60 protein-coding genes and 1 tRNA gene (2 of these 61 running past the window's edge) are annotated in these 57,671 nt (G+C 51.1%); 29 read left to right on the top strand and 32 right to left on the bottom strand.

The genetic code is table 11. From position 1 onward, the window contains the following. Positions 1-393 carry the end of an NAD(P)/FAD-dependent oxidoreductase gene (locus tag J9260_RS01965; RefSeq protein ID WP_210219388.1) on the top strand. The gene continues 879 nt to the left of window position 1, outside the view, so only the last 393 of its 1,272 coding nucleotides appear in the window; its start codon lies off the left edge, out of view; it ends in the stop codon at positions 391-393. Between the two features lie 76 nt (positions 394-469). Continuing rightward, positions 470-1,300: a carboxylating nicotinate-nucleotide diphosphorylase gene (gene nadC, locus J9260_RS01960; protein WP_210219387.1), complete on the top strand. Its 831-nt coding sequence runs from the start codon at positions 470-472 to the stop codon at positions 1,298-1,300. 6 nt (positions 1,301-1,306) lie between these two features. Here the strand turns inward: nadC and J9260_RS01955 are convergent, their stop codons facing one another. Further along, a complete protein-coding gene (locus J9260_RS01955) occupies positions 1,307-1,888 on the bottom strand; it encodes a Uma2 family endonuclease (protein WP_210219386.1) in 582 nt (193 codons plus the stop codon). A gap of 143 nt (positions 1,889-2,031) precedes the next feature. Between J9260_RS01955 and lptM the strand changes: the two genes are divergently transcribed. The 8 genes from lptM to J9260_RS01915 all read left to right on the top strand — a co-directional run bounded on the left by lptM (position 2,032) and on the right by J9260_RS01915 (position 9,190). Next, positions 2,032-2,145: an LPS translocon maturation chaperone LptM gene (gene lptM / locus J9260_RS01950; RefSeq protein WP_407644870.1), complete on the top strand. Its 114-nt coding sequence runs from the start codon at positions 2,032-2,034 to the stop codon at positions 2,143-2,145. A 2-nt stretch (positions 2,146-2,147) separates the two neighbouring features. Continuing rightward, the gene (lysA, locus tag J9260_RS01945; protein ID WP_210219384.1) at positions 2,148-3,398 is read left to right on the top strand and encodes a diaminopimelate decarboxylase; all 1,251 of its coding nucleotides are present in this window, start codon (positions 2,148-2,150) and stop codon (positions 3,396-3,398) included. Then, positions 3,395-3,967 (top strand): DOMON-like domain-containing protein, encoded by a 573-nt coding sequence (locus J9260_RS01940; protein WP_210219383.1) that lies wholly within the window; start codon positions 3,395-3,397, stop codon positions 3,965-3,967. Before lysA ends, J9260_RS01940 begins: the two co-directional genes overlap by 4 nt. Further along, positions 3,951-5,153 carry an exo-beta-N-acetylmuramidase NamZ family protein gene (locus J9260_RS01935; protein WP_210219382.1) on the top strand — a complete coding sequence of 401 codons (1,203 nt, stop codon included), beginning with the start codon at positions 3,951-3,953 and terminating at the stop codon, positions 5,151-5,153. Before J9260_RS01940 ends, J9260_RS01935 begins: the two co-directional genes overlap by 17 nt. A gap of 4 nt (positions 5,154-5,157) precedes the next feature. Further along, positions 5,158-5,994: a putative RNA methyltransferase gene (locus tag J9260_RS01930; RefSeq protein WP_210219381.1), complete on the top strand. Its 837-nt coding sequence runs from the start codon at positions 5,158-5,160 to the stop codon at positions 5,992-5,994. Continuing rightward, a complete protein-coding gene (locus J9260_RS01925; protein WP_210219380.1) occupies positions 5,994-6,800 on the top strand; it encodes a TatD family hydrolase in 807 nt (268 codons plus the stop codon). Before J9260_RS01930 ends, J9260_RS01925 begins: the two co-directional genes overlap by 1 nt. A 74-nt stretch (positions 6,801-6,874) precedes the next feature. Next, on the top strand, positions 6,875-8,473 hold the full coding sequence (gshA, locus tag J9260_RS01920; RefSeq protein WP_210219379.1) for a glutamate--cysteine ligase: 1,599 nt from the start codon (positions 6,875-6,877) through the stop codon (positions 8,471-8,473). Between the two features lie 243 nt (positions 8,474-8,716). After that, the gene (locus J9260_RS01915; RefSeq protein ID WP_210219378.1) at positions 8,717-9,190 is read left to right on the top strand and encodes an RNA-binding regulator; all 474 of its coding nucleotides are present in this window, start codon (positions 8,717-8,719) and stop codon (positions 9,188-9,190) included. A gap of 38 nt (positions 9,191-9,228) precedes the next feature. Here the strand turns inward: J9260_RS01915 and J9260_RS01910 are convergent, their stop codons facing one another. Genes J9260_RS01910 through proC form a run of 3 tightly spaced genes read right to left on the bottom strand, consistent with a single transcriptional unit; the run spans position 9,229 to position 10,917 of the window. Further along, positions 9,229-9,513 carry a DUF167 family protein gene (locus J9260_RS01910; RefSeq protein ID WP_210219377.1) on the bottom strand — a complete coding sequence of 95 codons (285 nt, stop codon included), beginning with the start codon at positions 9,511-9,513 and terminating at the stop codon, positions 9,229-9,231. A 1-nt stretch (position 9,514) separates the two neighbouring features. After that, positions 9,515-10,063, bottom strand: coding sequence for a YggT family protein (locus J9260_RS01905; RefSeq protein WP_210219376.1), 549 nt, complete (start codon positions 10,061-10,063; stop codon positions 9,515-9,517). A gap of 11 nt (positions 10,064-10,074) precedes the next feature. Continuing rightward, positions 10,075-10,917, bottom strand: a complete 843-nt coding sequence (gene proC / locus J9260_RS01900; RefSeq protein ID WP_210219375.1) for a pyrroline-5-carboxylate reductase — start codon at positions 10,915-10,917, stop codon at positions 10,075-10,077. A 70-nt stretch (positions 10,918-10,987) separates the two neighbouring features. Between proC and J9260_RS01895 the strand changes: the two genes are divergently transcribed. After that, entirely contained in the window at positions 10,988-11,314 is a 327-nt protein-coding gene (locus J9260_RS01895; protein ID WP_210219374.1) for a DUF3301 domain-containing protein, read from the top strand. Between the two features lie 19 nt (positions 11,315-11,333). Here J9260_RS01895 and J9260_RS01890 read toward each other — a convergent pair whose 3' ends face one another. Beyond that, entirely contained in the window at positions 11,334-11,576 is a 243-nt protein-coding gene (locus J9260_RS01890; protein WP_210219373.1) for an accessory factor UbiK family protein, read from the bottom strand. A 275-nt stretch (positions 11,577-11,851) separates the two neighbouring features. Between J9260_RS01890 and J9260_RS01885 the strand changes: the two genes are divergently transcribed. From J9260_RS01885 to J9260_RS01865, 5 genes are all read left to right on the top strand, one after another. Beyond that, positions 11,852-12,535, top strand: coding sequence for a TorF family putative porin (locus J9260_RS01885; protein WP_210219372.1), 684 nt, complete (start codon positions 11,852-11,854; stop codon positions 12,533-12,535). Between the two features lie 60 nt (positions 12,536-12,595). Beyond that, entirely contained in the window at positions 12,596-12,934 is a 339-nt protein-coding gene (locus tag J9260_RS01880) for a P-II family nitrogen regulator (RefSeq protein ID WP_210219371.1), read from the top strand. A gap of 9 nt (positions 12,935-12,943) precedes the next feature. Next, complete coding sequence (locus J9260_RS01875) at positions 12,944-14,323, top strand: ammonium transporter (RefSeq protein ID WP_210219370.1); 1,380 nt, start codon at positions 12,944-12,946, stop codon at positions 14,321-14,323. A gap of 171 nt (positions 14,324-14,494) precedes the next feature. Continuing rightward, entirely contained in the window at positions 14,495-16,024 is a 1,530-nt protein-coding gene (locus J9260_RS01870) for an alpha/beta hydrolase (RefSeq protein ID WP_210219369.1), read from the top strand. Positions 16,025-16,113: 89 nt separating this feature from the next. Further along, on the top strand, positions 16,114-17,622 hold the full coding sequence (locus tag J9260_RS01865) for a YifB family Mg chelatase-like AAA ATPase (RefSeq protein WP_210219368.1): 1,509 nt from the start codon (positions 16,114-16,116) through the stop codon (positions 17,620-17,622). Here J9260_RS01865 and murU read toward each other — a convergent pair. Together murU and J9260_RS01855 are read right to left on the bottom strand one after the other, a co-directional pair. Next, positions 17,608-18,276, bottom strand: a complete 669-nt coding sequence (gene murU, locus J9260_RS01860) for an N-acetylmuramate alpha-1-phosphate uridylyltransferase MurU (RefSeq protein WP_210219367.1) — start codon at positions 18,274-18,276, stop codon at positions 17,608-17,610. The genes J9260_RS01865 and murU overlap by 15 nt on opposite strands. Positions 18,277-18,285: 9 nt before the next feature. Further along, complete coding sequence (locus J9260_RS01855) at positions 18,286-19,311, bottom strand: aminoglycoside phosphotransferase family protein (protein ID WP_246499584.1); 1,026 nt, start codon at positions 19,309-19,311, stop codon at positions 18,286-18,288. A gap of 81 nt (positions 19,312-19,392) precedes the next feature. Here J9260_RS01855 and J9260_RS01850 point away from each other — a divergent pair, with 81 nt between their 5' ends. Then, positions 19,393-19,842, top strand: a complete 450-nt coding sequence (locus J9260_RS01850) for a hypothetical protein (RefSeq protein ID WP_210219366.1) — start codon at positions 19,393-19,395, stop codon at positions 19,840-19,842. A gap of 17 nt (positions 19,843-19,859) precedes the next feature. Here the strand turns inward: J9260_RS01850 and J9260_RS01845 are convergent, their stop codons facing one another. Next, entirely contained in the window at positions 19,860-20,768 is a 909-nt protein-coding gene (locus J9260_RS01845) for a LysR substrate-binding domain-containing protein (RefSeq protein ID WP_210219365.1), read from the bottom strand. Positions 20,769-20,872: 104 nt separating this feature from the next. Here J9260_RS01845 and J9260_RS01840 point away from each other — a divergent pair, with 104 nt between their 5' ends. Further along, positions 20,873-21,757, top strand: a complete 885-nt coding sequence (locus J9260_RS01840) for a bifunctional sulfate adenylyltransferase/adenylylsulfate kinase (RefSeq protein ID WP_210219364.1) — start codon at positions 20,873-20,875, stop codon at positions 21,755-21,757. A gap of 70 nt (positions 21,758-21,827) precedes the next feature. On the opposite strand, the gene J9260_RS01835 is transcribed toward J9260_RS01840, so the two are convergent. From J9260_RS01835 to exbB, 3 genes are read right to left on the bottom strand one after another with little or no spacing between them, the layout of a single operon-like run. Next, the gene (locus tag J9260_RS01835; RefSeq protein WP_210219363.1) at positions 21,828-22,595 is read right to left on the bottom strand and encodes an energy transducer TonB; all 768 of its coding nucleotides are present in this window, start codon (positions 22,593-22,595) and stop codon (positions 21,828-21,830) included. Continuing rightward, positions 22,592-22,972: a TonB system transport protein ExbD gene (gene exbD / locus J9260_RS01830; RefSeq protein ID WP_210219362.1), complete on the bottom strand. Its 381-nt coding sequence runs from the start codon at positions 22,970-22,972 to the stop codon at positions 22,592-22,594. The genes J9260_RS01835 and exbD overlap by 4 nt, the downstream gene beginning before the upstream one ends. Then, the gene (gene exbB / locus J9260_RS01825; protein ID WP_210219361.1) at positions 22,969-23,403 is read right to left on the bottom strand and encodes a TonB-system energizer ExbB; all 435 of its coding nucleotides are present in this window, start codon (positions 23,401-23,403) and stop codon (positions 22,969-22,971) included. Before exbB ends, exbD begins: the two co-directional genes overlap by 4 nt. 236 nt (positions 23,404-23,639) lie before the next feature. On the opposite strand from exbB, the gene J9260_RS01820 reads away from it, so the two are divergent. Next, on the top strand, positions 23,640-25,910 hold the full coding sequence (locus J9260_RS01820) for an NADP-dependent isocitrate dehydrogenase (protein ID WP_210219360.1): 2,271 nt from the start codon (positions 23,640-23,642) through the stop codon (positions 25,908-25,910). 97 nt (positions 25,911-26,007) lie between these two features. Here the strand turns inward: J9260_RS01820 and J9260_RS01815 are convergent, their stop codons facing one another. After that, the gene (locus tag J9260_RS01815) at positions 26,008-28,050 is read right to left on the bottom strand and encodes a TonB-dependent copper receptor (protein WP_210219359.1); all 2,043 of its coding nucleotides are present in this window, start codon (positions 28,048-28,050) and stop codon (positions 26,008-26,010) included. Between the two features lie 161 nt (positions 28,051-28,211). Beyond that, positions 28,212-28,589, bottom strand: coding sequence for a hypothetical protein (locus tag J9260_RS01810; RefSeq protein WP_210219358.1), 378 nt, complete (start codon positions 28,587-28,589; stop codon positions 28,212-28,214). A 173-nt stretch (positions 28,590-28,762) separates the two neighbouring features. Between J9260_RS01810 and J9260_RS01805 the strand changes: the two genes are divergently transcribed. After that, on the top strand, positions 28,763-28,969 hold the full coding sequence (locus J9260_RS01805; RefSeq protein ID WP_210219357.1) for a YgaP family membrane protein: 207 nt from the start codon (positions 28,763-28,765) through the stop codon (positions 28,967-28,969). A gap of 134 nt (positions 28,970-29,103) precedes the next feature. Here J9260_RS01805 and J9260_RS01800 read toward each other — a convergent pair. Next, a tRNA-Phe gene (locus J9260_RS01800) sits at positions 29,104-29,179 on the bottom strand. 154 nt (positions 29,180-29,333) lie between these two features. Here J9260_RS01800 and J9260_RS01795 point away from each other — a divergent pair. Next, on the top strand, positions 29,334-30,506 hold the full coding sequence (locus tag J9260_RS01795; protein ID WP_210219356.1) for a hypothetical protein: 1,173 nt from the start codon (positions 29,334-29,336) through the stop codon (positions 30,504-30,506). A gap of 2 nt (positions 30,507-30,508) precedes the next feature. Here J9260_RS01795 and J9260_RS01790 read toward each other — a convergent pair whose 3' ends face one another. The 4 genes from J9260_RS01790 to yjgA form a co-directional block, all read right to left on the bottom strand. Next, positions 30,509-32,524, bottom strand: coding sequence for a transglutaminase TgpA family protein (locus J9260_RS01790; protein ID WP_210219355.1), 2,016 nt, complete (start codon positions 32,522-32,524; stop codon positions 30,509-30,511). After that, positions 32,517-33,413 carry a DUF58 domain-containing protein gene (locus J9260_RS01785; RefSeq protein ID WP_210219354.1) on the bottom strand — a complete coding sequence of 299 codons (897 nt, stop codon included), beginning with the start codon at positions 33,411-33,413 and terminating at the stop codon, positions 32,517-32,519. Before J9260_RS01785 ends, J9260_RS01790 begins: the two co-directional genes overlap by 8 nt. Beyond that, entirely contained in the window at positions 33,406-34,335 is a 930-nt protein-coding gene (locus J9260_RS01780) for an AAA family ATPase (protein WP_210219353.1), read from the bottom strand. The genes J9260_RS01785 and J9260_RS01780 overlap by 8 nt, the downstream gene beginning before the upstream one ends. An 88-nt stretch (positions 34,336-34,423) precedes the next feature. Continuing rightward, positions 34,424-34,927, bottom strand: a complete 504-nt coding sequence (yjgA, locus tag J9260_RS01775; RefSeq protein ID WP_246499582.1) for a ribosome biogenesis factor YjgA — start codon at positions 34,925-34,927, stop codon at positions 34,424-34,426. A 131-nt stretch (positions 34,928-35,058) separates the two neighbouring features. On the opposite strand from yjgA, the gene J9260_RS01770 reads away from it, so the two are divergent. After that, on the top strand, positions 35,059-36,174 hold the full coding sequence (locus J9260_RS01770) for an ATP-binding protein (RefSeq protein WP_210219351.1): 1,116 nt from the start codon (positions 35,059-35,061) through the stop codon (positions 36,172-36,174). A gap of 93 nt (positions 36,175-36,267) precedes the next feature. Here the strand turns inward: J9260_RS01770 and J9260_RS01765 are convergent, their stop codons facing one another. The 9 genes from J9260_RS01765 to J9260_RS01725 are packed head-to-tail and all read right to left on the bottom strand — an operon-like array spanning position 36,268 to position 43,210. Next, positions 36,268-36,696, bottom strand: coding sequence for a F0F1 ATP synthase subunit epsilon (locus tag J9260_RS01765; RefSeq protein WP_210219350.1), 429 nt, complete (start codon positions 36,694-36,696; stop codon positions 36,268-36,270). Positions 36,697-36,705: 9 nt separating this feature from the next. After that, on the bottom strand, positions 36,706-38,082 hold the full coding sequence (atpD, locus tag J9260_RS01760; RefSeq protein ID WP_210219349.1) for a F0F1 ATP synthase subunit beta: 1,377 nt from the start codon (positions 38,080-38,082) through the stop codon (positions 36,706-36,708). Between the two features lie 40 nt (positions 38,083-38,122). After that, a complete protein-coding gene (atpG, locus tag J9260_RS01755; RefSeq protein WP_210219348.1) occupies positions 38,123-38,980 on the bottom strand; it encodes a F0F1 ATP synthase subunit gamma in 858 nt (285 codons plus the stop codon). A 15-nt stretch (positions 38,981-38,995) separates the two neighbouring features. Further along, positions 38,996-40,537: a F0F1 ATP synthase subunit alpha gene (atpA, locus tag J9260_RS01750; protein WP_210219347.1), complete on the bottom strand. Its 1,542-nt coding sequence runs from the start codon at positions 40,535-40,537 to the stop codon at positions 38,996-38,998. A gap of 27 nt (positions 40,538-40,564) precedes the next feature. Beyond that, a complete protein-coding gene (locus tag J9260_RS01745) occupies positions 40,565-41,101 on the bottom strand; it encodes a F0F1 ATP synthase subunit delta (RefSeq protein WP_210219346.1) in 537 nt (178 codons plus the stop codon). A gap of 11 nt (positions 41,102-41,112) precedes the next feature. After that, positions 41,113-41,583, bottom strand: coding sequence for a F0F1 ATP synthase subunit B (locus J9260_RS01740; protein ID WP_210219345.1), 471 nt, complete (start codon positions 41,581-41,583; stop codon positions 41,113-41,115). Between the two features lie 43 nt (positions 41,584-41,626). Further along, entirely contained in the window at positions 41,627-41,914 is a 288-nt protein-coding gene (gene atpE, locus J9260_RS01735; protein WP_210219344.1) for a F0F1 ATP synthase subunit C, read from the bottom strand. 48 nt (positions 41,915-41,962) lie between these two features. Beyond that, positions 41,963-42,817, bottom strand: coding sequence for a F0F1 ATP synthase subunit A (gene atpB, locus J9260_RS01730; protein WP_210219343.1), 855 nt, complete (start codon positions 42,815-42,817; stop codon positions 41,963-41,965). 42 nt (positions 42,818-42,859) lie between these two features. Then, positions 42,860-43,210 (bottom strand): ATP synthase subunit I, encoded by a 351-nt coding sequence (locus tag J9260_RS01725; protein ID WP_210219342.1) that lies wholly within the window; start codon positions 43,208-43,210, stop codon positions 42,860-42,862. Positions 43,211-43,294: 84 nt separating this feature from the next. Here J9260_RS01725 and J9260_RS01720 point away from each other — a divergent pair, with 84 nt between their 5' ends. Continuing rightward, the gene (locus J9260_RS01720; RefSeq protein ID WP_210219341.1) at positions 43,295-43,795 is read left to right on the top strand and encodes a thioredoxin family protein; all 501 of its coding nucleotides are present in this window, start codon (positions 43,295-43,297) and stop codon (positions 43,793-43,795) included. 50 nt (positions 43,796-43,845) lie between these two features. Here J9260_RS01720 and J9260_RS01715 read toward each other — a convergent pair whose 3' ends face one another. Both J9260_RS01715 and J9260_RS01710 read right to left on the bottom strand, forming a co-directional pair. Then, on the bottom strand, positions 43,846-44,592 hold the full coding sequence (locus tag J9260_RS01715) for a LytR/AlgR family response regulator transcription factor (RefSeq protein WP_210219340.1): 747 nt from the start codon (positions 44,590-44,592) through the stop codon (positions 43,846-43,848). Between the two features lie 7 nt (positions 44,593-44,599). Beyond that, on the bottom strand, positions 44,600-45,652 hold the full coding sequence (locus J9260_RS01710; protein ID WP_210219339.1) for a sensor histidine kinase: 1,053 nt from the start codon (positions 45,650-45,652) through the stop codon (positions 44,600-44,602). A gap of 239 nt (positions 45,653-45,891) precedes the next feature. Here J9260_RS01710 and argH point away from each other — a divergent pair, with 239 nt between their 5' ends. After that, positions 45,892-47,292 carry an argininosuccinate lyase gene (gene argH / locus J9260_RS01705; protein ID WP_210219338.1) on the top strand — a complete coding sequence of 467 codons (1,401 nt, stop codon included), beginning with the start codon at positions 45,892-45,894 and terminating at the stop codon, positions 47,290-47,292. A gap of 52 nt (positions 47,293-47,344) precedes the next feature. Here argH and lspA read toward each other — a convergent pair whose 3' ends face one another. Together lspA and ileS are read right to left on the bottom strand one after the other, a co-directional pair. Continuing rightward, on the bottom strand, positions 47,345-47,866 hold the full coding sequence (gene lspA / locus J9260_RS01700; protein WP_246499580.1) for a signal peptidase II: 522 nt from the start codon (positions 47,864-47,866) through the stop codon (positions 47,345-47,347). Then, positions 47,859-50,675 (bottom strand): isoleucine--tRNA ligase, encoded by a 2,817-nt coding sequence (gene ileS, locus J9260_RS01695; RefSeq protein WP_210219337.1) that lies wholly within the window; start codon positions 50,673-50,675, stop codon positions 47,859-47,861. Before ileS ends, lspA begins: the two co-directional genes overlap by 8 nt. A 195-nt stretch (positions 50,676-50,870) precedes the next feature. Between ileS and J9260_RS01690 the strand changes: the two genes are divergently transcribed. From J9260_RS01690 to hflX, 5 genes are all read left to right on the top strand, one after another. Beyond that, positions 50,871-52,652 carry a S1C family serine protease gene (locus tag J9260_RS01690; RefSeq protein ID WP_210219336.1) on the top strand — a complete coding sequence of 594 codons (1,782 nt, stop codon included), beginning with the start codon at positions 50,871-50,873 and terminating at the stop codon, positions 52,650-52,652. Continuing rightward, positions 52,652-54,472: a DNA mismatch repair endonuclease MutL gene (mutL, locus tag J9260_RS01685; RefSeq protein WP_210219335.1), complete on the top strand. Its 1,821-nt coding sequence runs from the start codon at positions 52,652-52,654 to the stop codon at positions 54,470-54,472. The genes J9260_RS01690 and mutL overlap by 1 nt, the downstream gene beginning before the upstream one ends. Further along, positions 54,469-55,395: a tRNA (adenosine(37)-N6)-dimethylallyltransferase MiaA gene (gene miaA, locus J9260_RS01680; protein WP_210219334.1), complete on the top strand. Its 927-nt coding sequence runs from the start codon at positions 54,469-54,471 to the stop codon at positions 55,393-55,395. Before mutL ends, miaA begins: the two co-directional genes overlap by 4 nt. Positions 55,396-55,551: 156 nt before the next feature. Further along, positions 55,552-55,782 (top strand): RNA chaperone Hfq, encoded by a 231-nt coding sequence (hfq, locus tag J9260_RS01675; RefSeq protein WP_028490436.1) that lies wholly within the window; start codon positions 55,552-55,554, stop codon positions 55,780-55,782. 23 nt (positions 55,783-55,805) lie between these two features. Further along, on the top strand, positions 55,806-57,086 hold the full coding sequence (hflX, locus tag J9260_RS01670; RefSeq protein ID WP_210219333.1) for a ribosome rescue GTPase HflX: 1,281 nt from the start codon (positions 55,806-55,808) through the stop codon (positions 57,084-57,086). Positions 57,087-57,113: 27 nt separating this feature from the next. Here the strand turns inward: hflX and rho are convergent, their stop codons facing one another. Next, positions 57,114-57,671, bottom strand: partial view of a transcription termination factor Rho gene (gene rho / locus J9260_RS01665; RefSeq protein WP_210219332.1) — the 3' portion only. Its footprint extends 702 nt past the window's final position; 558 of the gene's 1,260 nt are visible here — the last part of the coding sequence; its start codon lies beyond the right edge, outside the window; its stop codon occupies positions 57,114-57,116.

Below are 57,671 nucleotides of genomic sequence, written 5' to 3'. Positions count from 1 at the left end.
TACAAAAACATCTACTCTGCGGGTGTTTGTATTGCCATCCCGCCTGTTGAAGCGACACCTGTACCAACCGGCACACCGAAAACCGGTTACATGATCGAGTCAATGGTAACGTCTGCGGTACACAATATCGCTGATGAAATTGCTGGCAAAGAACCGCACACCACCGGCACATGGAACACCATTTGCTTGGCTGACTTCGGTGACACTGGTGCTGCCTTCGTTGCACTGCCGCAGATTCCACCACGTAACGTTGCTTGGTTCAAGAAAGGCAAATGGGTACACATGGCGAAAATTGCGTTTGAAAAATACTTCATCCGCAAAATGAAGAAAGGCACTTCTGAGCCATTCTACGAAAAGTCCATTTTGAAGATGATGGGTATTACCCGCATCTAACAGATCTGACGAGGAGTCAGGGGCAAGCTGATGGGAGGTGTAACAACCTCCCATTTTTTATTTACGGGGACTAAAAATGCTTTTACCAAACGACATTCAAACGACAGTAGCACGCGTACTTGACGAAGATATTGGCACGGGCGATGTCACTGCTGGCTTGATTCCGGCAGCCAAGCAAGCCAGCGCCACGGTGATTTGCCGCGAAGCCGCGATTTTGTGTGGCACGGCATGGTTTGACGAAGTGTTTCGCCAGCTTGACCCCGCAGTGCACATTATTTGGCAGCACCAAGATGGCGAGCGCGTAACAGCCAACGCGGTGTTGTGTACACTACAAGGCAGTGCGCGTTCAATCTTAAGTGGGGAACGCGCCGCGCTGAATTTCCTGCAAACCCTATCCGCTACCGCCACCGCGACACGCCGCTACGTGGATTTAGTGGCGCATACCCAATGCCGCATTTTGGACACGCGCAAAACCTTACCCGGCTTACGCACCGCACAGAAATACGCGGTGGTATGCGGCGGTGGTACAAATCACCGCATCGGCCTGTATGACCGCGTATTGATCAAAGAAAATCACATTATGGCAGCCGGTTCGATTACCGCCGCGATCCAGCAAGCGCGTCAATTGCACCCCGGCATTTTAGTGGAAGTCGAAACCGAAAACTTACAGGAACTAGCGGAAGCTACCGCTGCTCAAGCCGACATTATTATGCTCGACGAATACAGCCTCGCTGATATGCGCGAAGCCGTGCGCATCACCGACGGGCGCATTCCATTGGAAGCATCAGGCGGGGTTAGCCCGGAAACCTTGGTGGCGATTGCGGAAACCGGGGTGAATTTCGTGTCGATTGGCGGGATTACCAAGCACGTGCGGGCGGTGGATTTGTCGATGCGGTTTGTCGCGTAATAGGGGCTATTCTGCCTCTAGTGCGAAATTCACATCTTCGTACAAGTCACGCATCGCACACTCACAACCGACACTGGCAAATACTACGGTGGCGGTTTCACCGCTAAAGGCAAACAACTCCCAACGCCCGTGTACATTGCGCCGAAACACATCCACTTGATAGGTGCGCGGGTCAATCAACACGTATTCCTGCAAGCTTTCTAACTCGCGGTAAAGTGCAAATTTGTTGCCACGGTCATAAGCTTCAGTACTGGGTGACAACACTTCGATCACTAAACAAGGCGATTGTTTGAAATGATTACGCTGTAAATCGGCTGGGTCGCACGTCACCATCACGTCGGGGTAGAAGAACGCGGTGTCTTGCTTAACCCGCACTTTCATATCTGCCATGTAAACGCTGCAACCCGAACCACGCAGGTGATTTTTCAATATCAATACGGCATTGATGCTGACGCGCACATGACCATCTGCTGCACCCGCCATCGCATAAACTTGCCCATGCACGTATTCGTGGCGGAACGGTGCATCACGTTCGCCGCTGAGATAATCTTCCGGGCTGATGCCTAATTGTTCTGCTAGTGCTGCCATGATGATGCCATTCCTACGTAGGTGCGTTGTTTGAGTATACCAAGATTTGCAGAAGTTGCTGTGCTGGTGCAAACCTTTCTTTATTATCCCGTTGCCAGCCGTTATCCTGCACAACATTCACCAAAAACGGAACTAAAACCATGATGCAAAAATGGCTGGGATTGGCTATCGTACTCGCTTTGCTGGCAGGCTGTGGCAACAAAGGCCCGCTGTACTTGCCAGATGACGCTCGCGCAAAACAGGAACAGGCAAAATAAACATGGATCATTTTGAATACCGCAACGGGCAACTTCACGCCGAAAACGTCGCCATCGCCGACATTGCCCGCGCCCACGGCACGCCGTGCTACGTTTATTCCCGCGCCACGCTGGAACGCCACTGGCACGCTTTCAACGATGCCTTCGGCGCACAGCCACATCTAGTGTGTTACGCGGTCAAAGCCAACTCGAATATCGCCATTCTCAACCTATTTGCACGTTTGGGTTCGGGCTTTGACATCGTGTCAGCGGGGGAATTGGAGCGGGTATTACGTGCGGGCGGCGACCCCGGCAAGGTGGTATTTTCCGGCGTTGGCAAAAAATCCGCAGAAATCCGTAAAGCGTTGGAAGTCGGTATCCGCTGTTTCAACGTCGAATCCGAAGCCGAGCTTGACCGCATCAACGCGGTAGCGGGCGACATGGGCAAAATCGCGCCGATTTCCTTGCGCGTCAACCCCGACGTGGATGCACAAACCCACCCCTACATTTCCACCGGCCTGAAAGAAAATAAATTCGGCGTTGAAATCAGCCGCGCCGAAGAAATTTACCTGAAAGCTGCTGCGATGCCACACCTGAATGTGGTTGGGATTGACTGCCACATCGGTTCGCAATTGCTGACACTTTCACCTTTCATGGACGCGCTGCAACGGGTGCTGGCACTGGCGGAACGCCTCGCCGCACAAGGCATTAACGTGCATCACCTCGACATCGGCGGCGGCTTGGGCGTGCGTTACCGCGAAGGTCAAGAAGCCCCCAGTCCAGCGGATTACATGGCACAACTGTTCACCGACGAACGCCTGCGCCAATACGAAATTTTCGTCGAACCGGGTCGGGCGATTGCTGCCAACGCCGGGATTTTGGTGACAGAAGTCGAATTTCTGAAACTCGCGGAATACAAAAACTTCGCCGTCGTCGATGCGGCGATGAACGACCTGATCCGCCCTGCTCTGTATAGTGCTTGGCAGGAAATCATCCCCGTGATACCGCGTGAAGGCGAAACTGCCACCTACGACATCGTAGGGCCAGTGTGCGAAACAGGCGACTTCTTGGGCAAAGAACGTGACTTAAACATCCAAGCGGGCGACTTACTGGCAGTACGTTCGTCCGGTGCGTATGGTTTCACGATGGCTTCTAACTACAACACCCGTCCGCGTGCTGCGGAAGTGATGGTGGATGGCGATACGGTGTATGTGGTACGCCTGCGCGAAACGCTGGATGATCTGTTACGTGGGGAAAGTGTGCTACCCGCATGATCTGGGAACTCGCGTTACAGTCGCACCCTGCCACACCCTGCCCCGCTATCCACACCTTAAATGTCACGGTGGAACGGCTGGCAGATGGCAGCTTACGCCTGCACTACACATTACGCGGCGACCTCGCGCAAGTACGCATCCCCGCACCACAACCGCCCGTTTTTACTGACGACTTGTGGCAACACACCTGTTTCGAGGCATTCGTCGCCGTCCAAGGTGAAACCGCCTACCGCGAGTTCAACTTTTCCCCATCCAGCCAATGGGCAGCCTACGCCTTCAGCGACTACCGCCAGCCAGTTGAATCACCTCTCCTTCTTGCCCCCTTCCCCCCCTGCGGGGGAAGGGCTGGGGATGGGGGGGAATGTTCGGAGCAAGATAGCCAATCCACCTATCAACTGGATGCCACCATCCCATCCACTGCCCTGCCCGCCGCCGCGCCGCTACAACTCGCTCTCACCGCTGTCATCGAACTCACCGACGGCAGCAAATCCTACTGGGCGTTAAAACACCCCGGCGAACGCCCCGACTTCCATCACCGTGACGGATTTACCCATGAAATTTGGTCTTGATCGCCTCCTCGAAGACGTAACCCTGCGCACCCCGTTAATCGGCAAGCGCGTGGCATTGCTGGCACACCCCGCGTCGGTCACGCCCGACCTGACGCACGCACTCGACGCACTCGCTGCCATGCCAGAAATTACCCTGACTGCTGCGTTTGGCCCGCAACATGGCATCAAAGGCGACAAGCAAGACAATATGATGGAATCGCCCGATTTCATTGACCCGCAACATGGCATCCCGATTTTCAGTTTATACGGGGAAGTGCGCCGCCCTACCGACGCGATGATGGCGACATTCGATGTGCTGCTGGTGGATTTGCAGGATTTGGGTTGCCGCATTTACACCTTTATTACCACCTTGCGCTACGTGTTGGAAGCGGCGGCGCAACACGGTAAAGCGGTGTGGGTACTCGACCGCCCCAATCCGGCAGGTCGTCCGGTGGAAGGTTTAACCTTGCGTGACGGTTGGGAAAGTTTCGTCGGTGCGGGTGCAATGCCGATGCGCCACGGCATGACAATGGGGGAACTGGGTTTATGGTTTATCCACGAACTCAAGTTGGATCTGGATTACCGCGTAATTGAAATGCAAGGCTGGCAACCGGATGCCGCCCCCGGTTACGGCTGGCACATCGGTGAGCGCGAATGGATTAACCCCAGCCCCAATGCCCCCAACCTGTCGATGGCACGTTGCTACGCCGGCACGGTCATGCTGGAAGGCGCAACCCTATCCGAAGGGCGCGGCACAACCCGTCCGCTGGAGCTGTTCGGCGCACCCGATCTTGATGCGCGCGCCATCATTAACACCATGCAAACCCTTGCGCCGCACTGGTTAAAAGGTTGTTTATTGCGCGAATGCTGGTTCGAGCCAACCTTCCACAAGCACGCGGGTAAGTTGTGTGCAGGTGTGCAAATCCATGTCGAAGCTCCACATTACGACCACGCCGCCTTCCAACCTTGGCGAGTGCAAGCATTGGCGTTCAAAGCCATTCGTCAGCTTTACCCCGATTACGACCTATGGCGCGACTTCCCGTATGAATACGCTTTCGGGAAACTGCCCATCGACGTGATTAACGGCTCGCCACTGTTGCGCGAATGGGTGGATAATCCGCAAGCCACCCCCGGCGATTTGGACGCACTGACCTTGCCCGACGAACAAGCGTGGGCAATAACCCGCGCACCCTTTTTGTTGTATTGAACTAATGAACCCAATCCTCTGGCGTTGCCCCCTATGTCACGACCCGCTTAACCAAACAGGGCGCACCTTTACCTGCGCCAACCGCCACAGTTTTGATCAAGCAAAAGAAGGTTACGTGAATCTGTTGCTGGTTAACCGCAAGCATTCCACCGACCCTGGCGACAATAAAGCGATGTTGGAAAGCCGTCGGCAATTCCTGCAACAAGGCTTTTACGCACCACTGGCGGCGGCGTTGAGTACAACGATTCGTGAGCATTTTCCTGACCCGGCACAGGCATTAACGCTGTTGGATGCCGGTTGCGGGGAAGGTTATTACCTCAACCAATTGGCGCAAATCCTCGGCGCAAACGTGCAATATTACGGCACGGATATTTCTCGTGCGGCGATGCGGATGGCAGCAAAGCAATACCCGGTGATGCAATTTGCAGTAGCATCGAGCTTTGCTGTGCCGTTGCCGGATGCTTCGGTGGATGTATTGGTGCGGGTGTTTGCGCCTGCGTCAGAGGCAGAAATTACCCGCGTGTTAAAACCGGGCGGCCTGTATTTGTGGGCATATCCGGCGGCACAGCATTTGTTCGAGCTGCGCCAGTTGATTTATGATGCGCCGCAGCCGCACAGCGTTGAAGTGTTACCGCCACTGGAGGGAATGCAGCAATGCCCCGCGCTGGCAGTCAACTACCGTGCCACGTTGCCGGATCAGGCGAGTATTAGCGCGTTGTTGCACATGACCCCGTATTACTGGTCAGCCAGTGCGGAAAAACAAGCGCATTGCCAACAATTACCCCAGTTGGATTTAACCGTGGATTTTGCGGTGACTGTGATGAAAAAAGAGAGCCTGTAATGTCCAAAAAACGTGAAATTCCCGTCTTTGCGCACCCCCTGATTGAAACCCACTGCCACTTGGACTACCTCGAAGGTGAGCGACTGGAAGCCGCATTACAAGCCGCGCACGCCGCACGGGTTGAGCGGATTATCACCATCGCGGTTTCCCCCGATAATCTCGACAAAGTGATGGCACTGGCACAGCAGTACCCACAAGTATGGGGCACACAAGGCATTCACCCGCACGATGCCAACGATTACAGCGACACAGTGGATGCGCAAATCCGCGTCAATGCCTTGCATGAAAAAATCCTCGCGATTGGTGAAATCGGGTTGGATTACCACTACGACTATTCGGATCGGGCGAAACAGCGCGACGCTTTCGAGCGACAGTTACAAATTGCGGTTGATCTGGCATTGCCGATTGTGGTGCATACCCGCGAATCCGACGACGATATGGAAGCGATTTTACGCAACTTCGTCGGGCAAATGCCCAAACGCGGGGTAATTCACAGCTTCACTTCCGGGCAAGCATTGGCGGAATATTGCCTTGGGGAAGGTTTCTGTCTAGGCTTTAACGGCATTAGCACCTTTAAAGCAGCGGACAATGTGCGCGAAATTATTGCGATAACCCCGGTTGAACAGATTTTGTTTGAAACCGACGCGCCGTATTTGACCCCAATTCCCTACCGTGGGCATAAAAACGAGCCGAAATACCTGCCGTTTATTGCCGAACACGTCGCCTTGGTGAAAAACGTGCCGCTGGAAACACTACTACCGCAAGTGTGGAAAAACAGCGTGGACTTATTTTTTGCAGGCGCGTAACACACTCATCACGGAAATTTGCATTCCTGCCCTGCTGTGCTCTAATCCCTGTTTAGCCTAATCAGGAGCTGCCTGTGTACCGTTTGTTGGAACAACGCCTGCGTGAAATTGACACCCACCGCCTGCACCCTTACCTGCGCAACGCCCGCACCGGTTTGGAAAAAGAAAGCTTGCGCGTCAATGACAGTGGGCGACTGTCGCAACGTGATCACCCCACGATCTTCGGTTCCGCCCTCACCCACCCGTGGATTACCACCGATTACGCCGAATCGCTGCTGGAATTAATCACCCCGCCGCAAGCTCGTGCCCATCACGCGCTGGATTTCCTGCTCAATATTGAAACCTTTGTCTATCAGCAGCTCGATAATGAATTGCTGTGGACAACCAGTATGCCGTGCGTATTAGCCGGTGAAGCTGACATTCGCATTGCCGAATACGGTACTTCCAACGCAGGGCGGATGAAACACGTTTACCGCCAAGGGCTGGCTTGGCGTTACGGCAAAGCCATGCAAGTGATTGCGGGGATTCACTTTAACTACTCGATTGACGAAGCGTTTTGGCAACCTTGGCAAGCCTTACAAGGCGATACCCGCGAATTACGCCAATTCCGTGACGACGCTTATATGGGGATGGTGCGTAACTTACAACGTTACGGCTGGTTGATTATTTACCTGTTCGGCACATCGCCCGCCATCTGTAAAAGCTTTTTAGCCGGTCGCGCCGCGCCGCCGGGGATGGAAACCTTTAATGAGCACAGTTTGTACGAACCGTTCGGCACATCTTTGCGCATGGGTAACATTGGCTACACCAACAGCAAGGAAAACAAAACCGGCGTAAAAGTAAGCTACGATAGCCTTGATACTTACGTTGCCAGCTTGCGACGTGCGATTGCCACGCCCTGCCCGCATTACGCCGACATTGGGGTAAACGTCGCAGGTGAATACCGCCAATTGAACGCCAATATTCTGCAAATTGAAAACGAATACTACAGCACCGTGCGCCCCAAGCAGCCGCTCAATCGTTTCGAGAAACCCACCGACGCGCTGGAACAACGCGGCATTGCTTACGTGGAATTGCGCTCTGTTGATGTTAACGCTTTTCACCCGGCTGGCATTACCCGCAAACAACTGGCGTTTTTAGAAATCTTCATGCACTTTTGCTTGTTGCAAGACAGCCCTGCAATCTCCGATGCGGAATTTAACGCTATCAATAGCAATCAAATGTTAACCGCGCACCGGGGACGTGACCCACAAGTGATGCTGGATTGCCAAGGTAAAGCATTGCCACTGCTCGAATACGCCAACGATTTATTGCAAGCCATGCGCCCGGTAGCGGAATTGCTGGATACCGTTCACGGCGAACAATCCTACAGCGCGTGCCTCGATAAGCAATTACAGTTAGCCGCACAACCCGATAGCACGCCTTCCGCACGGATGCTGGAAGAAATGCAGCAAAATCACGAAAGCTTTTTTGATTTCGCCCAGCGTAAATCTTTGGAACATCGGGATTATTTTCTCCAACGCAGTTTAGAACCCACGATTAAACAAAGTTTTGAAGACATGGCGCGAGATTCACTCCAGCAACAATACACTCTGGAACAAGCGGAACAACTACCGTTCGCACAGTTCCTTGAAGCTTATTTTTCTGGCGATTTTCACGCCAATAAAAATTAACAACATAATCAAGCGATTTTAGTTACCAGCGAGAAGAAACTGGGGTACACTGCAACTAACTTGCCTGATACTTGAAAGTTTTAGTGCGCTGTAAGATGAGACATCATTAGCCACCATTTACTCCAAGTCTCAAAGCGCGTAACAAATCGGGTCAGTTGGCCGATCGTTATCAGGTAATTCGTGTGACTGGTTACCTCTTAATGTATTTTTCAGACAGCACATGATTTTACGAGACGATAAACAGTGAATATCTACGTTGGCAACCTGCCCTACAAAATCACCGATACTGACATGCGCGAACTGTTCGCAGCTTATGGCGAAGTATCAAGCGTTAGCATGGTTAAGGATAAAATGACAGGGCAATCTAAAGGCTTTGGCTTTGTCGAAATGCCTAATGATGCTGAAGCTGCTGCTGCCATTCAGGGGTTGAATGAAAAAGCGGTTCAAGGCCGCAACATTAAAGTTAACGAAGCAAAACCACGCGAAGATCGCCCACGCACAGGTGGCGGTGATCGCGGCGGCTTCCGTCCACGCAGCAATGATGGCGGTGGTTACGGCGGCGGTTACGGCGGTGGTCGTGACGGCGGCGGCTTCGGTGGCGGTCGCGGTGGTGATCGTGGCGGCGACCGTGGTGGTGATCGCGGCGGCGACCGTGGTGGTGATCGCGGCGGCGATCGCGGCGGCGATCGCGGTGGTTTCCGCAAGCGCGAATTCTAATTCGCCAAGGCTGACAGGCTATCCTGTCAGCCTATTTTCTATTTCACCACACCTGCTGGTAAACGCTTCGGCGTGCTCACACAAATATGCTTATTGCGACCTGTTTCGCCACTTTTGATCTCTACTTGTGATTTCGCTACTCCGCACGCTTTAGCAATAAACTTCACTAAATGCTCATTGGCTTTCCCGTCAACCGGGGGTGCTGTAATTCTTACCTTGATCCGCTCTTCCTGAATTTCCGCAAACGCATCACTGCTGGCTTTCGGCTGCACCCGCACAAACAGGTGCAACACTTCGCCTTCCCAGCGGTAAAAATCCGCCACGCTATAAACCGTAAGACTGGAATATAATCAGCACCACGTACAGCAACAAAATCGCCACCATCGGTGCAAGATCCACCATGCCGATTACCGGCACAAAACCGCGAATCCGGCGCAATAACGGTTCAGTCAAACTATTCAGCAAGTCTGCCAGCGGATTCCCGTAAGTATTTCCCACCCAACTCAGCACTGCCTGCACCACCAACGCAAAAATGTAGATATGAATAACGGTACGAATCACTTCCAGCACCGAGAACACCACAATCCCGAATAAATCCGCGCCGCCACCTTTTAAACCTAATAGCAACAAGACTTTAATTACCGTCAAACCCACTGCTAACACCACCGCAGCAGTGTCGACCTTACCCATTGCCGGAATCATCCGCCGCATCGGAACCAATACCGGATTGGTAATTTTCACCAAAAACTGCGATAACGGGTTGTAAAAATTAGCTCGTGCTAACGCTAACAATAAACGCAGCAATACCGCGCCGATGTACAACGAAAACAACGTGTCTACCAAAAAAATACCGACATTTTGCAAAGCACTCATGGGAAATCCTCTTAGCTATTCGCCGCTGCTAGTTCACAAGAACGCTTTTCAGCCGCTTGCAACGCCTTACCAAACAACGCCGTTAACTCGCCATCGTTTAACACGTGCAGCGCGGCTTCAGTCGTACCACCTTTGGAAGTCACTTTGCGGCGTAATTCCGCAGGCGGGTCTTGGCTTTCCAATGCCAATTTGGCAGCACCAAACGCGGTTTGCACCACCAGCAAATGTGCATCTTCTGCACGGATACCCAACTGTTCAGCCGCCGCTTGCATCGCCTCCATCACGAGGAAAAAGTACGCGGGGCCACTGCCTGAAACTGCCGTCACCGCATCCAGCTTACCTTCATCCGCAAACCACAAGGTAATTCCTACTGCACGTAAAATACTTTCAGCGGTACTGCGTTGTAATTCAGATACTTGCGGATTCGCGTATAAACCCGTGGCTCCGGCTTGCACCAAGGCGGGCGTATTCGGCATACAACGCACAATCGGCATATTACCGCCCAACCAAGCATTCAGGGCTTGCTCACGAATCCCCGCCGCGACAGAAATAATCAACGGGCGACTGCGCTGCGCTTGCTCTGCCAAGGTTTTTACAACCTCCCCCATCACCTGCGGTTTCACTGCTAATACCACCACGTCTGCGCCCTGCATGGCTTCGCTATTGTCGGTGCTGGTAAAAACCGTAGGCCAGTGCTGGCGAATCGCATCCAGTTGACGCTGATCAGGGTCAGCCACGCGCAAGCTGACATTCGCTTGATCTTGCAACAACCCAACAATCAAACTACGCGCCATATTGCCCGCACCGATGAACGTAATTGTGGTCGGCTTTTGTGCCAATTTTGGTGTTTCCATAGTCGTTTTGTGCCTGTCCAGTGAATTTCGTAGGATAATGGGTGCTAGTTTACAACCTCCAAGGGTCATAATGGAAAATTTGCTGTTAATTGCCATACTCGGCGCGGGCGTGTGGTTCTGGATCGACTCAATGAACGCCCGCGAACGCGCCATCGCAGCGGCAACACGCGCCTGCCAGTCCATCAATGTGCAACTGCTGGATCAAACGGTTTCGCTGGAAAGCCTAAAACCGGCACGAAATAATGCTGGGCACTTAGTGTGGCGACGCACTTACGGATTTGAATACAGCATACAAGGTGTGGAACGCCGGAGCGGACGGGCGATTTTGCGTGGGCGTGTGCTGGAACAAGTGCAGTTGGATAGCGACAGTGGCACAACGATTGAGCAGCATGAATAATACTGCCCAATCTTTATATCTATTGTGAGTTTTCGATTACAGCCAATCGTTTTTCCAGCGCTTCGAGCTTTTCGCGAGTGCGCAGTAACACTGCTGATTGAATATCAAACTCTTCGCGTGTCACCAGATTCATTTTTTGCAAACCGCCTTCGAGCAAACCACGCATATTTTTTTCCACGTCTTCTTGCATGTGGCGCACGGGTTCAGGCAGGAGCGCGGAAAGTTTTTTTGCTAAATCATCAAGGTTGCCAAAGTTTTGCATGGGGAATCTCCTCGTGTCGTTAGATGAGCCGAATTGTAGCATTACAACACACAAATGAGAGGCTGATCTTTGCATTGGTGCATCAGGTAACGCTAATGCACTTATATCGTGCATTTAGGTGTGCGTAAGGGGGCTTGTAATGATACGAAAATGATGTGTTTTTACCACATTGTCTGTATTTACCACGTCCTCATTGATTTTTTCAGGGTTGGCACGGCAATTGCTTTGTAATCATCGTTAAACAATTTTGGTTTTCTTAAACAGGAGATAGTGAGATGAAAAACGGCGTATTGTTAACTGCAACATTATTGGGTTCTTTGTTGATCAGCGCACAAGCTGTTGCAGGTGCGTCTGCTAACATCGGTGCTACTAGCAACTACATCTGGCGTGGGTTAACACAATCTCAGGATCGTGGTGCGTTTTCAGGTGGATTGGATTACGAAGCAGAAAATGGTTTATATGTTGGCACATGGGCAAGCGGACTCGGTGGTCACGGTCTTGGTGAAGAAGTCGACGTTTACGCAGGCTACGCGAAAGAACTTCCTAATGGATTCGCTTATGACGTTGCTGCCACCACTTACCAATATCCAACTGCAACAGCCGGAAATGCGCATTTTGAAGAAGTTTCATTGAAAGGTAGCTACGGTATTGCTGAAGCTGGTGTGGCTTATACTGTGAGTTCAAAGGACGACACCACCGCAGAATTCAGTAAAGGCGACAAGTACTACCACATCGGTGTAAACAAGGAACTTGCAAATGGGTTCAGCGTTGGTGGCACTGTAGGTAAATATGATTTTGACGATGCTGCGGGTGATGATTACACGCATACTCAAATCGCTTTAACAAAATCATTCAAAAAAGCAGGCGATTTTGTGTTGGCAGCAGATAAGCCAAGTGGTCGCGTTGGCGTTACTGATACCAAGGTGTCCCTGTCTTGGACTAAATCTTTCGATTTCTAAGTCTGTCCTGTTCGCCCCGCCTGTCATGGGTGGGGTTTCTATTGCAAGGAGTGATCTCTTATGAAAATGGTTACAGCCATTATCAAGCCATTCAAACTCGACGATGTACGCGATGCTTTGGGTGACATTGGTGTTAAAGGCATTACCGTCACGGAAGTGAAAGGTTTTGGTCGTCAAAAAGGCCACACTGAACTGTACCGTGGCGCAGAATATGTGGTTGATTTTCTGCCAAAAATTAAGTTGGAAGCAGCCGTTGCTGAGTCGCAAGTCGAGCAAGTGATTGAGGCTATCACGAAATCGGCGAATACCGGCAAGATTGGCGATGGCAAGATTTTCGTTACGTCGATTGAGCAAGTAATCCGCATCCGTACTGGCGAAAGCGGCACAGACGCACTCTAAGGGGGACTTATGATGAACTTACGTTTTGGTTGGATGTTGCTGGTCGCCCTGTTGGGGTTTTCTGGCATCGCCTTAGCTGATCCTGATCCAGCGGCAGCAGTTCCTGTACCGGATAAAGGCGATACCGCGTGGATGATGCTTTCTACGCTGTTGGTTATTTTAATGATTATTCCGGGCTTGGCACTGTTCTACGGTGGCTTGGTTCGCGCTAAAAACATGTTGTCCGTTTTGGCACAAGTTTTCACTATTTTCTGCGTTATTGCGATTCTGTGGGTCGTTTATGGCTACAGCTTGGCCTTTACCGATGGTGGCAGCTTGAATAGCTTCGTCGGCGGTTTGAGCAAAATGTTCCTCAAAGGTGTGGATACTGCGGTTACTGTCGAAACCTTCAGCAAGGGCGTGGTTATTCATGAAATGATGTTCATGGCATTCCAATTGACCTTCGCAGCTATCACCGTTGCCCTGATCGTAGGTGGTTTTGCAGAGCGCATTAAATTCTCTGCTCTGTTAGTGTTCTCTGTATTGTGGTTCACCTTCTCTTACCTGCCAATGGCACACATGGTGTGGTTCTGGGGCGGCCCTTCAGCGTATGACGCTCCGGCTGGCTTCTTGTTTGCGAAAGGTGCTTTGGACTTCGCGGGTGGTACAGTCGTACACATCAACGCGGCAATGGCAGCACTGGTAGGCGCAATCGTGGTCGGCAAGCGCGTAGGTTACGGTCGTGACCCGATGCCACCACACAACTTGGTCATGACCATGATCGGCGGTTCATTGCTGTGGGTTGGCTGGTTCGGCTTCAACGCTGGCTCTAACTTGGAAGCAACTGGCACCGCAGTGTTGGCAATGGTTAACACCATCGTTGCTACCGCAGCCGCTGCATTATCTTGGATGTTCGCAGAATGGGTATTGCGTGGCAAACCTTCCCTGTTGGGTGCGGTTTCCGGTGCGGTTTCTGGTCTGGTTGCAATCACTCCAGCAGCTGGTTTTGCAGGCCCGATGGGTGCAATCGCATTGGGTCTGGTAACAGGTGCAGCATGTTTGTGGGGTGTTACTGGCCTGAAACATATGCTGGGCTATGACGATTCCCTCGACGTATTCGGCGTACACGGTATCGGCGGTATCATCGGTGCAATCGGCACGGGTATTCTGGTCAACCCAGCATTGGGCGGCTCAGGTATCTTTGACTACGCTACCGGTGCAGTGGCTGAATACAGCAGTGCGCAAGTCATCAATCAGTTATGGGGCGTAGGCGTAGCCATCGTTTGGTCGGGTGTAGTGAGCTTCGTATTGTTCACCTTACTCAAAATGACCATCGGTCTGCGGGTTTCTCAAGACGAGGAACGCGAAGGTCTGGATACTGTTTCCCACGGCGAACGCGCTTACTCTTAAGCGAAATGAGCAACTGACTTCTCCGAGTCGACTTGAGGCGGGTAATTCCCGCCTCTTTTCTTTGTGGAACGCCTTTAAAAATCCCCGCCAATTCACTGCCAATTAAGCTTGTGTCTTGTTTATTAAAGCCACAATAAACCCAAGCATATTGGGGTGGACTGGCTTAATACGATGCAAAAAATAATCTGGCTCCTGTTGGGTGGCTTAGTCATAGTGGTCGGGCTGGGCTTGGTTCCGTTACATCAAACCACTATGATCAAAGCGACAGTTGCTAAAACATTGCCTAACGGTGCGCAATTCGTGCCGAGCGAATGCTGGTTTACCAATACCACGAATTTGTCAGTATCTTGCGGCTGGTTACACACCGCCCCACCACAAACCGGTGCGCCTTCTGCGTTTCGCCTCCCTGTTGTCATCATGCGTCATGCCGGATTGGGGCATCAGCCTGATCCTTTGGTGTATTTAGCCGGTGGCCCCGGTTCTGCCGCATGGCTGGATAAAGACGGGGTGGAAAATCATTGGCTGGCGTGGTTTGAGCAAAAATACGCGATGAAACGCGATCTTATCTTGTTTGACCAGCGCGGCACTGGCATGAGCGAACCTGCGTTAGGTTGCCAAGCGTACCGCGATTTAAGTGCGAGTGTTTTATCCAACCCCGGCACGCCAACCGACAACGCGCGACGTTACCTCGAAGTCAGTCAACAATGCCAAGAACAGTTAACTCAAGCCAAGCAACCATTAAATGAACTGGGCACGCATCTCAGTGCGCAAGATGTCAACGATCTCCTGACCCTGCTGGATTATCAGCAAAGCAATTTACTCGGCGTTTCCTACGGCACGCGCTTAGCACTCGAAATCCAGCGTCGCTTTCCAGAGCGAGTGCGCAGTTTAACGCTCGACTCGCTTTACCCGCTGGGTGAACACCTGTTACGCGATTGGCCGGAATTGTTAAATAACAGCCTGCAACGTCTGTTTCAGTATTGCACGGCGGATGAACGCTGCCTGCTGGAAAACGGTGATATTGAAGCCCGCTACCACGCGCTGATGGCACAACTACGCACCACACCGTTGCGGATTCCGGTCGCGGATTTGCAATTGGGGAATCTGCAAGAGCTGCAACTCAATGATGAAATTTTGCTGGCAATGCTGTTCGACGCGCAATACAACAGCCATCAATTGAAATACTTACCGAGTTTTATCCGCCATTTGCAGGAAGGCCGCATCGACTTAGCGCGGGAATATATCAACAATTACCTCTATCACCAGTTTGACGCGGCATTTCGTGAGCCGGTTTTCTGGGCAGTGGAATGCAGCGATAATCCGGCAATTTCGCGCGATAGCATGGTGGCGAAAGTCGACACTTACCCACACCTGCGTTACTACCTGCCTGCCGATTACGATATGTGCAGCGTGTGGAATAAAAACCGCCAACACCCCGGTTTACAAGTCAGCGCAGAGCGGCTTACCGTCCCCAGTTTGATTTTATCGGGCGAAGACGACCCGATTACCCCGGCGGCATGGGCAGCCAAAGCTGCCACCAAACAATTTGCTGAGGACTCCACCTATTTGTTCCGGTTCAGCGGAATTGCGCACAGCGTGCTCGACAACAAACCGTGCGCCAGTGATTTATTTATCGGCTTTATCAACGACCCTGCGCAACGCCCGCGTGCGGATTGTCGGCTTGATAAACCACAGGATTAACAGCCGTCATTCCACTTATCGCGATTTGCTTGAGCTAGGCTGGCGGACACCGCAAAATCGGGGAATTATCACCACGAAAAATACCAATAATGAGTCTTGCCGTCGTTTATAGCCGCACTAATAGCGGGTTAGATGCTCCCTTGGTGAGTGTTGAAGTCCACCTTGCCAACGGTTTACCGAGCTTTTCCATTGTCGGTTTACCAGAAACCGCGGTGAAAGAAAGCCGTGACCGGGTACGGGCGGCATTGACGAATTCCGGGTTCAATTTTCCGGTGCGGCGCATTACCGTCAATCTCGCGCCCGCCGATATTCCCAAAGATGGCGGACGCTTCGACCTGCCCATCGCGATTGGAATGCTTGCCTCCAGCGAACAAGTCGCCACCGAAACCCTGCAAAACTACGAATTCATTGGGGAATTATCCCTAGGCGGACACTTGCGCCCGGTGCGTGGCGTATTACCTACGGCGTTTGCAGCGTTGCAAGCCGGACGTGCTTTGATCGTGCCGCAGGAAAATGCCGCCGAAGCCAGTTTAATCCGGGGCTTAAAAGTATTTGCGGCTCAACACCTCAGTGAAGTGGTCGAACACTTGTACGGTTCGCAACCGCTGGTGCGCTGGGAACAGGCGATTGAAACCCGTGAAATCCATTACCCGTTTGATTTAAGCGATGTTAAAGGCCAATTCATGGCACGTCGCGCCCTCGAAATTGCAGCAGCGGGCGGGCATAACCTGCTCATGGTCGGGCCACCGGGAACTGGCAAAACCATGTTAGCCAATCGCCTCGCAACCATTTTGCCGCCACTCAATGAGACCGAAGCCTTGGAATCGGCGGCGATTGCCTCGATCAGCCATCACGGTTTTGATGCCTGCAACTGGGGGCAACGTCCGGTGCGCGAGCCGCATCACACTTCATCCGGGGTCGCGTTGGTGGGCGGTGGCTCGCAAGTCAAACCGGGGGAAATTTCTCTGGCACATCACGGCATTTTGTTTTTAGACGAACTCACCGAGTTTGACCGCAGCGTGCTGGACGTACTGCGCGAACCGCTAGAAACCGGCAAAATCACCTTATCGCGTGCCGCACGTCAGGCGACTTACCCCGCACGCTTTCAATTGGTTGCCGCAATGAACCCTTGCCCGCAAGGACGCACCTGCGATTTACGCGACAACTGCGAATGCAGCCCCGAACAGCAACGCCGCCACCGCAATCGCATTTCCGCACCGTTTCTGGATCGGATTGACCTGCAAATCGAAGTACCACGGGTTAAACAAGACGATCTTCAATCACTTAAACAAGGCGAAAGCAGTGCGCAAGTACGCACACGGGTCGAAACCGCCCGCCACCGCCAGCAACAACGTCAAGGAAAAATCAATAATGCCCTGAGCGGGCGTGAAGTGGATGTGCATTGCCTGTTGACCGAAAAAGACCAAAAGCTGTTAAACGCGGCAATGGAACGTTTCAAACTGTCGGCGCGCGCTTACCACCGCATTCTCAAAGTCGCCCGCACCATCGCGGATTTGGCGACCAGTGACGACATCCGCACTGCGCATTTAACCGAAGCGTTGAGCTATCGCGCGTTGGATCGTTTAGCCGCGCTGTAACAACGCATCCAGTTCGGCTAAACGCTCTGGCGTGCCAATATCGCGCCAGTCACCGCTGAACAGTTCACCACTAACGCGCTGTTGCTGCATGGCTTCGCGCAATAACGGAGCTAACGGGCGTTTACCGTAAGGCAAATCAGCAAACAACGCCGGGTGGTAATAACCAATGCCGCTAAAGGTGTAACGCACCGCCCCTTCGCTGGCAACACGCGCTTGCTGCAAAGCAAAATCACCGTGCGGGTTGTGTTCGGGATTATTCACCAAGACCAAATGCGCCAGATCATTGCCCGACAATGCACGCGGCAAACACGGGTAATCACACCATACATCGCCATTCACCACCAAAAACGGCGCGTCGCCCAACAACGGCAACGCTTTCACAATCCCGCCTGCGGTTTCCAGCGCACCTTCTTGTTGCTCGTCGGAAAAGTGCAAACGCACGCCCCATTGTGCGCCATCGCCTAAGGCTTGCGGCAATTGCCAGCCAAGGTGCGCGGTATTAATCACAATCTCGTGAAAACCGGCAGCAGCAAGTTTTTCAATATGCCACACAATCAGCGGTTTACCGCCAGCAGGTAATAAAGGTTTAGGGGTGTGGTCAGTCAGCGGGCGCATCCGCGTGCCCAGACCGGCGGCTAGAATCATCGCTTTCATCGTCATTACCTAGGCGGGAATATGCACTGTGCCAATCCGTTGCGGAATGCCAGCCTGACGCATCCACTCCACCAACTCGCTTGTTTCGTGGTAACGCGAACCGATTTCCAGCACGTAACTCAATACCAGCGGTAAGTCGTTCAGATACCCGGCTTTGCCATCGCGGTGATATAAGCGGGCAAAAATACCCAGCACCTTCAAATGGCGTTGTAACCCCATCAGGTCAAACCAACGCTGGAAATTATCCGCATCCACCGGGGGAATCGTGCCCTGCGAAATCGCCTCTTTGCGGAAGCAATCAACCCACACCGCCACTTGGCTTTGCGGCCACACCACGTAGCAATCGCGCAATAACGACACCAAATCGTAAGTTGCAGGCCCTAATACCGCATCCTGATAATCAATAATGCCGGGGCTGTCGTCGCCCGTAATCATTAAATTGCGCGAATGGTAATCGCGGTGCACAAATGCTACCGGCTGCCCTACCGCTTCTTCCACCAAGGCTTCAATGGTGTGGTTAATCAAATCGTGGGGAATTTCATCATCCGAAAAACCCAAATGCGTGCTTAAAAACCAATCCGGCATTAACTGCATTTCAGCGCGTAACATACGCTCGTTATACGCAGGTAAATGATCACAATCCGCCTGCTGCAATTGCAACAAAGCGTGTAATGCATCAGCGTACAAATTATTCACGGTTTGCGGGCTTAATGCCTGTAAATACGGGGTATTGCCGAGGTCTTCGAGTAATAAAAAACCATCGAGCAGGTTTTGTGCCAAAATCGTGGGTGCATGAACGCCCTTGGCTTGCAAACGCCGCGTAATATCGACAAACGGGCGTACATCTTCTTTATCGGGGGGGGCATCCATACAGATTGCCGTGCCATCCACAGTACGCGCCCGGAAATAACGCCGGAAGCTCGCATCCGCCGACGCGACTTCTAACAGCGCGTGTTCCCAACCGGGAAGGCTGTGAACCCATTGGGTTAATTGCTCTAAACGGACATCCTGTGTCATAACGTTGGCGACCGACATGCGCACTCCGCAACTTTGCTGCAAAGCTTTATCCTAGCACGGGTAGCTTGCTACAGTTTGAACAATAAAGCATCAATATTTATGGTAGATACACAGAATTTATGGCCAACGCCCGAATACCAACAGCAAGTAGAACACCTGCGTGCCGCCATTGGGCAGCCGTTATACCTCGTTGAAATAGATACCACCGAGATCAATGCAGGCGTTAAATTCCCGCATAAACCCCTGACATTATTGGGAATCGTGGATTTCCCACAACCTGACCCTTACCGCCAATTAAGCCCGCACCTGCTAATCCTTGATGACGGGCGCGGGGTCAATTTAGGGCGTATTGCGCGGATCAGCTTCAACAGTGCTTATTCACCGCCACCACAAGATGTGCTGTTTATCAATAAAGAATTTGTAACGGATTTGTTACTTGCACCGCGCAGTTTGAGTCACGCCTCAGTAGCCGCAACCTCGCGAGCCTTACTAGCGCAGTTGTTTGGCGATGTGCCGGGGCAGTTGCTGGCGCAATTACCGCAGTCCTGAAATTCAGCAAATGGGTGTCACTCAGCATACCAACTTTCACTTTCGCCGTGTTCTTGTAACAGCTTCACCATGTCATTGACGTATTGCTTGAGGTATTTGTTTTTCAACCATGCCACGTGCGTCGACGAGCGTGGAAACAAATGCGATAAATCACGCAGCACCAGCTCATCATCGTGAATGTGGGAATACGCCATTTTCGCAATAATCCCCGCCCCAAAACCCAAGCGCACGTAGCTAATAATGACATCGGTGTCGGTGGCGGCAAACGTTACATCCAAACGCAAACCCGCCGCCCGAAAGGTTTCGTGGATTTTAGAACGTCCGGTAAAACCAAAGATGTAAGTTAGCACCGGATGTTCGGCAATGCGCTCCAAAGTGAGTTTGCCTGCCGCCAACGGATGGCCTTCGGGCAATACCAGACCGTGATTCCAGTCGTAACATTTGCGGCTTTCTAGGCCACTGTCTTTGTCCAGCTCTTCGGTGCATACCGCAATATCTGCTTTGCCATCATGAAGCATTCGCACCAGTTCCACGGGTGTACCTTGCAAAAAGTGAATGGCGACTTCCGGGTAACGCTGGCGAAATTCCAGCATGACTTCGGGCAGAAAATACTTAGCTTGCGTATGCGTGGTCGCGATACGAATTTCACCACGGGTTTGCAAGCGGTAATCGTCCGCCACCGCCCGAATGTTTTCCAACGATTGTTCAATGCGGTCGAGTTCTTGGACGATGGCTTTGCACACCGGCGTTGGCTCAACCAGCCGCTTCCCCCTGCGTTCAAACAACGGCATTCCCAACTCTTCTTCCAGCAACCCCAATTGGCGGCTCACGGCGGATTGCACAATGTAATGCTGATCAGCGGCACGCGAGACATTCATGCCGTTATTCAACAAGGTTTTGAGAAGACGTAACTGGAACAATTTCATTCTTTATCGCTTTTCAAGATAACTATATCGAATTATAGCGTTTTTTATAATTTACGCATTGCAGCATAATCGCCAGCAACGAAAGACTACCAGAGGTTAACCTCATGAGCATTCTCCACAAAATCATCGGTCACGCGGAAATCAGCACCTTAGAATTGCTGTTGAGTGGTGCGTTTGCCCCGTTACGCGGCTATTTGAATCAAGCGGATCACAGCAGCGTTTTGCAACACAATCGGCTGAGCAATGGCACATTATGGCCTCTGCCGCTGGCATTAACGCTGACACCCGCAGAAAAACGCGAAGCACAACTCAGCGGACGCATAGTCTTAGTGGATGCAACAGAACGCCGCGCTATTGCAGAAGTTGAAATCGACAGCTTTTACCGCTTGCCTCCAGACATGCTGGCACTCGCGCAAGCTTTTGATGCTAGCCGCACGCTGGATACTTGGTACGTCAGTGGCGCAGTCAAACCTTTACAGAAAATACTCCACCCTGCATTCAACAGCTTGCGGTTTAACGCCCCTGCTGTGCGGCATAGTGTGCAACATTGGAACAGCATTATCGCCGTGCAAGCGACACCGACGCTCGATCCAGCGGATTTGCAACAAGCCTGCACATGGTTAACCGACACGGAAACCGGCGGTGGTTTGTTGGTACAAATAGGCGTGAATGAAACCGCCCCCGATTTCCACGAGCGCGTGCGAGACTTGCGCAATCAGGTGAAATGCACCGCTGCCCGTCAAATCAAACTCTCCCTGTTACCGTGCGTGGAAGGCTTGGGAGAAAAGCGTTGCCTGCTGTTGCAAGCATTGGTGAGCCGGAATTACGGTGCGACAGGCTTTGTGGTGAGCAACCACGTATCACCCGAAGCTCGCCGCTGGCTGTTACAACACCACGATGAAATTGGCTTAGAAATCATTCCGGTACGAGCGAATCGTGCTCAACTGGCGAAGCGATCTAATAGCCATCCCCTTTGCAACGCAGCCTGAAACTCCCTTCCTCTCTTCAGGTTGCGCGATCCGGTGCGAGCTTCGGCTCGCATTTTTTTACCGGCGGTATTCACTCCAAAGTGAATGTGACTTTCAAGGAAAAATCCCAGCGGGCTTTGTGAATATCCGGCGGAAATGGCAATGCACCAGAAACCGCATTCACCGCTTGCAACGCGGCCTTATCCAGCCATTCATTCCCAGAACTCTGGCTCACCCGCGCCCCCATCACCGTTCCAGCGGCGGATAGAGTAAACGCTACCGTCACGACCCCTTCAATTTCCGCTTGCTCTGCCATACGCGGATATTGCTTACGTGCTGCAATCAACCGCTGTAACTTGGCGCGGTAAGCCGCTTCTGCCGCACCGTTATTTACCGGAACTGGCGCGGGTGTTGGTTTTGCTACCGCTGCAACAGGTGCTTGCGCAGGCATTACCGGGCGCGGCGGCGGAGTCACCACAGGTGCGGGCGTAACAACCGCAGGTTGCGGTGTCGGAGGTGGTGTTACTTCAGGTTTTGTTTCAGGCTTAGGTGGTGGTTTTGGCGTTGGCTTTTCAACCACTTTTTTAGGCGGCTTAGGCTTTTCCGGTGGCTTGGGTAAAGGTTTCGCAACCGGCTTAGGTGGCTGAGGTTTAACCGGGACTGGCTCAGGTGCAGGCGGTGGCGGCGACTCAACAGGTGGCGCGGGTGCAGGCTGAAACTGCGTCAATGACAAGGTAACAGGTTGCGGAACCGCTGGCTTTTCCAGCACATCCTGCCACAACAATAACGGCAAAGCGACGACGACCAGCGCGGTATGAAACAGCGCGGACGTGGCAAAACCCGTAAAATGGTACTTCACGGGGCTTGCTCAGTTTGGATGGAAAGCTGCTCAAATTGCTTGGCTTTCAGCACATCCACTACGCTGATGAAATGCTCAAAAGCCGCCACTTTATCCACCCGCAACTGCACTGGTGTAGTGTTGAGATGCGCATCCAGCTTCCCGCCCAAATCCGCCGCCGTTACCAAATTACCTTCAAAGAAAATCTGGTTCTGCGCATTAATAGCAATTTCCAACACCTTCTCATCGCTACTCGCCTGCTGACTTTGCTCCGCCTTCGGCAAATCCACCGGGATCAAACCCTGCGAAATAAACGACGCAGTAGTCAGCACAATCGCCAACAGCACCAGCATAATATCAATGAAAGGAATCATATTGATTTGGTCAAAGCGTTTCATGCGCCTTTACCATCCTTCCACGCCTGCCAGCAGGCGGTCAGCACTTCGACTTTGCGTAGCAAACCGTTGTAAAACAAGATCGCCGGAATCGCCACCAACAACCCCGCTGCTGTCGCTTTCAACGCCAACGCCAACCCCAACATGATGGTATGCACCTCGATCTTGCCGCCCTGCCCCATTGTGTAAAACGTCACCAGAATCCCCAGCACCGTCCCCAACAGCCCCACGTAAGGCGCGTTCGAGCCAATGCTGGAAATGGTGGTGAGGTTACGGGTCAGGTCAATTTTCAGGGTTTCGATATGGTCGAACTGCTGCACCTTAACGCGGTTGAGGTAGAGGTAACGCTCAATCACCAACGCGAGCATGATGAAACTCATCAAACCGAGTGTGCCGAGTACCAGATAATCCAAATTGGCTTGTAGAAATTCCATTCGTTACCCTCAATAAACATTGCGGAGCAGTATAAACCACGCCCCGCTGTTTTGTTTATCCCCTCCCGCAGTGCCACCTCGTACAGATCACCGCCGCCGTTTAAGTAGAGATTATGCATCTGAACTTTCAACCAACTAAATGTCGACAATATTCGTTTATTGTGCGGATTTTGTAGCGAATATTGAGAGTTTTATATAATATTGTCTTACAATTTCGCCGCTAGGAATACTTATACATGAATAATGAAACACCAAAGGTCATTTACACACTGACGGATGAAGCGCCACTGCTGGCGACTTGCTCTTTGCTACCGATTATCCGCACCTTTGCATCAGGCGCAGGCATTGAAATCACCAAAAGTGATCTGTCACTACCTGCACGTACCCTTGTCGAGTTCTCTGACTATCTGACAGCAGCGCAACAGGTATCTGACGATCTGGGGATTCTGGCGCAACTGACGCAAGAACCAGATAGCAACATCGTCAAGTTACCTAATATCAGCGCATCTGTGCCGCAACTGGTAGCGACGGTCAAAGAACTGCAAGCCGCAGGCTACCCACTGCCGGATTACCCCGAAGACCCGCAAACCGAAGAAGAAAAGACCCTTCTGCGCCGTTATTCCAAAGTACTGGGCAGTGCGGTAAACCCAGTGCTGCGTGAAGGCAACTCGGATCGGCGCGTACCCGCCGCCGTCAAACGTTACGCACAAACTTTTCCGCATGAAATGAAAGAGTGGAGTCAGGCTTCACGCACCCACGTTTCGCACATGCATCACGGTGACTTTTACAGCAGCGAAAAATGCCTGACGCTGGATCGTGCCTGCGATGTCAGCATGGATTTGGTGACGAACAGTGGCAAAACCATTGTGCTCAAGCCCAAAGTTTCCCTGCTGGAAGGCGAAATCATCGACAGCATGTTCATGAGCAAAAAAGCCCTGTGCGAGTTCTACGAAAAGCAGATTGAGGACGCGAAAGAAACGGGCGTGATGTTCTCGTTGCACGTCAAAGCCACCATGATGAAAGTGTCGCACCCGATTGTGTTCGGCCACTGCGTCAAGATTTTCTACAAAGAGCTGTTTGAAAAACACGCGCAGTTGTTCAAGGAATTGGGTGTCAACCCGAACAACGGCATGAGCAGTGTGTATGAAAAGATTGCCACGCTGCCGACCTCGCTGCGTGAAGAAATTGAGCGCGATATTCATGCCTGCTACGAACACCGCCCGGAACTGGCAATGGTGGATTCAGCCAAAGGCATTTCCAACCTGCATTCCCCCAACCATGTGATCGTGGATGCCTCAATGCCAGCCATGATCCGCAATGGCGGCAAAATGTATGGCCCGGCGGGTAAGTTGAAAGATACCAAGGCAGTGATGCCGGAAAGTACTTTTGCGCGTATTTATCAGGAGATCATCAATTTCTGTAAAACCCACGGCTCTTTCGACCCGCGCACGCTCGGTACTGTGCCGAACGTCGGTCTGATGGCGCAAAAAGCCGAAGAATACGGTTCACACGACAAGACGTTTGAAATTCCCGAAGATGGCGTGGCACGTATTGTCGACGATCAAGGCAAGGTCTTGATTGAACAAAACGTGGAAGCTGGCGACATCTGGCGTATGTGCCAAACTAAAGATCTGCCAGTGCGCGACTGGGTGGGTCTGGCAGTCAGACGAGCGCGTGAATCCCAATTACCTGCCGTGTTCTGGCTGGATGAGTACCGTCCGCATGAAGCCGAGCTGATCAAGAAGGTGAAAACTTACCTGAAAGATTACGATCTGACGGGGGTAGATATTTGCATTATGTCACCCCTGCGCGGGATGCGTTTCAGTCTGGAACGGATTATTCGTGGCAAGAGCACGATTTCCGTGACGGGCAATATTTTGCGCGACTACCTGACTGACTTGTTCCCGATTATGGAAGTGGGTACGAGTGCCAAAATGCTATCAGTTGTCCCCTTGATGAAAGGCGGCGGTTTGTATGAAACCGGTGCGGGTGGTACTGCGCCGGTATTGGTGAAGCAATTGTTGGAAGAAAACCACCTGAGCTGGGATTCTCTTGGTGAGTTTCTGGCACTGACGGTTTCGTTTGAACAGGTAGCCAGACAATACGGCAGCAATAAAGCCAAAGTGCTGTCGGTCACGCTGGATGAGGCCATTGGGAATGTGTTGTTGAGCGATAAATCACCGAAGCCGCGCACGGGCGAGTTGGATACACGCGGCAATCACTTCTATCTGGCGATGTATTGGGCGCAAGCACTTGCCAAGCAAACCGAAGAGCCAGAAATGGCGGCGCATTTCGGCAAGTTGGCGGCAGTTTTGACGGAAAATGAAGAAAAAATTCTGGCAGAGCTGAAGGACGCTCAAGGGCATCCTGTGGATATTGGCGGCTATTTCTACGCTGATTCTGCCATGACCAAAGCGGTGATGCGTCCGAGTGCGACGTTCACGAATGCGATTATGGCGGCACGTATGCCGGGTTTTAGTGCGGCGGAACTGGACGCGCGGCACTGACTGATGCCGATGGTATAAGCCTCAAAAAAAGGGTGTGTCAAAAGACACACCCAAAAAAGAACAAACCAGACTGAAGAAAAAATTACCGTGACTTGGATTAAAACTCAGTTTCGAGCTTCAACCAAGTGGTTCGACCCGCTTCGTTGACACGGACAGGAACGTTAACAGTCGAATTGATTGTATCGGCACGACTAACATGTTCTGCGTAAGTTTTATCAAACACGTTATCAACGCCAAACCGTACCTTAGTGTTTTTGCTGATACTGTAACGACCATACGCATCTAACACGCCATAACCGGGTGTTTTACCTGCATCTAAACCACTTAACGTATCAATACGATCTTGGTTAGAAGCGAAGCGCACTCGCGCACCACTACCCCATTTCGCACCATTGTAATCAAGTTGAACTTTGCCATTGTCCGCAGGTGTCTGGGAAATAGCACGATTATCAGTGGTGTTGGTGCGACGTACATGCGCAATATCGCCTGACAGCGTGACTTTATCCGTCAGCTTGGCACTCGCACCTAGTTCAATACCGGTAATATCAGCATCAACGTTGCGATAGATAGTTGCTCCGTCAGCGGTTTTGATGCCAGCTTGTCCAGCCGCCTTATCACGAAGAATGAAATCGTCTACCTTGTCAGCAAACAGGCTTCCCGTCCAACGAACTTTACCGCGCTGCTGGCTAATTCCAAGATCAAGTTGATGGTGTTTTTCAGGCTTGATATTAGGATTGCCAACCCATGTCCCATTGTTCAAGTAACGCTCAGTTTCATCCGCAGTCCTTACAGTACGGCTAAGACCAGTAAACACTTGGGTATTTTCATTAAGCGCATGTTCGTAACGTAACAATGCACCAACATTATTTTCTGTTTTACCCTGCGTATCCTGCGCCGTTACGCCACTGTAATATTTTTGATACTTGGTGTTAGCTGTATTTGCAGCAAAATTTTGTCCGGCCTTGCTGGCACTCGCTTCAACACGATCAACCCGTGCCCCATACTTCAATTTCCCCTGATCTGACAACTTAGTTTCCGCTTCTACGAACAAGCCAGTTTGATCGGTTTTTGCATCCGGCCACAACAAGTACATATCCATACCCGTACCGCCCTTCATTGAGGCATTGCGGGTACGATTTTGCACATTCACACCGTAAGTCACGTCGGTATTACCAACATGAGATTTTAACGCTAATTTCCCACCCACAGTGTCAGATGTTGTAGGCACAGAACGACGGTCAGCAATAGGACGCTCCGGCATACGAACACTGAAGTTATCCATAACGTGTTCAACTTCACTGAGATAAACTTCAGCATCGACACTTTCGACTTTGCCGTTAAATTTGTCTTTGTATTTCAGGCGATGAATATCAGCCTTTTCAACAGGGCTATCCATCCCCGCACCCGGATACCATGCATCATCGAAATCATTGTTTTCATAGCTATATTCGATAGTACGATCAGCCGTTGGGGTAGCACCCAACACAATTCCACCTTGTTTGTGCTTATAAGCACTTTTCACTTCTTTACCATCACCATCTTCATAGTGACCTGCTTCGCGATCCTGCGCGAAAACACGCACGTAACCTTTTTCACTGGCTTTGGTTACGTCAACGGATAAATCATGCTTGATGCCATTGGTTGAGCCTGTCAGGGAAGCTTTACCGCTTAAACCATCTTCGGGGTCAATTTGTGAGCGTGTGTCACGTTCAAACAAGACCGTACCACCACTGCCACCTGAGCCGTGTTGCAGCGTTTGCACCCCTTTTTCAACGGTGACTTTTTCGTAGGTTTCCAGTGCGGCATAGCTAGTAGGTGGATCCATGCGATTAGGGCAACCACCGTGCAGGTACGCTCCATCCAGTAACACATTCACTTGTGTTTGTGATTGCCCACGAATAATCGGCTCAATGCCGCGCCCACCAAAACGGCTACCGGAAACGCCATTGAGTTGCTTGAGGAAATCACCACCATCAGCAGGCAATACCGGGCGACGATCAGTGCCTAATGGCTTGGATTCATTCGGAGTCGCTTTCTTATTGGCCTTGACGTTAACGACCAAGGTGTCGTCCGCCAAAGCCGCGCTGCTCAAAACCAGCATTGAACTCAGCAATACCAGCCGAACTGATAGATGTTGCATGTGAAATTCCTCAATAAAGTGTGATACATCACGCTTATCAAAGCAAAACCCATGCCAAAAAAACAACATGTTGTTTTTACACAACTTTATAGGTGCGAACTAATATTAACCCGGTGTAAGTCGTGTGAAAAAACACGGCTAGGTGTGTGAAAACACGCAGTTCAGTCATCACCGAAAATACCGTTACTGGTAATCAAAACCGAATTTACCCACTTTTTTGACAGCTTCCCGACGCAGGCTTCCACTTTGCTGCCATCGGCTAATTGCGCCTCAATGCTATAGCCCCTGCCCGGTTCGTGGTTCAGGGCGATCACCCGTGTTTCGCCGGGGCGTAATTGCGTCAGGAGGATTTTTTCCTGGGCGTAATCACTGCCGTGTTCAATACTTAACAGCGGAATGATGGCGGTGCGTTGATTGCTGATTTCGACAAACAACGGTTGCATGGGGTAATTGAGGCGATACCAGCCGGAAGCGAGCAACGCACCGCCAATAATGCCGACGAACGCAGTTAATATCACGGATTTGTTCCAAAACTGCATAACTCGCTCCTGTTTCACGTCTGGCAAATTTGCATCATCCGCAACTACGCACTGGGCTGCATTGACATCACGCAAGCTACTATCTTTCACCACACTTTTGCGTTTATTACCGAATGCTTATATACTACAAAGCGTCGATTTCGACTCAACGAGACTATAAAAGAGGTATCACCATGACTATTGACCGCGTTGTTCTGGCTTTCGCAGGCGCAATGATCCTGATTTCATTGGTATTAGGTTATTTGGGTTTCACAACAGTAGCGTTTGTACTGTTGGCGTTCATCGGTTTGAACTTGCTGCAATCTGCATTCACAGGTTTTTGCCCACTGGCAATCGTGTTGAAGAAACTGGGTTTCCAAACCGGTTGCGCGTTTAACTAAACGGTTAAGCACGGCAAACGATAGACATACCCTGCCTTGTGCGGGGTTTGTTTTGTGCGTGTCTTTTGGATTGGGGGTGCTTTTCTAAAGAAAGCCCGCTATCGGCAGGCTAAAGGGGGTAATCGAGAATACAGTGGTGGCCCGGGGCGGAATCGAACCACCGACACGAGGATTTTCAATCCTCTGCTCTACCGACTGAGCTACCGGGCCATGTGAGGGCGCAATTAAACAGTTTTTAGGAAAAGTTGTCAAGAAAAAATCGTTTTGTTCGGCACAAATCGACCTTTCGCCCGTGATAAGCTGCACATGCCACGAAAAACCCACTACAATTCTGCCAAACCCACTTCAAGGCATCCGTTCACCCATGCTGAATTCACACGGTCTATTCTTGGCGATACTGTGGCTGCTGGCAGGCGGTGGCATATTCGTGTTTGCCCGTTGGTTAGGCCGTGTTCTGGATAAATTTCCGTTAGAACCTGACACCCGCCGCTTAATAATGATCGGGTTCGTCGGCATTGTATTGTTTGGAACGCTGAATTTTGTGTGGCGCATCAGCCATTACACTCCGCAAGATACCGCAGACAGCGTGATTGACAGCGAAACACCCGCGATAGGTACGGATGATGCGAATGGTCTGATGCAATTGCACTACCCCGATTTGCAGGCACACCGCCAGAATCTGAAAGAACGCCGCGCTGCTTTACTCAACTTTTTCAAAGACATTCAACTCTGGGCGCAGGCATCGCCGCACCACATCACGTTTTTACAAAGCCTGATCAATATTCATTGGAAAAGCCAAGAAGATTTGAAAGAAGCCGATGAAGCCGTCGATTTAAGCGTGCAAGAGCTGTGGATCCATTACAGCACTGGTGAAGGTGATTACGTCATCAGTCGCTTTAAACCCGAAGCAGAAATCTTGGTTGAACGCATTCGCGATGCACAACGTTTTGACAATACCGGGTTTAAAGCCGAACAAACCGAAGTGCAGGACTTGTTGGAACAAACGCAGCGGCAACTGGCTTACACCGACATTCCAGCCGACCCCAAAGACCGCAGAAAGCCGCAAGCCTTCGTCGCCTACACCCCGGAAAACCGCAAAATGCTAGTGGATTGGTTGCAACAACGCCAAGAAACCACTCTGCTGAATGCGCTGTCACAACTAGACGACAATCAACACCAAATCACCACCAAATTACAGCAACTGCAAACATTTATGCAGCAAACAGACAACCGTGCGCTCTACGAAGCCCTGCAAAAAGTCATCGCCTCTTGGCAAGATTTATCACGTTATAACCAATACGCCGATTACCAAATTTTGTTCGCGGCGGAAGTCGGACTATTGCTGGAAAAACTTTCCGTCTACCATCCCAAACACATTAGCCCGAATCCGCGCACCCTCAGCCTGATCCAGCAATTACACGACAGCTTGTTGCAAACCGCCCCTGAGATTGCACGACGTGCGCAAATCCGCCGCGCCGAAGTAGAACGCAGCTATAGCCCCACCTCGTTTATTCCACCACCCGCGAAACGCCGTTAACGCTAAAACCGTAATTGCCGCAGTAAGTGTTGCAACTGCCGATACGCCCCCGCATCAACTTGCGGTGCATAACATAAGGTTTCATAAACGCGGGTAAATTCAGCGATTACTGCCGCTTGTGCCGGGAATGCATTCGCCGCTTGCTGGGCAAAATCCCCCGGTGTTTGCCCTGTAGCACGCACCGTCCCACGCTTTGCCAACGCGCTGCAAAAAAGCCGGTAAAGTTGATGTTCCCGCGCTTCATGCACCTTACGCCGCGCTAACCCCAGTAATAATCCCCAACCCAAAGTAATCGCCAGCATTAAAAATCCAACAAATGCACCCACGCGCCACCAGCTTATTTCACCCAATAGTTGCTGCAATAACGCCAATTGCGTCGCACCGTCATAACCCAACACCCATCGCTGCCAGCCGTATTGCAACGCATCCCACTGCCCGCGCACGCCATTTAGCCAAGTCACGTTACGCAAACTGAAATGCTCGTTTTCCAAAAAGCTGCCTTCTGCTTGCACCGCTGCGGCTAAACCTTGCTCGACACGCTCCGGGGCAATCACTGCCGTCGGGTCAATTTGCACCCAACCCTTGCCTGCTTGCCACACTTCCGTCCATGCATGAGCATCGTATTGATGCACGCTCAAATAGCTGCCTTTAGTATTCCACTCACCGCCTTGATAGCCCACCACCACCCTTGCGGGAATCCCTGCTGCCCGCATTAAAAACACGAAACTGCCCGCGTAATGCGCACAAAATCCGCGTTGTGCATCAAACAAAAACGCATCAATCGTATCTTTTTCCCCCAGCAACGGTGGACGCAAAGTGTAATGAAATTGCTGCTCACGGAAATGCGCCAACACCTTGTCGATATACGCCTGCTCATTCGCGGCGGTGGCACGCCAACGTTGCGCCAATTCACGGCTGCGCGTATCGCCGGAGTCAGGCAATTGCAACGCCAAATCCCGCAACCAAGGTACAAGATTAAGATCACGCGCCGATTGTGGATAACTCACCGCCGATAACAACAATGGAGCTTGCAACGGCTGCGTTGCCATAACCCGATAATCCGCCGCCTGCAATACGTCCGCCCCACCTAAGCTTAACGCCGGAGTCAGGGTAAATAACCACGGCTGCCCAGTTTTTTCGTACACCACGTCATATGCTACGGCTGTGCCTTGTTGCTGCACCTGATCCGAATGCAAGGCAAACTCTTTACGCACCACATCATTGATTTGTAAAGGATCATACGTTTGTGAAAATTGCTTCCAAGCTTGCCCATCAAAATGGTTCAGCACCAAACCACGCCAATACAACTGCTTTTGTTCGGGGCGTTCACCTTTAAACGTGACCCGAAACGCCAACTCCGACGACTGGCTCAACTGCGCAATATCCCCCGGTGTCATCTGATCTGACACTCCGGTTTTGGCTTGATTGGATAAAGTCGGCAATGACCACAACGGAGCTAAACGCGGCGCGAATACAAACAACACCAGCATTAACGGCAAACACAGCAGCAACATTGTTCCCGCCAACCGCAGATTAAAGCGCACCTGCTGCCATGTGGAAAATTCCGCGACGGATTGTTGCGTACCGATCAATGCCCCGGTTAATACCACCAAGGAAAATACCCCGTACCCGCCTGCCAACAGCGTTTGTGCATACAAAAAGTGCAGTGCCACCAAAAAATAACCGCTAAAAATCACCACCAGCGCGTCACGTCGCTGAATCGCTTCCAACGATTTAAACGCAAACCCCAGCAACAACAGAGCCGACATTGCTTCCAACGAAGGAAATTGCAGCCCACTCAACCACAACCCGCCAATGCCAGTCGCTGCCAATACCGCCTTAACCCAGGTTTGCGGCTGACTCGCGCCACCGGCTAATACCCACAACCGCCAGCCAGCGGCAAACAACACCACCGGAATCAACCACAACGGCAAATGCAGCGCGAACGGCAACATCACCACCACCGACGCAGCCAATAACCACAACATCCCCACGTAAGTGACCGGCTGTTTAGGCATCTTCCACTCCAAATAATGCCAACGCCCGTAAACAACGCGCCTGATGTGCCTCACCCTGCCCCGGCTCGACCGTTACCCCCGGCAATTTCAGTCCGTAATGGCGTTGCGCCTGATTAAATTCCAACACCTGACTGCACAAGTGCGATAAACGCACTTCCACCCCCGGCATCGGCAAGCTGTCCCAGTCCAGCCACAAGGCGTGACTGGCGTAATCCACAAAGGTTTTGGTATAAAGCTTGCCCGTTTGCGCGTATTTTCCCCAGTGCAAGTGTTTGGGTGCGTCGCCCACCTGATACGCACGTACCCCGCCAAAATCGCTGCTGCCACCCGCGATTTCACGCCCGTCTTGACTGGTTTGCGCGGTCAAATCATGTTCGGGAAAAGAACGCGCCAGCGGTTGCGGATACACCAATCCTTGCACCGGCAATGCCACATAAGCCCATGCCAACGCCAAACCGGTGGGGTAAGCACTGGCAATGCGGACACGCGGCGGCTGAAACCACCCACGTCGCGTCGTCGAATGCGACAATTTCACCCGCACCGTGTTGTGTGTCGCTAAATTAACTTGCACGCTATCTTCGTCAGGCCAAGACAATTGCAACGCAAATTTACGCTGGCGTGGGGCGCAACTTAACTCGATTTCCACCACTGCTTTATCACCGACAAAACACGGTTCCACTCCGACCGCTTGCACTTGCAAGCCCGCAACATTGCGCCATGTGTAAAACACATTGATCAACAATAACGCCAACAGCCAAAAACACACCGCGTACACCAAGGCATTTTGGAAATTGACCGCCAGCAAAAACAACAAACCAATCAATAACAACAAACCTAACGTCGGCTTACTGGGCAAGATAAAAACTGTTTTGCGCCCCAGCTCAACCATTACCAATCACATCCACACTGTTGAGGATATGCCGTGCTAATTGTTCGCCATGCGTTTCGGTACGTCCGATTAAACGGTGCCCTGCCACCGCCACAAAAACCGCTTGCACATCTTCCGGCAACACATGCCCACGCCCTTGCAATAATGCCCAAGCTTGCGCACTTTTCACCAAGGCTTGTGCTCCGCGTGGCGATAAACCTAACTGGCACACTTCGCGTTGACGGGTTTGTGCAATCAAACGTTGCAGATAATCGAGCAGGGTATCGGTCATTTTGACTTGTGGAATCAGGCTTTGCAGGGCTTTGAGGCGTTGCGCATTCAATACGGGTTGCAGATTCGCTAGTAAATTGCGCCCGCTGCGGCCTTTGAGCAATTCGCGCTCCACCACTGGATCGGGATAACCCAAGGAGATGCGCAATAAAAACCGATCCAGTTGCGATTCGGGCAGAGGAAACGTTCCCGCCTGTGTGCTGGGATTTTGGGTGGCAATCACGAAAAACGGGGTGGGCAAACGATGACTCGTGCCATCAACGCTGACTTGTTGTTCTTCCATCGCTTCCAGCAACGCACTTTGCGCTTTGGGGCTGGCACGATTGAGTTCATCCGCCAGAAAAATCTGGCTAAACACCGCGCCGGGATGAAACCGAAATTGCCCGCTGTGTGCCTCAAACACCGTCGCACCAATCACATCGGCTGGCAATAAGTCGCTGGTAAATTGCACCCGTTTATAGTCCAGACCACACACCGTAGCGAGTGCGTGCGCGAGGGTGGTTTTTCCCATACCTGGCAAATCTTCGAGCAATAAATGACCATTCGCCAACAAGCAGGTCAGCGCGAGACGCACTTGTTGCTCTTTACCAAGAATGACTTTATTTAACTGCGCCAAGGTGGCGTGAATCAGTTGCGGAGCCGCAGCCGTCATGTGAAGTTTCCGTTGTTGTTATGATGTATTAACTGGAACTCTACACGATAGGCTGAAGCTTGCCTATGTTGAAACGATTGCTGGCGGCTTAAATATCTGCCAAGGTGCGTAAATATTGAAACAATTCGCGACTGCTTTTGGGTGGCTTGCTGGCGGCTTGTTCCTTACGGGCATTACGAATCAGGGTGCGGATGTGCTGCATATCCAGTTCGGGGTAAGTTTTCATCAAATCCCCCAAGGCATTGTCATCCACCAATAAACGCTCACGCCACCGCTCCAGTTGATGAAACCGAGCATTATCCGCACGATTACGCCCGTCCCAATCATCTAACTGCGCCTGAATCGGCTCTAACTCAATGGTACGCATGATTTTGCCGATGTACTGCTTTTGACGACGTATCGCGCCGTTGCTATCCAAACGTTTCGCCAAAATTACCGCGTCATACAGCTTTTCAGGCAAATCTAACTGCTCAAGCTGCTCTTGGCGCAATGTGATCAGCCGTTCGCCCACCACCTGCGCGGCTTCCGCTTCACGTTTGACTTGGCTTCTGCTGATGAAATCATCGTCTTCATCATCGTATTCATTCCACACAAGACTATCCTTACCGTAACTGCAAGGGTGCATTCTAAAACAAAAAGGTGCTTGAAGGATAACGCTTCCCCGCATTCACGCCTAGCTAAAGTCCGCTATAATGCCCCTATCACCCACAGCAGGCGCGGCACATGAAAAAATTACCCATCGGCATCAGCACTCTCGAAAGAATCATCTCAGGTAATTGCGTGTATGTGGATAAAACTGCTCACATTAAAACATTGCTTGATAAGGGTTCGTATTACTTCCTCTCACGCCCGCGCCGTTTCGGGAAATCCTTGTTGGTAGACACTTTGCATCAATTATTTGCGGGTAATGAACCGCTGTTTCGTGACTTGCACATCCACCCGCATTGGGATTGGGCGGTGCAATACCCGGTGATTAACATCAGTTTTGGTTCGGGGCAATTAGCCAACCGGGCAGAGCTGGATGAAAAAATCGGGGAATTGCTGCGCATTAACCAGAAGCGGCTGGGCATTAGCTGTGAAGAAAAAAGCCTGTCGGGTTGCTTCGCTGAACTCATCCGCACCGCTAAAGCCAAGTACGGGTGCAACGTGGTGGTGCTGGTGGATGAATACGACAAACCAATCCTCGACAATATCACCGATAGCACCGTAGCGGCTGAGATGCGCAATGGCTTGCGCAATCTGTATTCAGTGATCAAGGACAACGATGCCCATATCCGCTTTGCCTTCCTCACGGGGGTGAGCAAATTTTCTAAAGTGTCGCTGTTCAGCGGCCTGAATAATTTGGAAGATATTACCCTCGACCCGCGTTACAGTGCCTTGTGTGGTTACACCCAAACGGAACTGGAGCAGCATTTCAGCGAACATCTGCAAGGTGCGGACATGGCCTTGGTGCAACGCTGGTACAACGGCTACAACTGGCTAGGGGAAAGCGTTTATAACCCGTTTGATGTGCTGCTGTTTATTTCCAAAGGTAAGGAATTCCTGCCTTATTGGTTTGAAACCGCCACGCCGTCATTCTTGGTAGATATTTTGCGCAAACGCCAGTTCCATTTGCCTGATCTCGAAGCAGTGCGTATGGATTACAAAGCCTTGGGCGATTTCGATGTAGATCGGATTCACGTGGAAACGCTGTTGTTCCAAACAGGCTATTTGACCATCAAAAAAGAACACTTACCGTTTGCAGGTGTCTTACCAGAATACACCTTAAGCTACCCGAATAACGAAGTGCGCTATAGCCTAAAATGCCTATTAGAACAGTACAATACTGCTTCCCTATAAGAACCCCATCTCCAGATAGGACATTAAGTCTATTCCCCATAGCAAAAAGGCTGCACTAGGCAGCCTTTCTGTTTTTTGCGGACTCGTCGAAACTCAGTGACCGCGTGCCTTACCGATCCGGTGCAGCATTTCGATCTGCGCCTTGGCGGCTTCCAGCTCGGATTGGATCGCCTCATAATCGAGGTCTTCCGGGTCTTTGCCTTGCAGCGCGTCGGTAGCTTGCTTCATCGCTTCGCGGGCGGCTGCCTCATCGAGGTCTTCCGCACGCATCCCGGTGTCAGCCAATACTGTCACCACATGTGGTTGAACTTCCAGTACACCGCCAGAGACGAACAGCGATGCCATCGCGCCTTCGGTAGTTCTGTACTGCAATTCTCCTGCACGCAGCTTGGAAATCAACTGTGAGTGACGCGGCATAATGCCTAAGTCACCCATTGCACCCGGTGCAATCACTTCTTCGACCGTGCCGGAGAACAGTGCTTGTTCTGCCGTCACTACGTCCAAATGAAATGTCATCGCCATGATGCCCCCTTAGAGCTTCGTAGCTTTTTCAACAACTTCGTCGATACCGCCGACCATGTAGAACGCTTGTTCTGGCAAGTGGTCATATTCACCGTTGAGGATCGCCTTGAAGCTGCTCAACGTGTCTTTCAAGGTAACGTATTTACCCGGTGAACCCGTGAACACTTCCGCTACGAAGAACGGCTGGGACAGGAAGCGTTGGATACGACGCGCACGACCGACGACTTGTTTGTCTTCGTCAGAAAGTTCGTCCATACCCAGGATCGCGATGATGTCCTTGAGTTCTTTATAACGTTGCAGGATGCCTTGAACGCCACGCGCAATGCTGTAGTGTTCTTGACCAACAACCAACGGGTCAAGCTGACGCGAGGTGGAGTCAAGTGGATCTACCGCAGGGTAAATACCCAGTTCCGCGATGTTACGTGACAATACCAGTGTCGCATCCAAGTGGGCGAAGGTAGTTGCTGGGGATGGGTCAGTCAAGTCATCCGCAGGTACGTAAACGGCCTGGAATGAAGTGATGGAGCCTGTCTTGGTGGAAGTGATACGCTCTTGCAGTGCGCCCATTTCTTCCGCCAGTGTTGGCTGATAACCTACCGCAGATGGCATACGACCCAACAGTGCCGATACTTCCGTACCCGCCAGTGTGTAACGGTAGATGTTGTCAACGAACATCAGAACGTCACGGCCTTCGTCACGGAAGTATTCCGCCATGGTCAGACCAGTCAACGCTACGCGCAAACGGTTGCCGGGTGGTTCGTTCATCTGACCGTAAACCAGAGCTACCTTGTCGATAACGCCGCCTTCTGTCATTTCGTGGTAGAAGTCGTTCCCTTCACGAGTACGTTCACCAACACCCGCAAACACGGACAAACCGCTGTGTTGCTTAGCGATGTTATTGATCAGCTCCATCAGTGTTACGGTTTTACCTACACCCGCACCACCGAACAGACCGATTTTACCACCCTTGGCGATAGGCATGATCAGGTCGATAACCTTGATGCCTGTTTCCAGAATGTCGATACCGGATGACAATTCATCATACGCAGGTGGCGCACGGTGGATTGGCATTTTCTTGTCGTGAACGATGTCGCCAGCGTTATCAATCGCTTCACCCAGAACGTTCATTACACGTCCCAAAGTGCCTGCCCCAACCGGAACAGAGATGGGTGCGCCAGTATTGGTTGCACTCATACCGCGTTTCACGCCGTCAGACGTACCCATCGCGATAGCACGCACAATGCCGTCACCCAACTGCTGCTGGACTTCCAAGGTCAAGCCTTGGTCGCCTACGATCAACGCATCGTAGACCGCTGGCACAGCATTGCGTGGAAATTCCACGTCAATGACCGCGCCGATTACTTGAACGATATTTCCAGTGCTCATGTGCCTGGTACCTCACTAAATTGTAAAATCCATAACAGCGTTAGACCGCCGAAGCACCCGCAACAATCTCGGAAATTTCCTGAGTGATTGCCGCCTGACGCGCCTTGTTGTAGATCAGCTTTAAATCATCAATCATCGTGCCCGCGTTGTCGGAGGCACTTTTCATGGCCACCATCCGCGCTGCCATTTCACAAGCCACGTTTTCAACCGCGCCTTGGTAAATGATTGATTCAATGTAACGCTGCATCAACGCATCAATGACTTCTTTCGACTCTGGTTCGTAGAGATAGTCCCAATGGTGCTTGATTGAATCCGTTGCCGAAGCCACCACCGGGATGAGCTGAGTCACCTGCGGTTTTTGCGTCATGCTGTTAACGAATTCATTCTCGACCAAGAAAAGGCGATCAATCCGGCCTTCCTCGTAAGCATCCAACATCACCTTGATTGTGCCGATCATGTCCGCCACTTTTGGGGCATCGCCCATGTGGGTTTTCTGAGCAACAATCCCATAGCGACGGAACGCAGCAGAGGCTTTAGCACCGAAAACACAAATGTCGACTTCGACATCCTGCTGTTTCCACTCAGCAATACTGCGCAACGCCTGCTTGAACAAGTTGACGTTTAAACCACCACACAGCCCCCGGTCAGAGGAGATGATGATATAGCCAACCCGTTTCACGGTTTCGCGTGTTTGGGTATAAGGGTGTTTATACTCAAGATGACCTGCTGCCAAGTGACCAACCACTTGACGCATTTTTTCAGCATAAGGACGGCTGGCTTTCATCCGGTCTTGCGCACGGCGCATTTTGGATGCAGCAACCATCTCCATTGCCTTAGTGATCTTCTTGGTATTGCCGATACTCTTGATCTGGCTTAGTATTTCTTTACCACCTGCCATAGGAATAACCTCCCATTACCAAGTGTTTTTCGACTTGAAAGTTTCCAGAGCGGTTTTCATCGCGCCAGCAATCTCGTCGTTGAAATCACCTTTCTCGTTAATCTTATCCAGCAGTGCCTTCTCAGAAGAACGCAGATAGCTCAGCATTGCTGCTTCAAAATCTACGATTTTCTTCGCGTCTACGTCGTCGAGGAAACCCTCGTTAGCGGCGTACAGGGAGAAAGCCATTTCTGCTACGGACAGCGGGGAGAATTGCGGCTGTTTCATCAGTTCAGTTACACGTTGACCACGCGCCAAAGACTTACGAGTGCCTTCGTCGAGGTCAGATGCGAACTGCGAGAACGCTGCCAATTCACGGTACTGCGCCAGTGCCAGACGCACACCACCACCGAGTTTCTTGATGATCTTGGTTTGTGCAGCACCACCTACGCGGGATACTGACAGACCTGCGTTGATCGCAGGACGGATGCCCGCGTTGAACAGGTCGCTTTCCAAGAAGATCTGACCGTCAGTGATCGAGATAACGTTAGTAGGTACGAAAGCAGAAACGTCACCACCTTGGGTTTCGATGATTGGCAGCGCGGTCAATGAACCGGTTTGGCCTTTCACTTCACCTTTAGTGAACTCTTCAACGTATTCTTTATTAACGCGGGAAGCGCGTTCCAGCAAACGGGAGTGCAGGTAGAAAACGTCCCCTGGATACGCTTCACGACCCGGTGGGCGGCGCAGCAACAGGGAAACTTGACGGTAAGCCCATGCTTGCTTGGTCAAGTCGTCGTATACGATCAGTGCGTCTTCGCCACGGTCACGGAAGTATTCACCCATGGTGCAACCCGCGTAAGGCGCGAGGTATTGCATGGAAGCTGGGTCAGCCGCAGTAGCCGCAACCACAACCGTGTATTCCAGTGCGCCGTACTCTTCGAGTTTGCGTACTACGTTAGCTACTGATGACGCTTTCTGACCAATCGCGACGTAAACGCATTTCACGTTTTTGCCTTTTTGGTTGATGATTGCGTCAACAGCTACCGCTGTTTTACCAGTTTGGCGGTCGCCGATAATCAATTCACGTTGACCACGACCGATGGGAACCATTGCGTCCAGTGCTTTCACACCAGTTTGCAGCGGTTGGTCAACCGATTTACGTTCGATAACGCCCGGTGCTACACGCTCAATTGGCGCGAAACCGTCGTTTTCAACTGGGCCTTTACCATCAATCGGGTTGCCCAGTGCGTCAACAACGCGACCCAGCAAACCACGACCGTGTGGTACTTCTAAGATACGACCAGTACATTTTACAGTGTCGCCTTCAGTGATACCTTTATAATCACCAAGGACAACCGCACCGACGGAATCACGTTCTAGGTTCAAAGCCAGACCGTAAGAGCCGTTGGAGAATTCGATCATCTCGCCGGACATTACATCGCCAAGCCCGTGAAGGCGGACGATACCATCCGTAACGGAGACAACCGTACCCTCAGTGCGAGCTTCAGCACCAGACTCAAAGCTGCTGATGCGCTTTTTGATCAGGTCACTGATTTCAGTTGGGTTAAGTTGCATATGCTATTCCTCAATTATCGGCTGGGCTTAACGCGCCAACGCCGCCTTCATATCTTTCAGCCTGCTTTGGATTGAGCCGTCAATCACCAAGTCACCTGCGCGAACAATCGCACCACCCATCAGGGTCGGGTCAACTTTAGTGACGAGCTTAATCTCACGTCCCAAGCGTTTTTGGAGTGCCGCAGCAATGGTCTGCTGCTGGTCATCGCTCATTTCCTGTGCAGAAATAATTTCCGCTTCAATTGCACCTTCCGCTTCCGCCTTCATTTGTTCAAAGATGGTGGAAATTTCAGGCAACAACACGAAACGGTCATGTTCAGCCAGTGCCTTGAGCAGATTGCGACCTTGGTCGTCGAGTGCATCACCTGCAATCTCGCCGAATACTGTCGCTTTCTGTTCTTTGGTCATACGAGGATGAGCCAACAAGGCAGATGAACCTTCAGCCGCGACGACCGCAGACATGGCTGCCAGTTGCGCTGACCATTCGGTCAACTTTCCGGCTTCCTGCGCCATCTCAAACACCGCACGGGCGTAAGGACGGGCAGCGGTTGTCAAATCAGACATGGTTCACCACCTTAAATTTGCGCAGCCAGTTCATCCAATGCTTTAGCGTGAGCTTTGGCATCCACTTCGCGACCAAGAATTTTCTCAGCCCCGGCAATCGCCAGTGCAGAAACCTGTGAACGCAAGCTTTCACGAGCGCGGGAAACTTCCTGCTCGATGTCTGCTTGAGCTGCCACTTTCACGCGGCCTGCTTCTTCCACAGCAGCATTCTTGGCTTCGTCAACGATTTCAGACGCACGCTTTTGCGCTTGTGCGACGATTTCAGCAGCTTCAGCTTTGGCTTTTTTCAGTTCATCCAGTGCGTGTTGGCGAGCCAATTCTTCTTCGTGCTTGCCTTTTTCGGCAGCGGCGAGACCATCAGCGATACGCGCTTTACGGTCTTCCAGCACTTTCAGCATCGGTTCCCACAGTACGCTCTTGACGAACCAGACCAAGATCGAAAAAACGATCATCTGGCCAATCAGGGTTGCAGTTACGTTCATGTTAACCTCCGAATGTTAGTAACAACGTTTAACAATCGGGGAATTAACCAGCACCCATTGCAGCTTTAGCAGCACCGATGAACGGGTTAGCAAAGATGAACCACATGGAGATACCCAGAACGATCATTGGGAATGCTTCCATCAAACCACCGGTAAACAACATTTGACCGGTCAATTGCGCACGCATTTCAGGTTGGCGAGCGATGCCTTCGATAAATTTAGAACAGATCATACCCCAGCCCAGTGCTGAACCCAGACCAGCAGCCGCGAGGATAATGCCAACGCCAACGGCGGTGTAGGAATAGATCATTGCAACAGCTTGTGCATCCATTGTGAAGTCTCCGAAAAGTTAAAAATCAAAAAGTAAAATCAAAAAATCTTAATGGTGTTCGTCATTTTGGCTTGCTAATCCCAAGTACACGATGGTTAGCAGCATAAAGATGAACGCCTGTAATGGCACGACCAACATGTGGAAAATTGCCCAGAGTGAACCCAATGCGATTTGTGCAGGCATTGCCCAAACCGAGAACGCTAACAGTGCAATCAACAAGAACAACAACTCACCCGCGAACATGTTTCCGAACAAACGAAGGCCGAGACTGACAGGTTTTGCCACTTCTTCAATCGCCGTCATGATGATATTAACTGGCATCAGGTAAGGACCAAACGGGTGGAACAAGAATTGCTTGGTGTAACCCCACAGACCTTTGTGTTTGATGTTGTAGAAGATGATCAGTGCGAATACAGACAGTGCCAACCCGAACGTAGTGTCCAAGTTAGTGGTCGGTACGACTTTCAAATAAACATGATGGGGATCTGCACCAAACAAACCGGCAATACCGCCCGCTAATGCAGGTAATAAATCGGCTGGCAGGAAGTCCATAGAGTTCATCAACAGAACCCAGACGAAGATAGTCAATGCTAACGGCCCGATCAGGCGATCAGCACCGGGGAAAATATCCTTGACCTGCTGATTGACGAACTCAAGCAGTGTCTCCATGACATTTTGTGCCCCAGTGGGCTTGTCAGGATTCAGATTTTTGCCGACTTTCCAAGCAAAAAAAGCAAACAAACCTGCGAGTAATGCACTGAACAAAAAGACATCGACGTGGAAAACGCTGAAGTCAACGATCTTGACTTGCTCACCGTGCTCAACGCCAACACTCCAGTTGGTCAAATGGTGCTGGATGTACTCAACAGGATTTGAGATTGCTGGCGCATTCGATTCGCTCACAATTCACCCCGTACACTAAAGTTAAAAAATCTGGTGCTGGCATCACCCGGCTTGGCGGGCTCCCATCAGCATATAGGCTAGTTGCGCCACCATAAACGTGCCTAACACCGGCACAGGGGCAAGCTTTAGATAACCTAGACCCAACCCTAAAGCAACTAACACAAAAACAAATCTTTGTACGACCCCAAAATACAGCGTATTGACGCTATGCTGAGGATTCGTCTTCGCTATTTCACCCGCCATCGTAATGCGCCGGGATAATAATAGGGTATTGGCAAGAGCTATCGCACCGCCATAGAATGCAGGAAGCAACGCCGCATCGCCCTGATAAAATCTTGACACTGCGACACCCGCTAAAATCAAGATTGCTTGGATGATAAGTACGTTGCGCATCTGCTCCCTGTCGTTGACTGATTAAGTCTTGTCCGCGAATTCCAGAGGAGTATAAAGATATACTAATATAGGGTCAACCACTGGATGAAACGCATCATATCGCCCCTTAGCAAGCCGTTGCAACCCATATTGTCGACATTTTTAATTTTGATGACATTACTCATGGGAGCGTGCGGTAATGCAGCCACAACTGAGGAAACACACGATTTTCAAGCCTTAAGCAAGGAAATGCAGACTAGGAAATTACCGTTACTATTGGCTTTCCGTGCTGACTATTGCACCTACTGTCGACAACTTGAATCAGAATACCTCATCCCGATGCTGAAAAGCCCAGATTATAATGAGCGCATCATTATCCGCAGCTTCAGTTTAGGTGAAGTTGAGACAATTACTGATTTTAATGGGGATACAGTGGACGCGGATGTTTTTGCAGCCAAACACGGTGCAACACTCACGCCAACACTGGTTTTTCTGGATTCAACGGGAAAAGCTGTCGCAGAACCACTGCTGGGTTACAACAGCCCTGATTTCTACGGGGCTTATTTAGAAAGTGCCATTGACACAGCTCATGCTGCCGTTCAATAACCTCAAAAGAGTGAGGATGACGCACACACGCCATCCTCAAAGGAGAAATCTCAGCGATTGCGGACGAAGCGACGAACTTCCGCCAGATGACGGCGACTTACTTCCAGTTGGTCTTTAACATTATCTAACACCACTTGAGTACGCCCGATGGAAGACTTCGACAACCCGGAAATAGCCGTTTTCGCCACCAGCGCATTACGGTGAATGCGAATAAAACGATCCGCCAAATCGGTTTCTAAGGACTTCAGGGATTCTTCAATAATCACTTCACCTTTTTTGTGGCGCACTGTGACATATTTTTGATCCGCTTGGAAATACACCACTTCCTCAATCGGAATCAGCTCAAGGTTGCCGCGCATCCGCGCACAAATGTGCTTACGTGACAGGAAGCTCCTGTTATCACGCCCTTCTAACGCCTCAAGGCGTTGTGCACGATTCAAGGTACGGGCTTGTTCCAGACTTTGTAATAATTGTTCTTGTCTAATCGGTTTCATAAGATACCCTGTTGCTTTTGTTGAGAAGGCTTCTAAAGCATATTCACCATACGCTGTGGTGAATATGACGGCTGGCGGGCTGTCCATACCTGACATATGACGTGCGGCTTCCAACCCATCCATCGCTGGCATGGAGATGTCCATCAACACAATGTCAGGCAGATAACGTTCCGCCATCATCACTGCCTCGACCCCGTTTTCGGCTTCGGCACAAACTGCATAATCCACCTGAGTCGCTAACAACCCCTTAATACGCTCGCGGGCGTATTCTTCATCATCAACGACCAACACTTTTAATGTCATAATTTTTCTACTCCTTGGGGATGGAAAACGAGACGCGGTATTGCTGCGTATTAGCATTTTTTTGTATTTTGAGATTGGCACGGTCGCCATACGCCAAACGTAAACGATTGACCAAGTTTTCTTGGGCAATGTGATTACCTTTGGAATGCGTACTCACACCCGCTGGCGGCAACGGATTCGTCACAGCCACGTCCAAACGTCCACCCGCGTCGTAAAGACTAACTGTTAACAAACCGCCATCCTGACGGGGCTGGATGCCATGATAGACCGCATTTTCCACCAAGGGCTGTAACAGAAACGGTGGAATATCCATATCCATCGGCAAACTGTTACGATCCATATCCAACTTAACGTGCAAGCGTCTCTCTCCTAAACGCAAACCTTCCATACGTAAATAGGCAAGCGTTAACTCTAGCTCTTCTCGGAGAGAAATCCTCGACCGTTTGTCGAGTGTTAGGCGCATAATATCGGCTAAATCCAACAGCGCGTCTTCTGCCCGCTTTGGCTCCTTGTGAACCAAGTGTGCAATCGTGTTTAAACTGTTAAACAAAAAGTGCGGACGCATCCGTGCTTGCAATGCATCGTACTTAGCCGCTGAATCCGATTCGACCGTCGCCTCCCACTGATTGTGGATGTAAAAATAGCGCAGCAATACCAAGGTAATCACCAAGGCAATCACTAGATTTTTTATAATGAATAAGCCACTGGCAGCCAACTTATCCAACAGATCGCCTTGGCCACCCGCCAATACCAAACCCAGCACCGAAGCCAGCAAGGTAAATAACGCAACCACGCCCAACACAATGCTAGTAGCCCGCGCAATCTCCGGGTTCACAATGACGCGCCCAATCAGGCACAGCGTGAATGTAGAAGCCAACGCCACCCACTGCACAAACAGCGAATGCAACCCTAGCTTGACGAAAAAATCGCTCAAGTCTGATGCCACGGTCAAGGCAAGGATAATCGCCAAGAACTCTGCGGCTAACACCGTGCGTAACAACGCCTGCGGCACGCACAAGTTCGGCAGATAGCTCAATATTTTTCCATTAAATGCTGGCATTTATTGCTCTCAACCAAGAAGCGGTACAACGGGCGTTGAGCCGACATGCTTGATTTCAGTTTAAAAGTTATTTTTTTTGTTATTCCCTGATCTGCCACTACGGGCTGAGCATTTCCTTATATACTAAGCGCGGCTGCTGTCAGGCGACCGTACTTTGTGCTTAGATTTTTTATTCTTCCACAATGTGATAATGTCTGGCAACTTTTTTTGGCAACCTGATGAAAAATAGACATTAACCCATGAACGGAAAACCAACCGATTCCGCCAAGGACAAACCTTGGGGCGGACGCTTTAGCGAATCCACCGACGCTTTCGTCGAAGAATTCACCGCATCCATTAACTTTGATAAGCGTTTGTACAAACACGACATCCAAGGCTCCCGCGCTCATGCTCAAATGCTTGGCAAAGTAGGGCTATTAAACACCAATGAAGTTGAACAAATCCTGAGCGGCCTCGATGCAATCGAACACTTAGCCGACAATAATCAACTGGAATGGAAAGTATCGCTGGAAGATGTCCACATGAATGTGGAAGCACGCCTCACCGACCGCATCGGCATCGCCGGTAAAAAACTGCACACCGGACGCTCACGTAATGACCAAGTAGCCACTGACGTGCGCTTGTGGCTGCGCGATCAAGTGGATGGAATTAGCCACGAGTTACGCCGTTTGCAGCGTGCGCTGATTGATTTGGCAGAACGCGAAGCTGACACCATCCTCCCCGGCTTTACTCACTTACAGGTGGCGCAACCCATTACCTTTGGGCATCACATGCTGGCATGGTTTGAAATGCTGCAACGTGATTTCGAGCGGCTGCAAGATTGCCGTAAACGCATTAATGTTATGCCACTGGGTGCGGCAGCATTGGCAGGCACGACCTACCCGATTGACCGCGAATACACCGCGCAATTACTAGGCTTTGAACGCCCTGCACGTAACTCCTTGGATGCAGTGAGCGATCGTGATTTCGCGATTGAATTCACCTCAGCGGCATCGCTGATTATGATGCATCTGTCGCGCTTTTCGGAAGAATTAGTGCTGTGGACTTCGGCGCAATTTGATTTTATCCGCTTGCCAGACCGTTTCTGCACCGGCTCATCCATTATGCCGCAAAAGAAAAACCCAGATGTTCCTGAATTGGTTCGCGGCAAAAGCGGGCGGGTTTTCGGGCATTTAATCGCATTGTTAACCCTGATGAAAGGTCAGCCACTGGCGTACAACAAAGACAATCAGGAAGACAAAGAACCCCTGTTTGATACTGTAGATACGCTATTAGGCAGCCTGCGGGCTTTTGCTGACATGATGCCGCACGTACAACCCAAAGCCGACAAAATGCGCCAATCCGCCATGAAAGGCTTTTCCACCGCAACGGATTTAGCGGATTATTTAGTGCGCAAAGGTTTACCATTCCGCGATGCCCACGAAGTCGTTGGCAAAGCGGTTGCACTCGGCGTAGAAACCGGACGCGATTTAAGCGAAATGCACTTGGAAGAGCTGCAAAGCTTCGCCGCGATTATCACTGCGGATGTATTTGAGGTGTTAACCCTTGAAGGCTCGGTCGCCGCACGTGATCACCTTGGCGGTACAGCACCAGCGCAAGTCAAGCGACAAGTACTGGCTGCACGCGAATTACTGGGTTAAAGCTGGAAACCCTGCTCTTTAAACGGGAGCAGGGTTAAATCACCGTGGTTTCTCAAGATTCAAGATCGTTGGTGAACAAACTCAAAAATACCAAAACCATCGCACCACACGTAATCGCAATATCCGCCACGTTAAAAGTTGCGAAATGATAGTTATCCATCACGAATGGAATATCGAAATAAACATCAATAAAGTCAATAACTTTACCGTACATCAAGCGATCAATCAGATTGCCAATCGCACCGCCCAATACCAATGCCAACGCCGCCGCCATTGCTACCCGTGTTTTACTGAGCTTACGTAACCAATTGACGATAACCACGCACACTGCGACGGCTAAAATCGCAAAAAACCAGCGTTGCCAGCCGCCTTGATCACCTAAAAAGCTGAATGCCGCCCCGTAGTTATACGCCAGCGTCATATTCAGGTGCGGGAAAATAGCCACAGGTTGCGCAAATTCCAGATATGCTTCCGCCATCCATTTCGTCAACTGATCCAGCACAATCACCAGTGCTGTCACCCACAACCAACCGAGCATTCCGGTATCGCCGGAAAGCGAACGAAAACTACGCATACTCACGCACCTCCCCAGCACCATCCACATTCTCAATGCAACGCCCGCATAATTCAGGGTGATCTGCATGAGTACCTACATCGTCACGGTGATGCCAGCAACGCACACATTTTGCATGTTCGGAAGGACGCACCCGCACAAACACATGATCCAGCACCTCAATCGCATCCTCAGGCACATCAGCAATATCGTGCAAATGCGCTGCTGAAGTAATCAACACAAAACGCAATTCATCACCCAGCTTAACTAGCGGATCCGTTCCTGGCTCACGCACCGCCTGACGGTAATAAATATCCACGTCAGCACTCAAACCCGCACCGATTTTCCCGGCAGCACGCACCTCTTCCAACTGCTTACTCACCAATTCGCGCAAGGCAAACACGTAACTCCACTCGTTTGCGGACAATTTATCGGTAGCATCCAAGCGGAATAAACCGTCATACCACTGTACAAACAAGACTGACTCGGCTTTTTCACCCGGCAAGTGTTGCCAAATTTCCTCCGCCGTAAAGCTCAATACCGGTGCAAGCCAGCGCACCATTGCCTGCAAAATATGCCAAGCGGCGGTTTGTGCAGAACGCCGTCCCAAACTGCCAGCCTGCATGGTGTATTGACGATCCTTAGTAATATCCAAGAACAAACTGCCCAATTCCACCGTGCAGAAATTCAACACTTCTTGCGCAATTAAATGGAACTGAAACCGCTCATACGCCAGCAGCACTTTATCCTGTACTTGCGCGGCCTGATCCACCACCCAACGATCCAACGGCAACATGTCGTGCGCAGCTACCGTATCTGTTGCAGGGTCAAAATCATTCAGGTTCGCCAGCAAGAAACGTGCGGTATTACGAATCCGCCGGTACGCATCCGCCGTGCGCTTCAAAATTTCATCGGAAACCGACATTTCGCGACTGTAATCAGTGGAAGCCACCCACAAGCGCAAAATATCCGCCCCCAATTTCCCGGTAACTTCTTGCGGCGCGACAATATTGCCCTTGGATTTGGACATTTTCTCGCCCTTGGCATCCACCACAAAACCGTGGGTCAATACCGTGCGATACGGTGCTTCGCCGCGCGTCCCCATCGCCGATAATAATGACGATTGGAACCAGCCACGATGCTGATCTGAACCTTCCAAATACACATCCGCCGGGAAGTGCAATCCGGCACGACGCTCCAGCACCGCCGCGTGCGTCACCCCAGAATCAAACCACACGTCTAAGGTATCTTTCACCTTGTCGTAGTGTACTGCATCCTTGCCCAGCAAGGCTTCCGGCTCCATTTGGAACCACGCATCAATGCCGCCCTGTTCAATGCGGTTCGCAATGGCTTCAATCAAAGCAGGGGTTTGTGGGTGTAATTCACCGGTTTCTTTATGGACAAATAACGCAATCGGCACACCCCAAGTGCGCTGCCGGGAAATACACCAATCCGGGCGGTTTTGCACCATGCTTTCGATTCGCGCTTTACCCCAATCCGGCATCCACTTGACGTTTTGAATCGCGGCTAGTGCCTGCGCCCGCAAACCGTTTTGCTCAAGACTAATAAACCATTGTGGAGTGGCTCGGAAAATCAGCGGAGTTTTGTGCCGCCAGCAATGCGGGTAACTGTGGCGTAATTTATCCGCTTTCAATAACTTACCGCGTTCAGTCAGCACTTCCAGCACATGCGGATTGGCTTTATGCACTGATTCACCCGCAAACAATTCGGTATTCGGCAAGAAACAACCGTCACTACCCACCGGATTATCCACCGGCAAGCCGTATTTCAAACCGACCACGAAGTCTTCCTGCCCATGACCCGGTGCAGTGTGTACCGCGCCGGTACCCGCATCCGTGGTAACGTGTTCGCCCAAAATAACCGGCACGTGACGCGCATAAAACGGATGTTGCAACAGCAAGCCTTCTAACTGACTCCCCGCGCAACGTGCAATCACGTTGGCCTCAGCAATCTCGGCGCGTTGTAGCACCGATTCGTACAAGGCTTCCGCCAATACCAGACGCTCAGATGGGGTTTGCACCACCACGTAAGTCAACTCAGGGTTCAACGCAACCGCTTGGTTTGCAGGCAATGTCCAAGGCGTAGTCGTCCAGATCACCACTGCCAAATCGCCCTGCCCTGCGGCTTCGGGTACGCGCTGCAACCATGCGGCTTCATCAACCACGCTAAAACGCACATCAATCGAAAACGAGGTTTTGTCCGCGTATTCCACTTCCGCTTCCGCCAAAGCCGAACCGCAATCAGTACACCAATGCACCGGCTTTGCGCCCTTGAGCAAATGCCCATTGGCAGCAATACGCCCCAACGCCCGCACAATGTCAGCTTCGGTTTGGAAGTCCATCGTCAGGTAAGGATTTTCCCAATCACCCAATACGCCCAAGCGTTTAAAATCCTTGCGCTGCTGGTCAATTTGCTCAGTCGCGTAAGCACGGCACGCCTGACGAAATGCTTGCGCATCCACTTTATCGCCAACTTTACCTAACAGTGCTTCGACCTTGAGTTCAATCGGCAAGCCGTGGCAATCCCACCCCGGCACATAAGGCGCGTCAAAACCGCTCAAGGTTTTGCTTTTCACAATCATATCTTTGAGGATTTTATTAACTGCATGACCAATGTGAATCGCACCGTTCGCATACGGCGGGCCATCGTGCAAAATAAAAGACGGGCGGCCTGCGGCATGGGTGCGCAAACGCTGATAAAGCTGGGTACTTTCCCACTGCGCTAACATTCCCGGTTCACGCTTGGCGAGATCACCTCGCATGGGGAAATCCGTGGTTGGCAGGTTAAGGGTATGCTTGTAGTCCGTCATTGCTTCGTCCTGTTGTCTTTGATCTGGCTTATTGGTTATGCCTCAAACGCGCAAGAATACCAAGTTTCACCTTAAAAACCGATACATTACCGTCAGATTAAAGTGTTTTCACTCTATTAATGGATACGTTATAGTTCTGACAATTACCGTCCCCTCTCATTCTGGGCTATGATTATTTCTCAAAGGACACGTTAAATGCGCCACGCAATTATTATTTCAACGGCACTCGCTTGCCTTGGGGTTAGCACATCACCTCAATTATTAGCAGAAATTGGCTTGCCTCCTGCTGTTCACGCCACCACCCAACCGGCCACGCCTGCCGGGGAACCGCCCGCGCAACCCAATGCTCCGGCAACCAATCCTGCTGCGAATGCTGCACCAGCTCCAGCTACCGCCACAGCATTACAACCAATGGATGTTACCCAAGACGGTAATGACCCACGCGAAAAAATCAAAAATGCAGTGGTCAAAATTCATGCAGTGCAACACGTTCACAACACTTTATCGCCGTGGAATTCCGATTCACGTCAAGGCTCTGGCTCTGGCTTGCTGATTGAAGGCAATCTGATTTTAACCAATGCCCACGTCATCGCGAATGCCACATTCCTGGAAGTGCAGCGTCACGGCGAAACCAAACGCTACGAAGCCGAAGTTATCTACGTTTCCCACGAATCTGACCTAGCGTTGGTACGCCCGAAAGCAGTCGACACTTACAAAGACATTCCGGCATTGGAACTAGGCGATCTACCCAAAATGCAGCAACAAGTGGAAGTGTACGGCTTCCCGATTGGCGGCAACACCTTGAGCGTAACGCGCGGGGTGGTTTCACGCATCGAAAAACAAAATTACGTGCATACCGGCGAAAACCTAATCGCAGTGCAGGTTGACGCAGCAATTAACTTCGGCAACAGCGGCGGCCCGGTGATTTCTGATGGCAAAGTGGTGGGGGTTGCGATGCAATCCAACTTCCTGACCGAAAACATTGGTTATATGATCCCCATCCCGATTATTCGCCACGTATTGAATGACGTGAAAGATGGCAAAGTTGACGGTTACGGCTTCCACGGCTTCTTAACACAATCGCTGGAAAACCCATCCATGCGTCGTCGCTACGGTTTGCAAGACCAAGAAACCGGGATTTTAGTGCATAAAATTTATAAAAAATCCCCGGCTGACGGCAAAATTCAGATCGGTGATATTGTGACCGAAATTGACGGACACAAACTCGAAAACAACGGCACGGTTGAATTCCGCCCCGGCGAATTTATCGACCACACCCATTACATCGACATGCATCAGATTGGCGAAAATATTACCTTCAAAATTATCCGCCAAGGCAAGACCCAAGATGTCAGCTTGTTGCTCGACAAACCGGGCAGAGAATACTTATTGGTCAAACCCAATCAATACGACAAACAGCCCAGCTATTTCATCTTTGGCGGTTTTGTGTTCATGCCATTAAACCAAGATGTGATTGACGCGATGGAAGCCACCCCGGCACGCATCGGCGCACTTACTTACGAAGCTCCTAGCGAACAACGCCAAGAAGCAGTCATCATGGCGCAGGTTCTGCCCGCTGACATCAACAAAGATCACCATCAGGATTCGCGTTTATTGATCGAAAAAATGGACGATGTGGAAATCCACAGTTTCCGTGACTTATTCGAGCGGATTCAGGCATCCACCGCTGATTTCATCACGCTCGAAGGCGCAGATGATTACCAGATCGTAATTGACCGCAAAGAAGCTTTGGCACGCCAACCGGATATTCTCAAGCAATACGGTATTGGCTCAGATCGCTCCAAAGATTTGCAAGCCCCGGCTGGCGGCACAGTTAACACGACTACTGCGGTTACACCAGCAGCGGTTACGCCAGTTGCACCAGCAGCTGTCACACCGCCACCCGCTGCGGTTGTACCAACACCTGTCACGCCACCGGCTCCAGCAACCGTACCTAGCACTGCACCGGCACACTAATGCCGATACGCCAGCTTCCCAGCCACCTGATCAACCAAATCGCCGCAGGCGAGGTGGTTGAACGCCCCGCTTCCGTGGTCAAGGAATTGCTGGAAAACGCGCTCGATGCGGGGTCTACCCGCATCGAGATCGACATTGAGCAAGGCGGTAGCAAACGCATTCGCATCCGCGATAATGGCAGCGGCATTCCCTGCGAAGAGTTGGCATTGGCACTAAGCCGTCACGCCACCAGCAAAATTGCCAGTCTTGACGATCTGGAACAAGTGCGTAGCCTCGGTTTTCGCGGCGAAGCCTTACCTAGTATTGCATCGGTTTCACGACTGGTGCTCAGTTCTCGCCACCAAACGGCAGAAAATGGCTGGTCATTATTCGGTGATGGGCAAGATGCTTTCGGCTCACCTGAACCCAGTGCACACGCTATCGGTACTAGCGTCGATGTCGCTGATTTATTTTTTAACACGCCCGCACGCCGTAAATTCCTCAAAACCGAAAAAACCGAATTCGGGCACATTGAAGATACGGTAAGACGCATCGCACTCAGTCGCTTTGATGTCAGTTTTGAACTTAACCACAACCAAAAAAACACCTTACGGTTACGTGCAGCCGATGATCGCAGTGGTGCAGAACGCCGGATTGCAGAAATCTGTGGCAGCGCGTTTGTGGAACAAAGTTTATATCTGGATTACGAGGCTGCTGGCTTACGTTTGTGGGGCTGGGTTGGGTTGCCGACGTTTTCACGTTCGCAAGCAGACCTGCAATATTTTTACGTCAATAGCCGTCATGTGCGGGATCGCCTAATTAGCCATGCAGTGAAACAAGCCTACCAAGACGTGATGTACCACGGGCGGCATCCGGCTTTCGTGCTATTTTTAGAGCTAAATCCGCAACTGGTGGATGCTAATGCGCACCCGACCAAGCAAGAAGTGCGGTTTAGGGAAGGACGTTTAGTACACGACTTTTTGTTTCGTACCTTGCATCAGGCTTTGGCGGATATTCGACCGGGGGATGAGGTGGATGCACCAGTGCAGATTCCGGCACAAGTGCCGGATACCCCCCATCCCAACCTTCCCCCGCAAGGGGGGAAGGGGCAAGAGAGCACTCCTTCGCGTCCAGTTTATCAGGCGCACCATCAACCGCGTTTGCAAATGCCTGTGCGTGAGCAAATGGCGGTTTATCAACAACTCTGCCAACCTGTCGAAAACATTACGCCGGTAAACAGCACCGAAACAACCGACCTCCCTCCACTCGGCTATGCCATTGCCCAACTGCACGGCATTTACATCCTAGCGCAAAACGCTGAGGGCTTAATTATCGTCGATATGCACGCTGCCCACGAACGCATTACCTACGAATACCTCAAGCAAAGCATGGCGCAAGACACGATTCGCTCCCAACCGTTACTGGTTCCCAGCACCGTGAATGTCAGCAAAAAAGAAGCCGATTACGCCGAACAATACGCTGATACATTCCGCACCTTGGGCTTTGAGCTAGATCGACTAGGTATGGAAAAACTCACGATCCGCGCCGTGCCCAGCTTGTTAAAAGCTTCGGACGCGGAGGCACTGGTGCGTGATGTGCTGGCTGATTTGATTACTCACGGCTCCAGCAATCGCATTCAACACGCCATGAACGAAATTCTCGCTACGATGGCTTGCCACGGCTCAGTACGTGCCAACCGTAAACTCAGCATTCCCGAAATGAATGCTTTATTACGCGATATGGAACGCACCGAACGCAGCGGACAATGCAATCACGGCCGCCCAACTTGGACAAGCATGACGCTGGATCACATCGACAAATTATTCTTGCGGGGACGATGATGAAAGCCATCTGCATTATGGGGCCGACCGGCAGTGGCAAAACCGACCTCGCGGTGGAATTACGCAAACATTTTCCGGTCGAGATTATTAGCGTCGATTCCGCACTGGTGTATCGCGGCATGGAGATTGGCAGTGCTAAACCTGACGCAGCCACGCTGGCAAATGCACCGCATCGCCTGATCGACTTTCTTGACCCCGCGCAACCTTACTCAGCAGCAGACTTTCGTAACGATGCCTTGCGTGAAATGACTGAGATTACTGCGCAAGGACGGATTCCATTGTTGGTGGGCGGCACGATGCTGTACTTTCGTGCGCTTGAATACGGCTTATCCGACCTTCCCGAAGCTGACCCCGCGATTCGCACCCGCCTTGAAGCGGAAGCGGCACAATACGGCTGGCAGGCGTTACACGAGCGTTTAGCCAGCATTGACCCGGTTGCCGCGCAACGCATTCACCCCAATGACTCACAACGTTTACAACGCGCATTGGAGGTTTACGAATTAAGCGGCAAATCCCTCACCGAATTACAACAAGCCGCTTGGCACGATGCCTGCCCCTATCAGCTATTAAAAATTGCATTAATTCCCGACGACCGCGCATGGCTACACCAACGCCTTGCGTTACGTTTTGATCAGATGTTAGCGCAAGGATTAATCGAGGAAGTACGGCAATTATGGCAGCGCGGTGATCTTGACACCCACCTGCCAGCGGTACGAGCCGTTGGCTACCGCCAAGTTTGGGATTATCTAAATGGAAAAATGGACTACACTCAAATGCGTGATCGTGCTATTGTCGCGACACGGCAGCTTGCTAAACGCCAAATGACTTGGTTACGTTCCGAAAAGGATATTTCCGTGTATAATCCACAAAAATGTAACCTTCCATCGCTTATCAGCAACGTTTCAGCGTTTATAGACGGATAAAAGGATATGTCCGATAAACTGACGTTTTGGTGAGACGATAAAGCTGTTAAGCTTTTAAGCGTCGAAGGAAAGAAGCGACAGGCTCACAACCAACCCCTTAACACGTTGTGAGACTAAAACAACCACAAACCCGAGAATTATTTTTAGGAGAAGCTCATGTCGAAAGGGCACACATTACAAGAACCCTTCCTTAATGCTCTGAGAAAGGAACGGATTCCAGTCTCCATTTACCTTGTTAACGGCATCAAGCTGCAAGGCCATGTAGAGTCATTTGACCAATTCGTTGTCCTGCTGGGTAACACTGTCAGCCAGTTGGTTTATAAACATGCTATTTCCACGATCGTGCCTGCGCGTCCGATTAAGTTGGCTTTAGCTCCAGAAGAATAAGCCAACCATAGGAATATTGCCGATTGGAACTGTTTGAACGCCCACAAGGGGGCGAAAATGCCATACTCGTTCAAGTCAGTTTCAAATCGGCAAAGTCTGCTCAAGATGAAAATGAGTTTATCGAATTAGCCCGCTCTGCTGGTGCAGCCGTTGTAGGCTTTATTAAAGGTAGTCGCCAAAATCCAGACCCACGTTATTTCGTCGGTGAAGGTAAAGCTGAAGAAATTCGGCAATTGCGCGAGCTACAAGATGCCAACTTGGTCATCTTTGATCACAACCTATCCCCCGCTCAAGAACGCAATTTAGAAAAGCTTTTGCAATGCCGCGTATTGGATCGCACGGGCTTGATTTTGGATATTTTTGCGCAACGCGCCCAAAGTCACGACGGTAAATTGCAAGTTGAATTGGCGCAACTCAAGCACCTGACCACGCGCTTAGTTCGTGGCTGGACTCACCTTGAACGTCAGAAAGGTGGTATTGGTCTGCGCGGCCCCGGTGAAACCCAGCTTGAAACCGACCGCCGTTTAATTGGCGAACGCATCAAACAAATCACCAAACGCCTCGAAAAAGTCCAAAATCAGCGCGAGCAAGGTCGGCAATCCCGCAAAAAAGCTGAAATTCCTACCGTTTCACTGGTGGGCTACACCAATGCGGGCAAATCCACGCTCTTCAATGCGCTGACGCAAGCCAACGTCTACGTCGCGAATCAGCTCTTCGCCACCCTAGACCCTACATTACGGCGTGTAAAACTGCCCAATCAGCGTGAAATCATTCTCGCAGATACCGTAGGCTTTATTCGCCATCTACCTCATGATTTAGTCGCAGCATTCCGCTCTACCCTGCAAGAAACTATTGATGCGGATTTACTACTGCACGTTATTGATAGCCACGATGATCAGCTAGAGCTTTACCGTGAACAGGTCAACAAAGTCATTGCCGAAATTGGCGCGGAACACGTCCCGCAAATCGAAGTGATGAATAAAATTGATCTTGGTGGACAAGAGCCACACATTGAAGTCGGCACAGGCACAAATCCCACCCGCATTTATGTATCCGCAAGTAATAATCTCGGTTTAGAAGCCTTGCTCGAATACTTGGGTGAATACTTTGCTGGAACCATTTTCAAAGGCACGCTCACCATTAAGCCACAGCACGCACGTTTACGCGCCAAGCTTTACACCGATAAAGCGATTCAGCAGGAAAGTGTAACCGAAACCGGCGATTTCAGCCTTGAGGTGAGCATCGACCAGCGACGACTGGAACAATATCTACGTGAAGAAAATCTGTCGCTAGACGACCTGTAAGGGGCGTATGCGCTACGCCCCCACCTATTAACCCCGACGCATTACGTCAAAGAATTCACTGTTAGTCTTAGTCTTCGACAACTTGTCGAACAGCAATTCCATTGCTTCCAGGTCATCCATACCATGCAAGAACTTACGCAACACCCACAGCGTTTGCAGCTCGTCTTGCGTGGTTAACAGTTCTTCACGACGTGTACCGGAGCGGTTAATATTAATCGCTGGGAATACGCGCTTTTCAGCAATACGGCGATCCAAGTGGATTTCCATATTACCCGTACCTTTGAATTCTTCGTAGATAACCTCGTCCATTTTGGAACCGGTATCAATCAAAGCCGTGGCAATAATGGTTAAACTACCACCCTCTTCAATATTACGCGCCGCACCAAAGAAGCGTTTTGGACGGTGTAAGGCATTTGCGTCAACACCACCGGTCAATACTTTACCCGACGATGGTACAACCGTATTGTAAGCACGCGCTAAACGGGTAATGGAGTCCAGCAAAATCACCACGTCACGTTTGTGTTCAACCAGACGCTTGGCTTTTTCAATCACCATTTCAGCGACTTGCACATGGCGTGCGGCTGG

Source organism: Thiothrix unzii, from assembly GCF_017901175.1.
GTDB classification, from domain to species: Bacteria; Pseudomonadota; Gammaproteobacteria; order Thiotrichales; family Thiotrichaceae; genus Thiothrix; species Thiothrix unzii.
Note: the sequence above shows the minus strand (reverse complement) of the source record. Positions and strands in the feature narration are given on the sequence as shown.

Coding starts and splice junctions, on each gene's coding strand:
- nadC (WP_210219387.1), top strand. CDS start 470: ATGCTTTTACCAAACGACATTCAAACGACAGTAGCACGCGTACTTGAC.
- J9260_RS01955 (WP_210219386.1), bottom strand. CDS start 1,888: ATGGCAGCACTAGCAGAACAATTAGGCATCAGCCCGGAAGATTATCTC.
- lptM (WP_407644870.1), top strand. CDS start 2,032: ATGCAAAAATGGCTGGGATTGGCTATCGTACTCGCTTTGCTGGCAGGC.
- lysA (WP_210219384.1), top strand. CDS start 2,148: ATGGATCATTTTGAATACCGCAACGGGCAACTTCACGCCGAAAACGTC.
- J9260_RS01940 (WP_210219383.1), top strand. CDS start 3,395: ATGATCTGGGAACTCGCGTTACAGTCGCACCCTGCCACACCCTGCCCC.
- J9260_RS01935 (WP_210219382.1), top strand. CDS start 3,951: ATGAAATTTGGTCTTGATCGCCTCCTCGAAGACGTAACCCTGCGCACC.
- J9260_RS01930 (WP_210219381.1), top strand. CDS start 5,158: ATGAACCCAATCCTCTGGCGTTGCCCCCTATGTCACGACCCGCTTAAC.
- J9260_RS01925 (WP_210219380.1), top strand. CDS start 5,994: ATGTCCAAAAAACGTGAAATTCCCGTCTTTGCGCACCCCCTGATTGAA.
- J9260_RS01905 (WP_210219376.1), bottom strand. CDS start 10,063: ATGAGTGCTTTGCAAAATGTCGGTATTTTTTTGGTAGACACGTTGTTT.
- proC (WP_210219375.1), bottom strand. CDS start 10,917: ATGGAAACACCAAAATTGGCACAAAAGCCGACCACAATTACGTTCATC.
- J9260_RS01895 (WP_210219374.1), top strand. CDS start 10,988: ATGGAAAATTTGCTGTTAATTGCCATACTCGGCGCGGGCGTGTGGTTC.
- J9260_RS01890 (WP_210219373.1), bottom strand. CDS start 11,576: ATGCAAAACTTTGGCAACCTTGATGATTTAGCAAAAAAACTTTCCGCG.
- J9260_RS01885 (WP_210219372.1), top strand. CDS start 11,852: ATGAAAAACGGCGTATTGTTAACTGCAACATTATTGGGTTCTTTGTTG.
- J9260_RS01880 (WP_210219371.1), top strand. CDS start 12,596: ATGAAAATGGTTACAGCCATTATCAAGCCATTCAAACTCGACGATGTA.
- J9260_RS01875 (WP_210219370.1), top strand. CDS start 12,944: ATGATGAACTTACGTTTTGGTTGGATGTTGCTGGTCGCCCTGTTGGGG.
- J9260_RS01870 (WP_210219369.1), top strand. CDS start 14,495: ATGCAAAAAATAATCTGGCTCCTGTTGGGTGGCTTAGTCATAGTGGTC.
- J9260_RS01865 (WP_210219368.1), top strand. CDS start 16,114: ATGAGTCTTGCCGTCGTTTATAGCCGCACTAATAGCGGGTTAGATGCT.
- murU (WP_210219367.1), bottom strand. CDS start 18,276: ATGAAAGCGATGATTCTAGCCGCCGGTCTGGGCACGCGGATGCGCCCG.
- J9260_RS01855 (WP_246499584.1), bottom strand. CDS start 19,311: ATGTCGGTCGCCAACGTTATGACACAGGATGTCCGTTTAGAGCAATTA.
- J9260_RS01850 (WP_210219366.1), top strand. CDS start 19,393: ATGGTAGATACACAGAATTTATGGCCAACGCCCGAATACCAACAGCAA.
- J9260_RS01845 (WP_210219365.1), bottom strand. CDS start 20,768: ATGAAATTGTTCCAGTTACGTCTTCTCAAAACCTTGTTGAATAACGGC.
- J9260_RS01840 (WP_210219364.1), top strand. CDS start 20,873: ATGAGCATTCTCCACAAAATCATCGGTCACGCGGAAATCAGCACCTTA.
- exbD (WP_210219362.1), bottom strand. CDS start 22,972: ATGAAACGCTTTGACCAAATCAATATGATTCCTTTCATTGATATTATG.
- exbB (WP_210219361.1), bottom strand. CDS start 23,403: ATGGAATTTCTACAAGCCAATTTGGATTATCTGGTACTCGGCACACTC.
- J9260_RS01820 (WP_210219360.1), top strand. CDS start 23,640: ATGAATAATGAAACACCAAAGGTCATTTACACACTGACGGATGAAGCG.
- J9260_RS01815 (WP_210219359.1), bottom strand. CDS start 28,050: ATGCAACATCTATCAGTTCGGCTGGTATTGCTGAGTTCAATGCTGGTT.
- J9260_RS01810 (WP_210219358.1), bottom strand. CDS start 28,589: ATGCAGTTTTGGAACAAATCCGTGATATTAACTGCGTTCGTCGGCATT.
- J9260_RS01805 (WP_210219357.1), top strand. CDS start 28,763: ATGACTATTGACCGCGTTGTTCTGGCTTTCGCAGGCGCAATGATCCTG.
- J9260_RS01795 (WP_210219356.1), top strand. CDS start 29,334: ATGCTGAATTCACACGGTCTATTCTTGGCGATACTGTGGCTGCTGGCA.
- J9260_RS01790 (WP_210219355.1), bottom strand. CDS start 32,524: ATGCCTAAACAGCCGGTCACTTACGTGGGGATGTTGTGGTTATTGGCT.
- J9260_RS01785 (WP_210219354.1), bottom strand. CDS start 33,413: ATGGTTGAGCTGGGGCGCAAAACAGTTTTTATCTTGCCCAGTAAGCCG.
- J9260_RS01780 (WP_210219353.1), bottom strand. CDS start 34,335: ATGACGGCTGCGGCTCCGCAACTGATTCACGCCACCTTGGCGCAGTTA.
- J9260_RS01770 (WP_210219351.1), top strand. CDS start 35,059: ATGAAAAAATTACCCATCGGCATCAGCACTCTCGAAAGAATCATCTCA.
- J9260_RS01765 (WP_210219350.1), bottom strand. CDS start 36,696: ATGGCGATGACATTTCATTTGGACGTAGTGACGGCAGAACAAGCACTG.
- atpD (WP_210219349.1), bottom strand. CDS start 38,082: ATGAGCACTGGAAATATCGTTCAAGTAATCGGCGCGGTCATTGACGTG.
- atpG (WP_210219348.1), bottom strand. CDS start 38,980: ATGGCAGGTGGTAAAGAAATACTAAGCCAGATCAAGAGTATCGGCAAT.
- atpA (WP_210219347.1), bottom strand. CDS start 40,537: ATGCAACTTAACCCAACTGAAATCAGTGACCTGATCAAAAAGCGCATC.
- J9260_RS01745 (WP_210219346.1), bottom strand. CDS start 41,101: ATGTCTGATTTGACAACCGCTGCCCGTCCTTACGCCCGTGCGGTGTTT.
- J9260_RS01740 (WP_210219345.1), bottom strand. CDS start 41,583: ATGAACGTAACTGCAACCCTGATTGGCCAGATGATCGTTTTTTCGATC.
- atpE (WP_210219344.1), bottom strand. CDS start 41,914: ATGGATGCACAAGCTGTTGCAATGATCTATTCCTACACCGCCGTTGGC.
- J9260_RS01725 (WP_210219342.1), bottom strand. CDS start 43,210: ATGCGCAACGTACTTATCATCCAAGCAATCTTGATTTTAGCGGGTGTC.
- J9260_RS01720 (WP_210219341.1), top strand. CDS start 43,295: ATGAAACGCATCATATCGCCCCTTAGCAAGCCGTTGCAACCCATATTG.
- J9260_RS01715 (WP_210219340.1), bottom strand. CDS start 44,592: ATGACATTAAAAGTGTTGGTCGTTGATGATGAAGAATACGCCCGCGAG.
- J9260_RS01710 (WP_210219339.1), bottom strand. CDS start 45,652: ATGCCAGCATTTAATGGAAAAATATTGAGCTATCTGCCGAACTTGTGC.
- argH (WP_210219338.1), top strand. CDS start 45,892: ATGAACGGAAAACCAACCGATTCCGCCAAGGACAAACCTTGGGGCGGA.
- lspA (WP_246499580.1), bottom strand. CDS start 47,866: ATGCGTAGTTTTCGTTCGCTTTCCGGCGATACCGGAATGCTCGGTTGG.
- ileS (WP_210219337.1), bottom strand. CDS start 50,675: ATGACGGACTACAAGCATACCCTTAACCTGCCAACCACGGATTTCCCC.
- J9260_RS01690 (WP_210219336.1), top strand. CDS start 50,871: ATGCGCCACGCAATTATTATTTCAACGGCACTCGCTTGCCTTGGGGTT.
- mutL (WP_210219335.1), top strand. CDS start 52,652: ATGCCGATACGCCAGCTTCCCAGCCACCTGATCAACCAAATCGCCGCA.
- miaA (WP_210219334.1), top strand. CDS start 54,469: ATGATGAAAGCCATCTGCATTATGGGGCCGACCGGCAGTGGCAAAACC.
- hfq (WP_028490436.1), top strand. CDS start 55,552: ATGTCGAAAGGGCACACATTACAAGAACCCTTCCTTAATGCTCTGAGA.